Source organism: Yinghuangia aomiensis (assembly GCF_039542225.1).
In the GTDB taxonomy this organism is placed as follows: Bacteria; Actinomycetota; Actinomycetes; order Streptomycetales; family Streptomycetaceae; genus Yinghuangia; species Yinghuangia aomiensis.
The window spans coordinates 1-57671 of the sequence record NZ_BAABHS010000041.1; the positions used below are offsets into that span (position 1 = coordinate 1).

Here is a 57671-nt window from a genome sequence, read left to right on the forward strand (position 1 = left end):
CGCGGCATAGCCTTCCGAACCGACAAAACCCCCGACAGCTACCTCGCCGGACTCCACCTACGCGGCGCCATGATCTGGCTCCGCAGCCTCCCCACACGACCGTGATCCGAACCCAGAACAGGCCCTAGTGCTGCAACGACTGGAGCTGGTAGTACTCCTCCAGGCCGAACCGGCCGAACTCGCGTCCGGTACCGGACAGTTTCATGCCGCCGAACGGGGCCGCCGGGTTGAAGGCGCCGCCGTTGATGTCGACCTGGCCGGTGCGGAGCCGGCGTGCCAGGGCGACGGCCGACTCCTCGTCCGGGCCCCAGACGGCGCCCGAGAGGCCGTACCGTGTGCCGTCGGCGATCCGGATCGCGTCGTCCGGGCCGTCGTGGGGCAGGACGACGAGGACCGGGCCGAAGACCTCCTCCTGGGCGATCTCCGCGTCGGCGTCGACATCCGCGACGACCGTCGGCCGCACGAAGAAGCCCCGGTCCAGGCCCTCCGGGGCCCGGCTGCCGCCGGCCGCGATCCGGGCGCCGTCGGCGGCCGCCCGGTCGATGAACCCGCGGACCCGGGCACGCTGGGCGGCCGAGACGAGCGGCCCCTGCTTGGTCCCCGGGTCGCGCGGGTCGCCTGGGGTGAAGCGGGCCGCGAGCGCCGCGGCCTGCTCGACGGCCTCGCTGTACTGCGCGCGCGGCACGATCAGGCGGGTGAGAGCCAGGCAGGTCTGTCCGGAGTTGAGCAGGCAACTGCTCACCGTGGCCTTGACCGCGCGTTCGAGATCGGCCCCCGGAAGGACGACGGCGGCGGATTTGCCGCCGAGTTCGAGGGCTACCCGCTTGATCCCGGGCGCGGCCGCGGCCGCCACCGCCTGGCCGCCCTGAATCGAGCCGGTGAAGGACACCATGTCGACGTCGGGATGTCCCGCGAGCGCGGCGCCGACCTCCGGCCCGAGGCCGCTCAGCAGGTTGAACACCCCGGGCGGGAGGCCGGCTTCGGCGACGGCCTCGGCGAGCAGGTACGGCACGAGAGGTGCCACCTCGCTGGGCTTGAGCACGACGGTGCTTCCGCTGAGCAGCGCCGGGACGACCTTGCCGAGCGTCTGGAGCAGCGGATAGTTCCACGGCGTGATCGCGGCGACGACGCCCACAGGGGAGCGGCGCACGGTCGAGTTGCCGATGCGGACGGGGTCTTCGACGCCTCGCGCGGCGTCGAGGAAGCCCGTCACGGCGGCCAAGGGGAGATGGGTCTGCAGCTTGTCCGCGATCCGCAGCGGCGTCCCGACATCGTCGACCACGGCTTCGGTGAGGCGGTCGGCGCGGGCTTCGAGGGCTTTGAGCAGGGCGCCGACGGCGCCGATGCGCTCGGGCTGGGGGACCTGCGCCCAGTCCTCCTGTGCGGCATGCGCGGCCTCGACGGCCAGATCGGCGTCCGCCGGGGAACAGCGGGGCACTCGCGCGAGCAGTTCTTCGGTTGTCGGGTCGACCACGTCGATCAGCTCGTCCGTGGCGGGCTTGCGCCAGCGTCCTGCGACGTAGATCGCTTGCGGCGGGGAGTGGGACATCACGTCCTCCTGGTGCGGCGGAGTGCGGCGTTTCGTACGCCGGCAGCCTCCGCTCTTGACGTCGATCGCAATCATGTATTTCATGTGCATGAATTACAAGATCCCGGCCTCGCCGGACCGCCGCCCGTCCACCGCACTCCCGAAAGCGGTCCGCGGCTCCGCGTCCGGCACGACCCTGGAAGGCCCGCAGCCGTGTACGACGGACGCATCGCGCAATTCACCGCCCCGAACGAGCCGTTTGTGATCCGTGAGGTGTCTCTCGCCGGGCGCGGGCTGTTGCCCGGCGAAGTCCTGGTGAAAGTCACCCGGGCCAACATCTGCGGCAGCGACCTGCATGCCTGGCACGGCCGGTTCAACACCCGGGGCCTCGGCGGCAAGCTGCCGACCGTGCTCGGACACGAGATGGTCGGGGTGGTCGCCGGGCTCGGCGAGGGCGCGACGCACGACACCGCGGGCGGCGCCCTGGTCGAGGGCGCCCGGGTGGTGTTCCCGTACTTCTTCCCGTGCCTCACGTGCCGGTACTGCGTGACCGGACGGCGCGCCGGGTGCGCGCGGATGAGCATGGCGATGCTCGCCAGCAGCGCCGAACCTCCGTACTACGTGGGCGGATTCGCCGACTATTTCCTACTGCCGGCAGGCGCGCTGCTCTACCCCGTGCCGGACAGCCTTTCCGACGAGGTGGTCAGCGGGGCGAACTGCGCGCTGTCCCAGGTGATGCAGGCCTACGACCGGGCGCAGCTGACCTTCGGCGAGACCGTGGTCGTGCAGGGCGCTGGCGGGCTGGGCCTGTACGCGACCGCGCTGGCCAAGGCCCGCGGCGCCGCGACCGTCGTGGTCGTCGACGCGGTCCCGGAGCGTCTGGAGCTGGCCCGTGAACTCGGCGCCGATGCCGTGGTGGACATCGGCGCCGAGCCCGACGAACGCAAGCGGGTCAGGCGCGTCCAGGACCTCACCGACGGCGGCGCGGACGTCGTGATGGAACTCGTCGGCTCGCCGGCCGTGGTCGGCGAGGGCATCAAGATGCTGGGCCGCTACGGCCGGTACCTGAGCGTCGGGAACATCGGCCACGGGCAGACCTACCAGGCCGACCCGTCCCGGCTCACCCTCACCAACAAGAGCATCATCGGCGTGTCGCTGTACGAGCCCGACGCGCTCGGCAAGAGCCTGCGCTTCCTCGACTCCGTGCGCGACACGCTCCCCAAGCGCTGGCTGGAGAGCACGGCGTTCCCGCTGGCGGACATCAACGAAGCGTTCCGCGCGGCGGACACGCGCGAGGTGGTCCGGGCGAGCATCGTGCCCTGAGCCCCGGACCGCACCACCGCCCCGACACCCCCACAACCGGGGCATCCCGCCACGCGGCGGCCGCAGTCGCCGTCCACGCCCGCAGAAGGAGAAAGCATGAGCCCCGCCGGACCGGACACCCCCGATCTGGACTACTCCGTCGCCGACCACGTCGCCGTGATCACGCTGAACCGGCCCCACCACAAGAACGCCTTCACGCTGGAGATGGTGGACGCGTGGGCGGAGGCACTGTGGCAAGCGGAGCGCGACCCCGACGTACGCGTGGTCGTGGTCACCGGCGCCGGCAACGCGTTCTGCTCCGGCGTCGACCTGGACGTGTTCGCCGAGCGCGAGCGAACGCCCTGGTCCGAGAAGACCCTGCTCACCAGCCGTATCCACCAGGTCGCCTTCGCCGCCGAGGCGCTGACCAAGCCGTACATCGCGGCCGTCAACGGCGTCGCCGTCGGCGCCGGAATGGACATGGCCCTGATGGCGGACATCCGGATCGCCGCCGCCTCGGCGCGGTTCAGCGAGGGCTACATCCGCGTCGGGCTCGTGCCCGGCGACGGCGGCTGCTGGTATCTGCCGCGCATCGTCGGCACCGCGGCCGCGCTGCGCCTGCTGTGGACCGGCGACTTCGTCGGCGCCGACGAAGCACTCGCGCTCGGCCTGGTGAGCGCCGTCCATCCGGATGACGAACTGGGCAGCGCCGTGCAGGCGTTCGCCGCCCGGTTGGCCACGCAGCCGCCGATCGCCGTGCAGCTGATCAAGCGTGCCGTCCGCGAGGGCGAACGGCACGACCTGCGCACCGCGCTCGACCTGATCTCGTCACACCAGGCCGTCGTCACGTCCACGCGGGACTCGCAGGAAGCCATGGCGGCCTTCCGGGAGAAGCGGCCCGGCACCTACACCGGCCGCTGAGGAGGCACGATGACCCCGCAGGCGACCACCCGGACGACCCGGATCCCGCAGGACGAGCCCACGCTCGACGACCTGCGGCAACGGGTCCGCGACCTCACCGGCCGATGGCAGGACGAAGGCCGATACGAGCCCCGCAGCGACAACTGGATGCGCGGCTTCGACCCGGACTTCAGCCGCGAACTCGCCGGCCTCGGCCTCATCGGCATGACCTGGCCGCGCGAGGTCGGCGGCGGCGGACACGGCCAGCTCGCGCGCCTCGTCGTCAACGAGGAACTCCTGCGCGCCGGCGCCCCCGTCGCCGCGCACTGGATCGGCGACCGGCAGATCGGGCCGGCCGTCCTGCGGCACGGCACCCCCGAATTCCAGCGCGAGATCCTGCCCGGGATCGCCGAAGCACGGTTCGTCTTCTGCCTCGGCATGAGCGAGCCCGACGCGGGATCGGACCTGGCCGCGGTGCGCACCACCGCGACGCCCGCGGACGGCGGCTGGCGCGTCAACGGCCGGAAGATTTGGACGACCGGCGCCCACAAGGCCACCCACGCCTATCTGCTGGCCCGCACCGAACGCGGGGAGCGCAAGCACGAGGGACTCACCGAGTTCATCGTCGACATGGACACACCGGGTGTGTCGGTGGCGCCCATCGTCGACCTCGCCGGCGAGCACCACTTCAACGAGGTGGTGTTCACCGACGTCTTCGTTCCCGCCCACCGGGTGCTCGGCACGGTCGGCAACGCCTGGCGGCAGGTCACCGAACAACTGTCCTTCGAACGCGGAGGGCCCGAGCGCTTCCTGTCCACCTACCCGCTCCTCGCGCTCGCCCTCCGGCACGCCGGACCCGAACACAAAGCCCCGCTGGGCCGCCTGATCGCCCGCCTGGCGACGCTGCGCCGCCTCGCCCGGAACGTCGCGGCGAGTGTGGACGCCGGAGCCGCTCCCGTGGTCGACGCCGCGACGCTGAAGTACCTCGGCAACGCCTTCGAGAACGACGTGATCGCCTTCGCCCCTGCGTCATGCGGACCGGACCGGCCCGAACTGACCGCGGCGTGGGGCCAGGCGCTCCTCGCCTCCCCGGGCTTCACGATCCGCGGCGGCGCCGCCGACGTCCTGCTCTCGATCATCGCCAAACAGGAGACCCGCCCATGACCGACAACGCACGCGAGCTGCGGGAACTGGTCGCCGACGTGGTCGACGGCATGTCCTTCGACGACCGCGGCTCGGACCACTTGTGGGCGACCCTGTGCGACCTCGGCCTGCCCCGCGTCGGCATCGACGAGGCCCGCGGCGGATCGGGCGGCACCTTCGCGGACCTGGCGGTCGTCGTCCGCGCGCTGGCGGAGCAGGCGGTGGGCCTGCCGGTCGGCGAGAACGCGCTGGCTTCCTGGGTCTTGGCGCACGACCGCGCGGTCGACGGGACCGGCACGACCCTCGCCTTCGCCATCGACGGCGAGTACCGCGAGGACATGGCGGTCCTGCGCATCCCGGCGGTGCCGTGGCTGCGCCAGGCCGGAGGCGTCGTCGTCTACAGGGGTGGCGACGACGCCTCCTACGTCGAGACGGGCGAGGGCGTCCGGGTGGACGAGGCGGAGAACCTCGCCGGCGAACCCCGCGACACCCTGTCCGTCCTCGGCGCGGCCGGAACACCGCTGCGCGCCGCGCCGCCGATGCCGGACGTCCGCGGCCGGCACACGGTACTGCGCGCCGCCGCGGTGGCCGGAGCGGCGGAAGGCGCCTACCGGCTCACCCGCGACTATGTGATGCAGCGCGAGCAGTTCGGCAAACCGCTCGCCCGCATCCCGGCCGTGGCCGCCGGACTGGCCGGCATGAAGGTCGCGATCGTCCAACTCGACGCCGTCCTCGCCCGCGCCGTCGACCTGTACGGGACCGGCACCGGCACCGCGCTGCGCCCCCGAATCGCCGCGGCAGCCGCAGCCGCGGTCATCGCCGCCGACGCCGCCGCCGTCTGCGCGCGCACCGCGCACCAGCTCCACGGGGCCATGGGCGTGACGCGCGAGTATCCGCTGCACCACTACACCAAGCGCCTGTGGGCGTGGCCGGGCGAAGTCGGCTCGGAGACGCACAGCGCCGAATACCTCGGCGCCCGGGCACTCGCGGGCGGCGAAGCCGCGGTCTGGGACGAACTGACCGCGTAGGCGGCCGCAGTCCGGCACACGCACCGCTCACCTCCCCGGATCTCGTCCGAGGATCGGAGAACAGGACTCACCTGCCATGCCCCACCCCGCGCACCACCGCTTCGGAATGACCCTGCCCGTCCCGGCTCCGCTCGGCGAGCACCCTGCCATCGCCCGCAAGCTGACCGAAGCGGGCTACACCGACATCTGGAGCATCGAGGTCGACGGCCTGGACGGCTTCACTCCGCTCGCCCTCGCCGCGACCGGCGCGCCGGATGCCCACCTCGGGACCGCCATAGTCTCCCCGTTCACGCGCGGACCGGCACTGCTCGCGATGACCGCCGCATCGTTGGCCGAACTCGCCCCCGGACGCTTCCACTTGGGACTGGGTGCGGCCTCGCGCCCGATCGTCCACAACTGGAACGGTGCCGCCTACGACAAGCCGTATCAGCGCGTACGGGACACCGTCCGCTTCCTGCGCGCGGCGCTCGCTGGGGAGCGGGTCGCCGAACGCTACGAGACCTTCGAGATCCAAGGCTTCCGGCTCACCCGCCCGCCGCAATCGCCGCCGCCGATCTACCTGGCCGCGCTCCGCGAAGGCATGCTCTGCCTGGCCGGCCGCGAAGCGGACGGAGCCATCCTCAACTGGCTCTCCGCGGACGACGTGGCGAAGGTCGCCCCCTACGTCCACGAGGGCGGCCCCGGCAAGGAAATCGTGTGCCGGATGTTCGTCTGCCCCACGGCCGACGCCGACGCGGCCCGCACGGCGTTCCGCCGGATGGTCACTTTCTACCTCAACGTGCCCGGCTACGCCGCCTACCAGCGCTGGCTCGGCCGCGCCGACCAGCTCCAGCCGATGTGGGACGCCTGGGCCCGAGGCGACCGGCGCGGCGCCATGGCCGCGGTCCCCGACGCGTTGATCGACGACTTGCTGGTGCACGGCACGCCGGAGCAGTGCCGGGCGCAGATCCGGCGGTACGTCGACAACGGCGTCACCGTGCCGGTCGTCATGCTCGTCGACGCGGGCGACGGCGCCGACCCGGTTGCACAGGCGCTGTCCCTCGCGCCCGGCCGCCGGATATCGTGAGGGCGCCAAGATCCATGTGCGACGGCCGGTGCCCGGCCGACCCGACCGAGAGTGACGTCAGGTGGACCGCAACGCCGAGGGCCCCCGGACGGGAAGCCTCCCCGACGGGGAGGGCCGCAGCCGCGCGGTGGCCGAGGCGGTCGCGAGTGTCCTCCGGCGGCGCATCCTCGACGGCGTGCTCGAAGACGGCGACACGCTGCCCAAGCAGGACGTTTTGCTCGCGGAGTTCCGGGTGGGCCGGACCACGCTGCGGCAGGCGATGCGGATCCTGGAGACCGAAGGCCTGGTGACGGTGCGCCGGGGCAAGATCGGCGGAGCCGTCGTCCATGCGCCGCGCCCGCAGGACGCCGCGTACATGTTCGGCATGGTGATGCACAAGCGGCGGGTCCCGTTGGAGGACCTGTCGCTGGCCTTGCGTTCGCTGGAGCCGGTGTGCGTGGGTTTGTGCGCGCGGCGTCCGGACCGCGATCGCGCGGTCCTGCCGGAGTTGGAAGCGGTCCACGACGAGATGGTCCGGCACCTCGACGACGGCGCGGTGTACGTCCGTGCCACCAGGCGGTTCCACGAGGCCATCGTGCGCACCTGCGGCAACCAGACCATGCAGATCCTGCTGTCCGCGATCGAAGAGCTGTGGGGTCGGCAGGAGGCGCTGTGGATGAGCAAAGGGCTGCGTGAGACCGGCCGCACCACCCGGCTGGCCGGCGCTCTCGAACACGCGCAATTGATCGAACTCATCGCCGCAGGCGACGAGGTCGGCGCCTACCGTCTGGCGGTCCGCCACCTCGAAGGCGCGCACGCCTTCCCGTTGAGCACGCACGGAAGCCATCCGGTCGAGGCCGGGGAGCGTACCTCGGCCGACAAGGGGACGGCCTCGGCATTCTGACCGAGGCAAGGGGCCCGGGGTCTGGCTGTCTTGCACCCGTTTGAGGTGGAGTATCCGACGCCTGTGTGACCGGCATAACATAGCCATCTTTCAGTCGCCCGGTTGTCTCGTCTCGCGAATCATGGTCATGATAACCATGTTTTCTGAGGGGGATCCGTGCTGGCCGAGCGCCTGAGCCCCGGCCCGCAACCCATGGCCGTGAAGGGACTTCGATGACCGACGACAAGCGCGTCCTGTACATCTCCGCCGTCTACGACGAGGCCGAGATCGAGGCCGTCAACCGGGTGCTGCGCAGCGGGAAACTCGGCATCGGCGCCAACGTCGCCGAGATGGAGCGCCGGGTCGCGGAGCTGACCGGCAAGCGGCACGGGATCATGTGCAACTCGGGCTCGTCCGCGCTGTACCTCGCGGTCGAGCTGTTGGATCTGCAGCCGGGTGACGAGGTGATCACCTCGCCGCTGACGTTCTCCACGGACGTCGCGCCGATCGTGCGTGCGGGCGGTGTCCCGGTGTTCATCGACGTGGAGCCGGACACGTTCAACGTGGACGTGTCGCTGTTGGAAGCGGCCGTTTCGGACAAGACCAAGGCGATCCTGCTGCCGAACCTGGTCGGCAACGCCCCCGACTGGGACGTCATCCGCGAGGTCGCCGACCGGCACGGCCTCAAGGTCGTCGAGGACGGCTGCGACTCGCTCGGCCCCAAGCTGCGCGGCACGCCGACCGCGACGCGCGCGGACATCTCGGTCACCAGCTTCGCGCTGTCGCACATCATCACCGCGGGCGGCACCGGCGGCATGGTGCTCCTGGACGACGACGAACTGCGCGAACGCTGCCTGCTGCTGCGCCGGTGGGGCCGCCGTTCCGAGACGCAGGTGTTCGGCGGCGGCGGCGAGCGCAGCTTCTGGGAGGACCTGGACGGGATCGCGTACGACAGCGGGTTCATCTTCGACGAGCTGGGCTGGAACTTCGAGCCGAACGAGATCAGCGCCGCGTTCGGTGTCGAACAGCTCAAGAAGGTGCCGATCAACTTCGCCCGCCGGCAGCGCAACTTCAAGCTCTACAGCGACTTCCTCGCGCAGTACCCGCAGTACTTCATCCTGCCGCGCCAGCTGGAGGACCTGGAGACGGCCTGGCACACCTACACGTTCCAGATCCACCCCGACGCGCCGTTCACGCGCGCCGACCTCCAGCAGTACCTGGAGCCGCGCGGTGTCGACACCCGCACCGTGTGGACCGGCAACATCACCCGCCACCCCATGCTGAAGAACCGCGGCTACCGCATCGCCGGCGACGGTCTGCCGAACGCCGACCAGGTGATGCGCCAGGGCATCCTCGTCTCCGGCAACCACGGGCTCGGCGACGCGGACATCGCCCGCGTCACCGGGCACATCGCCGACTTCCTCAAGACGCTGTGAGACCGGGCCGGGCGCCCGAGCCGACCGCCACCCGGCGACGGCGCCCGGCCCCCCCGGCAGCCGGACGGCCGGGCGTGCCGGCCGAACACCCAGGATGAGAGGCCCACATGCTGCGCTTGCAAGACCGCGTCGCGGTGATCACCGGCTCCGGAGCCGGCATCGGCAAGGGCATCGCCCGCCGCTTCGCGGCCGAGGGATGCCGGATCGTCGTGAACGACATCCGCGACGCCCCCGCCCGCGCCGTCGCCCGCGAACTCGCCGACGAGTTCGGGGTCGAGACGCTCCCGCTGGTCGGCGACGTCACCGAACGGGAGTTCGCCGTGGGCCTGGTCGGCGCCGCGGTGGAGCGCTGGGGGCGGATCGACGTCCTGGTGAACAACGCCTGGGGCGGCGGCCGTACCAACCGCCTGGAGAACAAGACCGACGAGATGTTCGCGCACGGTCTGAACATGGGGCTGTGGGCGGGCTGGTGGACGATGCGCGCCGCATTCGAGCCCATGCGGACCGCGGGCGGCGGTTCCATCATCAACATCTGCTCCCTGAACGGCGTGAACGCGCACCTCTACACAGCCGAATACAACGTGGGCAAGGAGTCCCTGCGCGCGCTCACGCGCTCCGCGGCCCGGGAATGGGCCGGGTACCAGATCCGCGCCAACGCCATCTGCCCGGGCGCGAAGACCGAAGCATTCGCGGCGTTCGCCGCCGCCAACCCGGAACAGGCCGCCGCCGCGGAAGCGAACAACCCCATGGGGCGGATGGGCGACCCGGAGACCGACATCGGCGGCGCGGCGCTCTTCCTGGCCTCCGACGACTCCCGCTACGTCACCGGCAACACCCTGTTCGTCGGCGGCGGCAGCCACATCAACGGTGTCGTGTGGCGGCCGACCCCCGAAGAAGACCGCGAGGCGTCGTGAACGACGCTCCCCGTGCCGGGGCCTCGGACGCCGTATTGGCCGGCCGCGTGGCGCTGGTGGCCGGAGCCAGGGCCGGGATCGGCCGCGCCACCGCACTCGCCCTCGCCGGGGCGGGCGCCGACATCGTCCTCGCCGCCCGCCGACCGGGCCCGCTGTGCGAACTCGCCGACGAGGTCCACGACACCACCGGACGCCGCACGGTCGCCATCCCGGCCGACATCGGCGACGCCGACAGCGTCCGGGCCATGGTGGACCGAGGGGCCGCCGAACTCGGGCGCCTGGACGTCGTCGTGAACGTGGCCACCTACAACCCGGGCGGCGTCTTGCAGGACCTGGCACGCGACGAGTTCCGCCGGGCTTTCGACATCAACGTCCTGGGAGTACTCGAGGTCAGCCGCGCGGCAATTCCCCACCTGCGTCGATCCGGCGGCGGATCGATCGTGCAGATCAGCAGTGAGGCGCCACGGCTGAAACCGGCCGGACTCGGCGCCTACGCCGCGACCAAAGCCGCCATGGAGACCACGTCCGCCGTCCTCGCCCGGGAGGTCGGGCCCGACGGGATCCGCGTCAACGTGGTGGCTGCCGGAAGCACCGACAACACCAAGCTGTCCGCGTGGATCGACGAACTGGCACGGGAACGGGGCACGACCGCCGCGGAGGTGCGCCAGGGGATGGCCGAGGAGACCGCACTCCGGCGCATCACCCTGCCCGAGGACATCGCCGCGACCGTCCTCTTCCTCGCCTCTCCGGCGGCACGCGGCATCACGGGAACAGTGACCCGGGTGAGTTCGGGCCTGCTCCTCGAACCGTGACCACGACGCGAACCTCAAGCCGCACAGGGGGAGTACAGATGTCACCTGCCCGTCCCCGAACCCTGCTGGTCCCCGAACTGGCTGCAATCGTGGCCGCAACGCCGCCAAGCGTGCCGCTCACGAGAGCATCGCTCGCCGCGACGCGGGAACGCGTCCGCGCACACATGTCCGCCATGGCGCCGCCGCGCGCGGTCCACTCGGTCGTGGAGCGCGGCGTCCCCGGTCCCTCCGGTCCGATCCCCATGCGCGTCTACCGCCCTCGCCCCACGCCGGGCCTGCCCGTCCTGGTGTACGCACACGGAGGCGGCTGGGTCATGGGTGACCTGGATACCCACGACGCGCTCTGCCGGGAAATCTCTCTGCGCGCCGACGTGGTGGTGGCCGCGGTCGATTACCGGCTGGCACCCGAGCATCCCTTCCCGGCGCCGTTGGAGGACTTCCACGCGGCCGCCCGGTGGGTCGTCGGCAACGCCGCGCAGCTCGGCGCCGACCCCGGCCGGGTCGCCGTCGGGGGCGACAGCGCGGGCGGGAACCTCGCCGCCGCGGCGTGCCTGCTCGCCAGGGACCGCGGCGAACCGCAGTTCGCGTTGCAGTGGCTGTCGTATCCGGCGTTGGACGGGGCATCGGAACGACGCTCGTGGGAGACCTATGCCGACGGACCGATGCTCACCGTGGACAATGCGCGGACCATGTGGCGGATGTACGCAGGGCAGGCCGATCTGCGTGAGCCGTACCTGTCGCCGCTGCACGCCGACAGCCTGGCCGGGCTGCCGCCCGCTCTGGTCGCCACTCCGCAACACGACCACGGCCACGACGACGCCGCGGCGTTCGCGCAACGCCTGCAAGACAGCGGAGTGCCGGTCGAGTTCGCCTCGTTCGAGGGGCTGTGCCACGGCTTCCTGCCGCTCTTCGCGCAGGTCCCCGCCGCCATGGACGCCTTGGACCTGTGCTGTGACTTCCTGCGGTCCGCGCTGAACGCCTCCGGCCCGACCGGGCAATGAGCACGGGCGCACCGACAAGGCCCTCGATTTTGCGTCCTCCCTATGTTAATTGTGATGGCGGCGTGGCGAACGGATCGTGATCCCCCGGGAGGGCCCATGACGGTCGTGGACGTGGATACACATTGGGAGATCAGCCGATTCGCCCCCGGGCAGCACCCGCTGGAGCCTTGGCTGGACTCGGCGGGTCGTGACCGGGTCGAGCAACTCGCGCACGGCATCGCGGGGGACCTGCTCGACGCGCTGCCCCCGCGGCGACGACCGTCCGGAAGAACGCTGATGCCCGGCCTGGTGGAACTCGCCGAGCGCCGCGGCGGGCCCGTCGTCCTGCACCCCGAGCACGACTCCACGGCCGGCGAGCGGGTCGCCTGGATGGACCGCGTGGGCATCGACCACTGCCTGGTCAACCCCGGCGGCTACGCACAGACGCTCCAGTTCCTCGGCCCCGACCGCGCAGCGGGAGCGGCGCGGTGCAACGACTTCCTCGCCGAGCAACTGGCCGACCATGCCGATCGCCTGCACGGGGTCGCGCTGCTCGACCTGTCCGACCCGCGGGCTGCCGTAAAGGAGTTGGAACGCGCCCGGAACCGCGGCCACCGCGCCTTCCACCTGTACACCGTCAACGGCCGCCCGCCGGCACCGACGCCGCCCGGCCACCCCGATTGGGACGACCTGTGGACGGCGGCCACACGCCTCGGCATGCTGGCGTTCATCCACGTCGGCAACACCGCGGCCGACTTCGGCGGCTGGGCGGACATCGGCTGGGACAAGCCCGGCGGAGCCGGCGTGACGGCCCTGACACGCCTGGCCAACACGCAACGCGTCCACGTCGCCCAGAACCTGCTGGTCTCCCTGCTCTACGGCGGCGTCTTCCACCGGCACCCGGACCTGACGGTATGCCTGGAGGAGATGAAGGTCGCCTGGATCCCTTCCTTCATCGAGATGTGCACACGCCAGTCCCTCCCGTCCCCCGGACTCGGCGACTGGCCGTTCCCCATCAGCGGCGGCGACATGCTGCGCCGCAACGTCCGGTTCACGCCGCTGCCCGGCTTCGGCGACAGCGAAGCCCTCGACATCGTCAGCCGGTACCCCGAACTGGGCATGTTCTCCTCCGACTACCCGCACATGGAGGGCAACGCCGACCCCGTCAACGTCTACGGACCGCGGCTCGACACCATCGACGCCGACGTGCGCCGCCGTTTCCTCGGCGGCAACGCCCGCGAAGCCTTCGCCCGCACCGGCGACCCGCTCTGAGCCGGCAACCGGCGTCAGTCCAGGGCGGCGGCGATGGCGGCGGCCCGTTGTTGGAAATACCCGACCCATTCCGGGTGGGGGAAGATGTGCGTCTTGCGCGCGGCCATTCCGCGGACGACGAGGTCGGCGATCTCGGCCGTGGAGATACCGGCCTCGATGTTGCGGTAGGTCGCCTCGCGGCGTTCGTCGAGGTCCGGGTCGGTCTGGCTCCGCGGGATGTGGCCCGCGGGCGCGTTGCGCTCGTCGTGCCGGATGTCCGTCGCGGTGTAGGCGGGACACAGGACCGAGACGCCGATGTGCGGGTACTCGACGGCGAATTCGGCGGCAACGGACTCCGACAGAGCCACGACGCCGGCCTTCGAGGCGTAGTACGGACCCATGTAGGGGCCGGTGACGAAACCGGCCATGGACGCCGTGTTGACGATATGGGCCTCGTCCTGTTCCGCGAGTACGGGCAAGAACAGACTGCATCCGTGGATCACACCGTGCAGGTTGACGCCCAGCGTCCACTCCCACGTCGCCAACGTGGTGCGTGAGAAACGCTGGAGCCCGCCGACACCCGCGTTGTTGCACAGCACGTGCACGGCGCCGAACCGGGCCACGGCGGCATCCCGCAGCGCCTCGACGGACGAAGCGTCGGACACGTCCGTGCGCACCGCCAAGACCTCACCGTGCGCGGCAAGAGACTCGGCGGCACGCTTGAGCGACGCCTCGTCGTTGTCGGCGATCACCACGCGCATTCCTTCCTTCAGGAAGCGCGTGGCCAGGCCGAGGCCGATGCCGTTGGCGCCGCCGGTGACGACTGCCACCCGGCCGTTGAGCGTCTGCATGGGGGAGCTCTCGCTTTCCTGTGGTCCTGCGTGTCCTACGGGCCGTCGCCGGTGCGGCTCAGCGCGCCCGTGTCGCCGACTGCCCGCTCGGTGCGGCCAGTCCCAGTGCCGAGGCGGCGTTGCCGTACACGACGGCGTGCCGGGCATCCTCGGCGAGCGGGGTGAAGTCGGGGAGGTAGTCGACGGGAGTGGCGCGTCCTTCGCCGTGCGGCCAGTCCGAGCCGAAGACGACCTGCTCGGGGCCCAGGAGGTCGACGAGATCGGAGACCTCCGCGTCGAAACCGGGGCTGAGATAGGGGGCGATGACGATGTGCCGGCGGAAGATCTCGCTGGGGCGTTCGGCGACGAATCCGCCGATCCACTTCGCCCCGCGCGCCGGGTCGTCGACGAAGCCGTGCGCCACGTCGATGTCGCGCAGGAACGGCTCGACCCACAGCGAGCCGTTCTCGATGCTGAAGATGCGCAGGTTCGGGAAGCGGCCGAACAGGTTGTGGAAGATCATCGCCGCGATGGTGTCGGTCACCGGGCGCGTGGCGAAGCTCAGATACCACTGGAGGCCGGAGAAGGTCCGGTGGCTCGCGTCGGGGTCCTCGCCCCAGGCGGCGCTCATCATGCGCTCGTAGCCGCTGACCGAGATGTGCAGGCCGACCGGGATGCGGGCCTCGTTCACGCGGGCCCAGAACGGATCGAACCTCGGGTGTGCTGGGGACAGCCCGCCGACCGGGCCCTTGCGGACCAGGATCATGCGCGCCCCGGCCGCCAGGACGCGTTCCAGCTCCGCGACCGCGGCGTCGACGTCCAGCAGCGAGATGAACGGCGGCGCGAACAGGCGCCCTTCGTACGCGAACCCCCAGTCGTCCTCGACCCAGCGGTTGAACGCGCGCATCGCCGCGGCGGCCGTCTCGGGTTCGTGGGTGAGCTCGGCGTCCCAGGCCAAGCCTGCCGTGGGCAGCATGACCGCCGCATCGATGCCCCACTGGTCGAGCAGACGCAGGCGTGTGGTGCGGTCGCGGAACTCTGGTGTGTCGGTGGGAACCAGCGCGAGCGGGGCGGCCGGACCGCCGCCGCTGCGCCGGTCGAACATGGCGCCGGGGGCGAGCGTGACGTCGCGCACCCAGCGCTCGAAGCCGATCGTGCGGCCGCCGGCGCGCCACTCGCGGGCGCCGTTGCCGGTGGCCACGGGGCGGGGCACACGGTCGGCGAAGCGCCGCTCGACGTGGCGCGTGCAGCAGTCGTCGGCCTCGTAGTAGTGCTGGTCGATGTCGATCACCGGGCTCGTCCAACGGCGGCCGTCGGGCTCGGAAGCGCCCATGGATGGCCTCCCCTCCTGAGAACGTTACGGCAAGTTAAGGTCTGAGGATGCAAGACGCAAGGGCCTCGAACCGGCGGATCGCGGCCCCCGCGCCACGGCTTCCGCGCCCGGGTCCGCGGACCCGGGGCCGGCGGCGCGGCGTTACGATGCGTGCGTTCGCCGCCGGTCGACCGCGGCGCCAGGAAAGGACAGGTGTATGCCGGCCGACACGCCCCCGTCCCGGTTCCCCGGCGGCGGCGGCAGCCTGCGCGACCCGCGCGCCCACCGCGCGGCACTCGACGCGGCCGTCGAACTGCTGGCGGAAGTCGGCTACGCCGGACTGACCATGGCCGCGATCGCCGCGCGTTCCGGAGTCAGCAAGCCGACGCTGTACCGCTGGTGGCGCAACGTCGCCGAGCTCGTCCACGAGGCGATCTCCGAACCGGATTCCGGCATCCCGCCGGACACCGGCGATCTCGAAACCGATCTCCGGAGCTTCGTCACCAGGCTGGCCGCGTACTACGCGCGACCCGAGGTCGCGGCCGCCACGCCCGGCCTGATCTGCGACCTGATGGGTCCTCAGGCCCCGCGCCCGGCCGCGGCCTACCCGGCCAACAACGTCTACTTGGACCGCGTCAACGGCATCTTCGCGCGCGCGGCGGCCGACGGCCGCCTGCGCCCCGACGCCGACACCGGGGCCGCCGCCAACATGGTGATCGGCGCGGTGGTCAGCGAAGCCCTGGGGCGGCTGTGGTCCGGCCGCCCTCCGATCGACGACCCGGGCAAGACGGCCGAGGGCATCGTCTCCGTAATCCTGCGCGGGTTGGCCGCCCCGGATGCGCAAGGCGCGGCCGACGAGGGGTGATCTCATCCCGAGTCTTGGTGGCGGTGGGGGCCGCGCGGTCTCCTGCGTCGAGCGTGCGGGGCGGTCGGCCTGCATGCCCGACCGCCCCGCGCGTGTCCGCAACGCGGCCGGCGTCAGACGCGCGAAGCGATGAACTCCGCTGCAGGGACGCTGTGTTCGGGCTGGGAGTAGGCGCCGTGGGCGTTGGCGTCCCAGCCGCCCCCGCAGATCGGGTCGCCGGCCGCGCAGTCGTCGAGCGTGCGCGGCTGGTAGGTCCCGGTCACTTGGCGGTAGGTCGGGAAGCCGCGGATGGGGTTCCCGTACAGCACGACGGCCTTGACCCTCGGCTCGATGTTCGCCGGGACGACCGCGACCGTGGGCCCGCCGACGAGAGCGCCGTCGCTGCCGACGCCGATCGCGTTGTCGACGACGTTGGCGCCCTGGGAGTAGCCGGCGAGCACGAACACCTGGTTCGGGCAGGAGACCGCTTGGCTCTTGACATGCTCGACGAGGTCCCAGTTCCCCACCGAAGCGGACCACGGTTCCAGGCTCGCCGGGTAGTTCACGCGGTAGTAGGAGAGGGCTTTACCGGTGATCCGGGCGCCGAGAGCCGCGACCAAGGCGTCGTAGACGGGCTCCGGGCCGGTATTGGACGGCGTGCCGCTGCCACTGAGATTGGTGCCCGTGGCGTAGACGACGTCGATGTCGGCGCAGCTCGCGGCGACGGCCTGCGGAGAGGTGGCGGCGGTGAGTGCGGTCGCCGTGAGCGCCGCGGCGACGGCGGCGGCGAGCTTGGCGGTGGCGCGGTTTCGTGGCATCGAAGGCCCTTCCTTGGGGGTCGGGTGCGGCCTGTTCGGTCGGTGCATAGGCACAGTGCTAGCCCGCGGATCGGCCGACGGAGGCGTCGACACCACCGCCGATCGGGTTACGACGCCGCTTGCTGGAGCCCGTGGGTGATCGCGTCGAGGACCGGTTTGGCGGTCGAGGTACCGCCCGCGGCCGGTGCGAAGTGGCTCATCGGCTGCCAGAACGTGACGCTCGAGTCCGGTGCCCAGGGGCGGATGCCGGCCAGGGAACCGTCGGTTGCGCCCCACGCGACGAGGTCGCGGTAGAAGTCGTACTGGCCCTGCGTCGTCAACGGGTATCCGGAGACCGGGGTGTTCCACTCCAGGGGAGCGGTCATCGTGCCGGAGGGGTAGCCCGTTTCGGCGATGAAGACCTGCTTGCCGAAGGTGCTGTGCAGCGACTGGCTGGAGTTCTTGAACGCGGCCAGCTGGTCGCCGTACTGAACCGACGTCGGGTAGTAGGACGTCCCCAGCTGGTGGACGTGGAAGCCGGCGTCGTCCATGGCCTTCCAGAACGCCTCGGCGAAACCCGGGTACTGCATCGCGATGACGCTCGTGTGCGAGCTGAACTTCGCCTGCGGGTCGACCCACCGGATCCCTTCGCTCACCGCGGCGAGCAAGCGGCCGGTGTGCGGCCAAAGGTGCGTCCGGAGCCAGGAGATGCGGTCGCTGTCGGACATCTGCAGGAGGAGGGTGTAGACCTGCATCTGGCCGATGGCCGGGTCGACGGCGTCGGGGGCGCTGTAGCTCCAGTAGTCGGTGGAGGCGGTGAAGCCGCGAGGTGCGACGCCCGCGACGCCGAACTCCACCTCGTTGCCGATATCCCAGACGTTGACCTTGACACCGGTGGCGAGGATCTGACTCGCGGCCATCGCGCCGTACATGCGTAGGGCGTACACCATTTGGTTCACCGTCAGGCTTTCCCAGGGGCCGGGGAGCCAGATCAGCGGGTAATCCGAGAAGTCGGGGCCGGGCTGGTGGGAGACGTCGCCGTAGACGCCCCACAGACCGAGCTCGACGTTGAGCGGGAGACCCAACTTCTTGGCGAGACACGCGCGTTCGATGACGCGCTGGAAGCCTTGCTCCCCGTTGTTGGCCGTGGCCACGCGCCGGGTGGCCATGCGCGCGTACATCTCGGTGCTGCCGTGCGCCATGTACAGGCGTTGGAGCTGCTCGGGGGTGGTCGCCGTGCGGGTGCCGTCGCCGAGAGCGACCTGGGCGAGCACGTTCTCGGTCTCCGGGCTGAGGGACAGCGAGGTCCGGAACGGCGCGGTGGGCGTGGACGTCGCGGCCGTGGCGTCCGCGGCGGAGGCGGTCGCGGCGCCCGCGGTGCCGTGGAGGGCTCCCGCGGCCACCAGGCCGGCCGCGGCGGACATGCCGAGGAATCCGCGGCGGCTGAGCCGTTCGGTGCCGGTGCGGTCTGCCGCGGGCACGGGGAAGTCATTCATCGATGCGCGGTCGCTTTCGCTCGGGTGCGGGCTCGCACGAAGCAGGGGAAAGGACGAGCGGGAATGAAACGATTCACATCCCTGCCGAGCCGTCGCGTTCGCGGATTTCGGCGGGTTGCGTCGGGGAGCGTACCGGCCGCGCCGTGCGGATGCCAGGCCAACTGGGCGCCGCTGTCGAGGAATTCGCGTATGGCATACGGCAACGTTCGCGACCCGGGATTCGCACCCCCGGATGCCGTGCCGGGAGACTCCGTCCGGCGGTGGCGTCGACCCCTTGCACGTGCTAGTGGACGGGGTTAGCATGGCTGCGATTTTTGAACTAGCACGTGCTAACCGGCATGCATCGCGGTGAATGCGGACGCGGCGCAGCCCGGCCCGCCATCGCGACACAGCCGATCGCCAACCCGGGAGGTTTCCTGTGGCACCCGCCTGGCAGGCGTCCTTCGTCGCCGCGCCGCCGCGCGACGGATCCGCCGCCGTGTATTTCCGCCGCGAGTTCGGCGCCGACGCCGCGCCGCGGCGCGCCACCCTGCACGTCACCGCGATCGGCATCGTGGAGCCGTACCTGAACGGCGTCCGGGTCGGCGACGAGGTGCTGGCGCCGGGCTGGACCTCCTACCGCCACCGCCTCCACGTCAGCACCTACGACGTCACCGGCCTCGTCACCGCCGGACCCAACGCGGTCGGCGCCATCGTGGGCGACGGCTGGGCGGTCGGCAGGCTCGGGTACGAGAACCGGAGCAACCACTACGCGGACCGTCCCGCGCTGTTCCTCCAGCTGGAACTGGAGTACGCGGACCGCACGGACGTCATCGGCACGGATCCGGACTTCACCGCCGGCACCGGAGCCGTCCTCGCCAACAGCCTGTACGACGGCGAGGAGTACGACGCCCGCCTCGAACCGGTCGGCTGGAACCGCCCCGGCTTCGACGACGGCGCCTGGTCGCCCGTCGAGCCCTTCGCCTGGGACCCGGACACGCTGGTCGCGACCGGCGCCCCGCCGATCCGCCGCATCGAGGAACTCGCCCCGGTCGCGATCACGACCAGCCCCGGCGGCAAGACCATCGTCGACTTCGGGCAGAACATCTCCGGCTGGGTACGCATCACCGCCGACGGCCCCGCCGGCGAAACCGTGACGCTCCGCCACGCGGAAGTCCTCGTCGACGGCGAACTCGGCACCCAGACGCTGCGCACCGCGGCCGCGACCGACCGGTACACGCTCCGCGGCGGCGGCCCGGAGACGTGGGAGCCTCGCTTCACCTTCCACGGCTTCCGCTACGCCGAGATCGACGGCTACCCGGGCGAGCTCGCCCCCGACGCCGTCCGCGCGATCGTCGTGCACAGCGACATGACCCGCACCGGGTGGTTCGCCACCTCCGAACCGCTGCTGAACCAGCTGCACGCCAACGTCGTGTGGTCGATGCGCGACAACTTCGTGGGCGTCCCCACCGACTGCCCGCAACGCGACGAACGGCTGGGCTGGACCGGCGACATCAACGCGTTCGGCCCCACCGCGGCGTTCCTCTACGACGTCCGCGGCGTCCTCGGCTCCTGGCTGGAGGACGTCGCGGCGGAGCAGCGGGAGAAGGGCTTCGTGCCGTGGGTCGTCCCGGATGTACTGTCGGCGCCCTCGTCGCCGACCGCCCTGTGGAGCGACGTCGTCGTCAGCCTCCCGTGGACGCTCTACCGCGAGTACGGCGACCCGGAGATCCTGCGCCGCACCTACCCGGCCATGACCGCGTTCGTCGGGAGCGTCGAGGCGCTGCTGGACGAACACGGGCTGTGGAGCTCCGGATTCCAGTTCGGCGACTGGCTCGACCCGGACGCGCCGGGCGACAACCCGTCCGGCGGCAAGACCGACCGCCATCTGGTCGCGTCGGCCTTCCTGTGCCGGACCACGGCCCAGGTCGCGGAGATCGCGGAGCTGCTCGGCGAAGACGAAGACGCCGCCCGCTTCACCGCGCTGGCGCGGCGGGTGCGGCGCGCCTTCCGCTGGGAGTTCGTCACCGCAGCGGGGCGGCTGGTGGGGGAGTCGGCGACTGCCTACGCGCTCGCCCTCTGCTTCGGCCTCCTCGAGCCGGATCAGGAACGCCGGGCGGGGGACCGGCTGGCGGAGATCGTGGCCAAGGCCGGCTACCGGATCGCGACGGGCTTCGCCGGCACGCCCTTCGTGGCGGACGCACTCAGCCGCACCGGACACCTGGACGAGGCGTATCTCCTGGTGTTGGAGACCGGCTGCCCGTCGTTCCTGTACCCGGTGACGATGGGTGCGACGACGATCTGGGAGCGCTGGGACTCCGTCCGCCCCGACGGCTCCCTGCACCCGGACGGGATGACGTCGCTCAACCACTACGCGCTGGGCGCCGTCGCCGACTGGCTCCACCGGGTCGTCGGCGGTCTCTCCGCCGCCGAACCGGGCTATCGCGCCATGCGCATCGCCCCGCGCCCCGGCGGCGGACTCACCCACGCGACCGTCGAACACGACACGGTGCACGGACGGGTGTCGGTCGCCTGGCGGATCGAAGGCGTGCACGCGACGTTGCGCGTCACGCTGCCCGAGGACACCACCGCGTCAGTCGAACTCCCCCTGCATCCCGATGGGTTGGTCGTGGAGGTGGGCGCGGGTGAGCACGCCTGGGAGTACGACCTCTCCGAGCCGTACGGCACCCGTGCGGCGTTCGACATGGACACGCCGCTGCGGGCCCTCGCCGACGATGCCGCGGTGTGGCGGGCGGTGACCGAGGTCTTCGCCAAGCACCTGCCCGGCATTCCCATCGACGGCAAGGCCCCGGAAGCGGCGGGGATCTCGCTGGCCAAGCTCCTCGACCTGATCCCGGGCGACACCCCGGAGCTGGCCGCGGACCTCCGCACGGCGATCGGCGTCTGACCGCGCGACGCGCCGGGCTTCCCCGGTCCCGTCCCGGTCCGGATCTAGACCGGGACGGGACCGGTGGATTCGCGGGCCACCAGCGTGGCTTCGACGCCGGAGTCCGCCGCGGGCCTGGCGCGGCCGTCCGCCGCGTGCAGCGCCTCGGCGGCGAACCGGCGGCCGAGGCCGGCGTCGTCGAGGCGCACGGTGGAGATGGCGGGCACGAACATCGCGGCGATGGGGCTGTCGTCGTGCCCGACGACGGCGAGGTCGCCGGGTACCGCGAGTCCGGCGCGGAGCGCGGCTCCGACGGCCGCGGCGGCGGTGTCGTCGTTGTACGCCACGACGCCCGTGATCCCGGCGTCCCGCCAGCGCCGGACGGCCCGGTCCGCCGAACCGTCGCGGTGGTCGACGGGCCGCACGTCGAGGTCCCCCAAGCCCAGCCGGTCGGCGGCGTCCCGGGCGGTGCGCAACCGCGCGTCGACGAGGGCCGACACCCGCGGGTCCGCGGCGGCCGCGAAAGCGAGCCTGCGGTGGCCCAGCTCGTACAGGTGCCGTACTTGCAGGGCGGGACCGGCCGTGACCGCGGGAGAGTCGGTCAAAGCGATGGGGTCGGCCGGATCGGGCACGATCTTCGTGATGCCGCAGGCGCGCATCGAACCGACATCCGCATCGTCGAACGGCAGGTAGCCGACCACCACTTCGGGACTCAGCAGCTCCCACAGCGGACGGGTGCGGTCGGCCGCGTGGCGCGTGTACGTGACCAGGGAGTATCCGGCTTCGTCCAGTGCCGGCGCTGCCTCTTCCAAGTGCCGCCGCATGCTGAAGTCGATCGGCCAGTCGGGCAGGACGAGCAGGATCAGCTTGCTGTGCCCGCGCCGCAGGTCCTGCGCGGCCCGGTGCGGCCGGTAGCCGAGGCGTTCGGCCTCGTCCAGCACCCGGCGCCGGGTGGCTTCGGAGATGGTCTGGCCCGGCGTCCGGTTCATCACGAACCCCACGGTCGCCCTGGACACCCCGGCGGACCGTGCGACGTCCGCGGCCGTGACGCGCCGCTCCGACACCGGCCCCACCACCTTTCGACAATCCCGAGCAACCCCGCCAGCCGCGTCAGCTGCGCGACGACGTGGAAAGCGCTCACCCTTGCACGTGCTAGCAGTGCTGTCTAGACTACCTGGACTTGCACGTGCTAGTGACGATGGCCTGCACTTCCCGAAGCCCCGGATCCGCAGCACGGGCCCCGGCCGAACACACCGGGAACCCGATCGCGCCCCGTATCCGCCGCCCGTGCCCATCGCACCAGCCGCCGCCTCCTTCCGCAGACAGGACCGCATCCATGCCCACCTTGGACCCAGCCGACCTCACCCTCGACCAGAAGGCCGAGCTGCTGACGGGCCGCGACTTCGGCACGACCCACCCGGTCGAGGAAGCCGGCATAGCGCCGGTCGCCCTCGTCGACGGACCGCACGGGGTCCGGCCGCCCGATGCCGCCGCCGACCACCTCGCCATCAACGCGAGCCTTCCGGCGACGTGCTTCCCGCCCGCCGTGGCGGTCGGTTCGAGCTGGGACCCGGACGTGGCCGCCCGCCTCGGCGCTGCAGTCGCCCGCGAAGCGCGCGCCTACGGCATCGACGTGGTCCTCGGCCCGGGCGTGAACATCAAGCGCTCGCCCCTGTGCGGCCGCAACTTCGAGTACTACTCGGAAGACCCGCTCGTCGCCGGCGTGCTCGGCGCCGCCCACGTCCGCGCCATGCAGGACGCCGGGGTCGGCGCCTCGGTGAAGCACTTCGCCGCGAACAACCAGGAAACCGACCGGATGCGCGTCAGCGCGGACGTCGACGAACGCGCACTGCGCGAGATCTACTTCCCCGCCTTCGAACGCGTCGTGAAGGAGGCCCGGCCCGCGACGGTGATGTCGGCGTACAACCGCATCAATGGCGTATACGCGTCGCAGAACCCGTGGCTGCTGACCGAAGTCCTGCGTGACGAGTGGGGTTTCGACGGCCTGGTGGTCTCCGACTGGGGCGCGATCCAGGACCGCGTCGTCGCGCTCGAAGCGGGTCTGGACCTGGCCATGCCGCACGACGGCGGCCGAGGCCGCGAAGCCGTCCTCGCGGCGGTGCGCGGCGGCACCCTCGACGAGGCCGTCGTCGACCGCAGCGTGCGCCGCATCCTCGCGCTGGCCTCGGCAGCCGCCGAGCGCAACGCCGCGGCAGGCACGCCCACGGAACCGGCCCCCGGATTCGACGTGGACGCCCAGCACGCCTTGGCCCGGGAACTGGCCGCGGAATGCGCCGTGCTCCTGAAGAACGACGGCAACGTCCTCCCGCTGGCCGCGGAGGCGCGGGTCGCCGTCATCGGCGCATTCGCCGAAACTCCGCGTTTCCAGGGCGGCGGGAGCTCGCACATCAACGCGACGCGCACGGACAGCGCGCTGGAAGCCGTCCGGGCGCTGGCCGGGGACCCGGCCCTGGTCGGCTTCGCCCCCGGGTACCCGCTCGACCGCGCGGACGACGTCGAACGGCTCCGCGAGGAGGCGGTCGCGATCGCCCGTGAGGCCGATGTCGCCGTGGTCTTCGCGGGATTGGCCGAAGCCGACGAGTCCGAGGGCTACGACCGCGACACGCTCGACCTGCCGGCCGCCCAGGTGGAGCTCATCCGCGCGGTTTCCGCCGCGGCCCCCAAGACCGTGGTGGTGCTGTCGAACGGCGGGGTCGTCTCGCTCGAAGGCTGGCACGACGACGTCGAGGCCGTGCTCGAAGGATGGCTGCTCGGGCAAGGCGGCGGCAGCGCGCTCGCCGACCTCCTCTACGGGAAGGCCAACCCCTCCGGGCGCCTGGCGGAGACCATCCCGTACCGCCTTGAGGACACCCCCTCGTACCTCAACTTCCCCGGCGAGCAGGGGCATGTTCGGTACGGCGAAGGGGTGATGGTCGGCTACCGGCACCACATCAGCGCCGACCGCCCGGTGCGGTACCCCTTCGGGCACGGCCTGAGCTACACGACGTTCGCGACCGGACCCGTGACCGTCGCGCCGGTGGGCGGTGACGGCGCCGAGGTGACCGTCGAGGTCACCAACACCGGGACGAGGGCCGGCAAGCACGTGGTCCAGGTATATGTGGCCACCACGGCAGGCCCGGTCCGCCGCCCCGTCCGCGAACTGCGTGCCTTCGCCAAGGTCGCCCTCGACCCCGGCGAGACCCGGAGCGTCACCTTCGCACTCGACCGACGCGCCTTCGCCTACTGGGACATCGAACAGCACGACTGGGTCGTCGCCGCCGGCGAATACCGCGTCCAGGTCGGGGACAACGCGCTTGAGGTGGTGGCCGAAGAGCGCATCACGCTCACCGGGGACACCCTCGTGCAGCCGGTCACCCTCGACACCCCGGTCGGCGACTGGTTCGCCCACCCGGTCGTCGGCCCCGAACTGACGGCCCGGCTCAGTGCCGTCATGCCGCCGCAGAGCCCGGAACAGGCCGAGGAATCCGCCCGCATGATGCGCATGGTCGAGTCCATGCCGATGAGCCAGTTCCGGAACTTCCTCGGCGATCTCATCACCACCGAGGCCCTGGAGGAACTGGTCGCGCTGTCGAAGGAGCCGGCACCGGCGAGCTGACACGACAATTCGTCCCACCGCTGCCGCGCGCATCGTTCCGTTGCGCGCGGCAGCGGCGTTCTCCGACGAGGCGGCGTTCAGCAGCCGTCGAACCACGCGGCGATCGTCGCCACGCTGCGTTCGAACGCGGGCGTCTCCGGCTTGTTCAGGTGACCGTGCGCGGTACCCGCCTCGCAGCACACGCGAACCGGACGCCCCTGGGCACGGAGCTCGGCGGCGAAGGCCTCGCCCGAGGCCCGGAGCGAGTCGCGGTCGGAGTTGACGATGAGGGTCGGGGGGAATCCGGTGAGATCGGAACCGCCCGGGAACGCCTGCGGGAGCAGATGACGTCGGCCGCGGCCGACGTAGTTGCCGGCCATCCACTTCACCACCGACGCGCTGAACGTGCCGGCCCTGCGCAGCCCGCGCAAAGCGTGGCGCAGTTCCGGGCCGAACGCCGGCAGCTCGGGGTGGAGAAAGGGGTAGGCCAGGACCACCCCGCGCGGTGCCGTTCCCGCCGATGTGAGGCGCAGCGCGAGCGCAGCCGCCAGACATCCGCCGGCGCTCGCGCCTCCTACGTGGAGCCGCGCGCTGTCGACGCCCAGTTCCGGCGCGTTGTCCACCAGCCACTGCCACGCATGTGCGCAGTCGTCCAGCGGAAGGGGAAAGCGCACCGCGTTCGCCGTCTTCCGCGCTCGCCCTTTCCCGAAGGCGGGCACCAAACGATAGTCGACGCTGACGCACGTGATGCCTGACGCGGCGAGTCGGCTGCACACCGCATCGCCTTCCGGCATGTCCAACGAGCCGCCGACGAAGCCGCCGCCGTGCATCCACAGCAGGGCCGGGGGCTTCGCATCGGCGGCGCGACTTGCGCTGTTTGCGGGGTACACGCGGACACGGACGGCGGGGTCCGCGCTCGCGACCCACATGTCTTCCTTGCTCATGAGCTCCTGCCGAGGCACGAAACCGCGGGCCCGACCGGTCGTGGCGGTGCCACACCGGTCGGCGCCCGCGGTCGCGGGCGGAGAGTTTGCTGCCTACTACCGGTCAGGACGCGCTGAGCAGGAACTTCTTGGCGGTGGAATCCCATGCCCAGAGGCGCGCCGGGATGGCCCCGTGCGGGGCGGCCTGCGCGTATGTGGACTTGTCCGCGTAGCCCGGGTCCTGGAACGACCCGAGGGTGAAGCCCGCGTTCTGGAAGGTCTCGTAGGTGAGGTCCTTGCCGGCCTTGTCGGCGATGGCCTTGAACAGGGCCAGGTTGCGGCAGGCGACGTTCGGGGCGACCTGGGGTGTCGGGGTTCCGGCCGGGAGGCTCGCCGGGTCGACGGTGAGCTTGCCCTTGACGTCGGGGTTGGCGGCTTCGATGGTGTTCATGCACTCCTGGTTCGAGGCCTCGGACCACTGGCTGTTCAGGCCGAGCGCGGCTGCGTCGGCCATGGTGGAGAAGTCGTGGCCGGGGGTGTTGGCGTAGGCCTGGACCTGGAGGAGATCGGTGAACAGCAGCCGCGGCCGGTACTTGGTCTTCTCCAGGACCTGCGGGAACGAGGCGCCCATGCTGCCGACCACCACGACGGTGTCGGCTCCGGAGGACTGGAACTTCTGGATGAACACCCCGGTCTGCTGGCCCACCGCGGCCGGGTCCTGGGCGGGGGCGTCGAGGACCGCGGTTTCGACCGGGGTCACCCCGAGCTTCTGGAGCGCCGGTATGACGGTGTCCTTCATCACGGCCTGCTCGTTGACGTTCGAGATGACCGCGACCTTCTTGCCCGCCAGGCCGTTGTTGGCGTTGAACAGCGCCATGGCGTCTGCGACTTCGTCGCCTCCGCGCATGTCCGCGAACCACGGGGCCTGGGCCTGGGCGTAGCGCTTGGCCGTCAGCTGGCCGCCGATCGCCGCGGTCTTGTTGGTCTGGACGTAGCAGAGCGGCTCGTCGCCGTTGAAGTTGCCGAGGACGGCGAAGACCTTTTCGTCCTGGGTGAGTTTGACGCAGGTCTCCTGCGCCGCGGCGGGGGAGATGAGGTTGATCTTGCCGAACACCGGCACGATCTTGCGGCCGTTGATGCCGCCGGCGTCGTTGATCTTCTTGATCAGCGCGTTGTAGGCGGCTTCGTAGTTGCCGTGGTCGATGCTGACGAACGCCTTGACGCTCTCCAGGTCCGGGTACGTGATACCGATCTTGATGGTGTCCGCCGTGACCCCGGGCGCGGTCTTGGGCGCGGGCGGTGCCGCGGGTCCCGAGCCGGTGCTCTTGGCGTCGTCCTTCTTCTCCGCGGTGCAGCCGGCGAGGACGAGAGCGCCTACGGCGGCGAGCAGAACAGCGGTGTTCCGTCTGGTGCGGTGCGGGGCCATGGCCGAAGATCCGTTCGTTCGGAGTGGGTATCGGGTGCGGGTGGGACGTGGAGCGGGGCGGAACCGGGTCCGTGGCGGGCGGAGGCGCGCCCGGACCCGGAGTCGGTGGTCAGGCGGGTGAGCCGGCGGCGGCCGCACGGCGGCCGGAAGCGGGACCGGCGCCGCTGCGTTCGATCGCGCGCTCGTCGGTGCCGAGGTAACTGGCGACGACCTTCGGGTCGTTGCGCACCACATCGGGAGGTCCGGCCGCGATGACGCGCCCGGTTTCCAGGCAGTAGACGCGGTCGCTGATGCCCATGATCAGCGGCATGTCGTGCTCGATGACCAGCATCGAGGCGCCCATTTCCCGGCGGATCTCCTGGATCAGCGGCCCGAACGCCTCGGTCTCGCGTTGGGCGACGCCGGCCGTCGGCTCGTCCAGGCACAGCACGCGGGCGTCGAGCGCCAGGAGCCCGGCGAGTTCCACGATGCGCCGGGTGCCGGTGGACAGATCGCCGATGAAGGCGTCCGCGTAGCGGCCCAGCCCGAGGAAATCGATCAGGTCGTTCGCATCGGAGCGCTTGGCCCGCTCCCGGGCGAAGGTGTGCGGAAGGTGCAGCGCCGTCGCCACCAGACCGGTGCGGCCGCGTGCCTCCAGGGCGATCTGCACGGTCTCGCGGACCGTCAGCTCCGGGAACAGCGTCGCCGCCTGGAACGTGCGTCCGAGTCTGAGCCGGGCCCGCGCGGCCGGGGCGGCACGGGAGACGTCGCGGCCGAGCAGTTCGACGCTACCGTCGGCCGGCACGAACCCGCCGATGGCGTTCATCAGCGTGGACTTGCCCGCGCCGTTGGTGCCGATCAGGCCGACGATCTGGTTCGGGAAGACCTCGATCGAAACGCCGTCGACGGCCGTACGCCCCCCGAACCGGACCCGGACCTCCGACGTGGCCAGCACCGGCCGGTCGTCCGCCGGCGGCGCGGCGCGTCCGGGACGGGTGAGTGCCTTCGGCGGCGCCGCGCTCGCCTTGGCCGCGGGGGCGTCCCCGAGGCGCCGGTCCGCCCACGCGAGCAGCGCATCACGCGTGCTGTACCCGATCTGCACCAGGCCGCCGGGGAAGTACAGCAGCAGGACCAGCAGCCCGAGGCTCGACGTCAGCAAGGGCACCAGCGTGTTGTCGGGGAAGAACGCCGGCAGACCGATGACCCACAGCGAGCCGAGCACCGAACCCGACACCGAGCCGAGCCCGCCGATGACCACGATGGACACGAGCGTCAGCGAGTCGGAGCTGAGGAAGTACTTGTCCGCGTACGGCACCGTCTGCACGGCACCCGCCAGCAGCGCGCCGCCGAGCCCGGCGATTCCGCCGGCGAGCGCGAACGCCCGCAGCTTCACCCGCGCGGCGTTCACGGTGTAGGCGGCGGCCGAGGCCGGGTTGTCGCGCACTCCGATCGTCGTGCGGCCCACACCCGACGTGCGCAGCCTGGCGACCACCAGAAGCACGAGCACGAGAACGGCCAGCACCAGGTAGTAGTAGGCGCGTTGGGTGGACACGTCGATGCCGAAGACCGTGCTGCGGGGGAACGACGCGGTGGTGGTGCCCTCGTCGTGGAACACGTCGCGCCGGTACAGGTACTGCTCCGCGGCCACCGCGAACGCGAAGGTGCTCACCGCGAGCAGGAGACCCCGCACGCGCAGCGCACCCGCGCCCACCAATGCCGCGAGCAGCGCCGTGAACAGCGACGCGACCAGGACCGCGGCAGGGAACGTCAGGCCCCGGAAGCTGTAGACGGTGTCGCCGAATTCGAGGTGCAGCCCCCGGTTCAGCGATGCCGCGGTCAGGGCTCCGAGACCGGCGAACGCCATCTGGCCGAGGGAGAGTTGTCCGGCCCAGCCGGTTAGGATGGTGACCGACGCCGCGCAGATCGCGTAGCAGAGGATGACCGTGTAGAGCAGGTGCCGGGACGGCTGGGTCACCAGGAGCGGCACCACGACGGCCACCAGGCCGAGGAACAGGAGCGTCGCACGCTCCATGTGCCTGACCCACCACACCCCGCGCAGCCGCTCCGGGACCGGCTTGACCTTGGGCGCGAACGAGAACGCCGAGGCCTCGGTGTCCCGGCCGCGGCTGACCAGGTACACCGCGGCGAGCACGACCACCAGGAACACCGCATCGGTCAGACCGGGCTGGTCGAGCCAGTTGAATTGGATGAACGACTGCACCAGCCCCAGCAGGACACCCGAGGCGAGCGCGATCGGGAAGGACACCATGCGGGCGATGACCGCGGCCGCCAACGCCCGCAGCAGCGTCGTCGGCCCCAGTGTGGTGATCTGCGTCAGCGACTTGTTCTGCGCCGAGATCAGGATCAGGCACAGCGTGCCGATCAGTCCGGCCATCGCCCACACGGCGGTGGACACCGCCTTCGGGCTGATGCCGTTCAGCCGCGCCAGCTCGGGGTTGCCCGCCGACGCCTTGACCGTCTTGCCGAGCACGGTGCGGCCCAGGAAGAGGGCGAGCAGCGCGGCCGTGAGCGGCACCGCGACGAGGACGCTGAGCTGGGCGCCGGTGATCTGCAGATCGCCGCCGAGTTCCCAGGTGCCCGACCACGGCACCGGGTAGGACTCGGTCGGGTAGTCGTCCAGTTCCGGATACGCCGTCACGATGGTGAGCGCGAGCTGCGCGACACCGATCGTCGCGACCAGCACGATGACCCGAGGTGCCGCGAACAGCCTTCGCACGACGGCGAGGTCGACGACCGCGCCGAAGAGCGCGCCGACCGCGAGCGCGATGACCAGCGCGATCCAGTACGGGACGTGGTACTTGACCGTCAGCAGCGCGAACAGCACCGAGCCGACCAGGCCCATGTTCGCCACCGCGAAGTTGATGACCCGGGTCGAGCGGTGGACCAGCACGATGCCCATCGCGAGCAGGCCGATGACCAACCCGGTGACGGCACCGTCGAATAGCAGTTGCAGGGTGGGCATTTCCATGGCCGTCAGCCGCCTTCCTTGCCGAGGAAGACCGCACGAGCGAGGTCGTCGCGCTCGGCGAGTTCGCGGGTCGGCCCGGTGAAGCGGACCTGGCCCTTCTCCAGGAACACCGCGCGGTCCGCGATCGACAGGGCGATGTTCAGGGACTGCTCGACGACGACGATCGTCAGACCATCGGCCTTGAGCCGCTCGATGATGGCCAGGAGGTCCTGCACGACCACCGGCGCGAGACCGAGGGAAAGCTCGTCGATGAGCAGCACTTCGGGGTCGTGCATCAGCACCATCGCGAGGGCGAGCATCTGCTGCTGCCCACCGGACAGCGACCCGGCCGTCTGCGTCTGCCGGTCCGACAGATCCGGGAAGAGATCGAGGACATGCGCGAATCGGCGTTCCCGATGCGCGGCGTCGCGCCGGATACGGAAGGCAGCCATTTCCAGGTTCTCGCGGACGGTCATGTCCGGGAACACGCCCTTGCCGCCGGGCAGCAGGTGGATGCCGTAGCGGCCGCGCTGCTCGGGAGCGACGTAGGTGACGGTGCGTCCGTTGAGGCGGACCACGCCGCGCGACGGCGTGCCCAAGCCGCAGATGACCTTCAGGATGGTCGACTTGCCGGCGCCGTTCGTGCCCAGCAGAGCCAGCGTCTCGCCGCGGCGTACATCGAACGCCACGTCGAACAGCACCTGGACATGCCCGTACGAGAAGTCGATGTTGTTGACCTGGAGAACGGGGATGTTGTCCGGATCGTCGGCCTGCCGGTCGCGCTCTTCGAGTTCCTCCCGCAACTCCTGGACGACCATCGAGAGGTCGCCCTTGATGAACGTCGAACTGCGGACCACCAGATAGCCGCCGATCAACGTGGCCGGGACGCCGACGACGAGCATCGCCACACGCGGGTCGTAGGCGTTGCTGATGAGCGCCGAAATCAACGCACCACCGGTTGCCCCGATGAAGAAGATGTAGATCGCGGACAACGCGCTGCCGAGCCCGCGCAGTCGGTACGGCACCACGGAGGAAAGCACCGGACCGACCATCGCGAACGCCGCCGACATCAGAATCGACGCCGGGATGCCCACCGCTGTGAACGCAATTGCGTTGGGCATGGCCCACTGCACCGGAAGGAACACGGCGCACGGGAGAATGAGATACCCGAGCAAGGCCAGCGCACGGGCGGGGTCCCGGCGGTAGAGCCGGTCGTACCGGGGACCGATGAACGGCAGCGCGACGAGCATGCTTGCACCGCCGACGGTCCCCAACACCCCGCGCTGGAACGAGGACGCACCGAAGTGGTCCTCCAGCCACAGATTGGTGAGGATGGCACCGGTGAACAGGCTGAAGCCCATGGCGGCGAACGCCATGATCGTGGTGCGCAGCGAGCGGATGCGCATCAGCCGGGCGAAGGCCGCCTCCACCGAGATGGGCATCGGCCGGTCGTCCTCGACCACTTCCCCCAGCACGGACTTCATCTCGTGCTGTCCGCGCTTCGGCTCCGGCAGCCGGAAGGCGCAGAGGGCCACCGCCAAGGCCGGCAAGCCCAGCAGGAAGAAGGGCCACCGCCACCCGTTCGCCCCGCCGACGAGGGTCGCGACGCCGCCGACGATCAGCGGGCTCAAGGCGCCCGCAACGCGCGCCGCGCCGGCATTCACCGCACCGAGGCGGCCGCGGACCCCGATCGGGTAAGTGTCCGCGATCATCGAGCCGTGCACCGGCAAGGTGCTCGACTTGGCGATGCCCACCCCGAAGCGCGCCAGGAACAGCAGAAACGCGCTCGCCGCCATGCCGCAGGCGAACACCATCGCCGAGAAGGCGACGCCCGCCCAGCCGATGACCCGGTTGCGCCGGAACCGGTCGGCCAGCCACCCCATGGGGAGCGCGCCGAGCACCAGGAAGGCGCCGGACGCCGCGGAGATGAAGACGATCGCGCCGTCGCTCATGCCGAACGCATCGCGGATGTCGGGGGCGAGCACGGACAACGTGGCCGATTCCAGCTCGTCCATGGCCGCCAGAAGTGCCAGCGTCACGAACGTCGCCGATCCGCCCGCCGCGAGTCCTTCGCGAAGCGTCAGCTGGGCGTCTCCGACCCCGGGGAGTAGGTCGTCGGCGAAGACGACCTGTCTCTGCGCCGCGGCTTGATGTGCCTGCCGCTCGGCCTCGGCATCGACGAGGCCTGCGGCCAACCCGGCGGCCGACGCCCCCGCGGTCCGCGCCGACTCGCGCTCGACGGGGGGCAAAGGCGCGGTCATGGGCGCGTCCGCATGTCGCGACGGTGCCTGTCGAGGGATTGGGGCATGGATTTCTCCCACGAGATGAGGGACGGGTGCCAGGGCGCTCAGGAGTGGCGAGCCGTGGTGTGGAACTGGTACGCCCGCAGGGGGAACCGCCCGGCGAGGCGCCGCGCATGGACGGAGTGAATCGTTTCATGCTCAAGTGCAGGAACTCGACGCACTGTGAACGGGGTTGTGCCGGGAGCGTAGCGACAGGTTCAACCGTCGCGCCAGAGGTCCACTTGCCTTTTTGGGCTCGTTCTGATCACTGCTGGGGTTCGATCCTGCATCGAACGCCGGATTTGCGTAACCCGTACGTGGCAGACGCGGGCAATGTTTGCGTAACCGATACGCAACCTGGCGCTGTCAGCGCTGTCAGCGCTGTTCGGGGGATTGGGGAACGGCGACGGGAGATGGGCGGGCACCGGGACCAAGCCCGGGGGCCTGTGGAGGCGCGGACCGCGAGCTCGGGCTGCAGCGCGATCTGTGCGCGCCGGCGGCCGGTCCAGGCGCACGGAATCGGAGGGGCGAAGCGTGGGCGGGGGAGAACTGCCTCGCTGACCGCTGACCGCTGACCGCTGACCGCTGACCGCTGACCGCTGACCGCTGACCCCGGCCTCGGTGCCGAGCCGGCGGTCGCACATCATGCCCCGTGCCTGCACTGCGCCGAGGGTGCGGCCGCTGTGTCTGTCGCGGTGGGCGGCGCGCCGCGGACCCGCTGTTCGGCGAACGGCGACACGTACGCGGCCGTTGCCGGTAGGCACCTTTTCGGCCAGGAAACTTGGCGCTCCTCGGTTTTTCGGCTACGCTCGGCGCGCCGATCCGCGGGGGACTCGGGGTCGGATCTGAATCGATTCATGCCATGGTGCTGGCCTCGTGAGGACACGACCCGCTCGCTGGTGCTCTGGTGTGTCGATGTTTCGCACGGCCCACGGCCCTATTCGTTGCTCTTTGATTCCCCGGCAGGCATTCGTGCAGCGTTCCGTTCCGGCCAACGTGCCGCGTTCCAGACGGCTTTCGCCTCTTTCGGTGATCGTTGCCGTGTTGTTGCTCCTCCTCGCCGGCTGCGATTCCGGCTCGAGGGCTCCGGCCGATCCGTTTGCCACGCCTCGGTCGGGCGGAGTGCTCCGCTTGGCGCTGTCCGCGGACCCGGTCTCACTCGATCCCTTCACCGCGTCGAACTACGCCGTCGCGTACGGGAATCTCCTCTCGGCCATCTACGATCCGCTGGTTTGGGTCGACCCCTCGACCGGGAGCGTGCAGGCGCACCTTGCGGAGTCCTTCACCCCGGACGCCACAGCGCGTGTCTGGACGCTGGGCCTGAGGCCCGGTGTTGTCTTCTCCGACGGCACCCCCTTGGACGCGGCGGCGGTGAAGGCGAACTGGCAGATGCATGCCGACCCGGCGAGCCACTCGGCTTATGCCCCGGCCGCGGCAGGTCTGAAGCTCACGATCCTCGATCCCCTTCACCTTGCCGTGGAACTTCCGGCACCCAACGCGCATTTCAACCGCACCGTGGCCAACGGATTGAGCTACGTTGCGTCACCGCGCGCGCTCGGCGATCCGAAAGCCCTTGCGGTTAGGCCGGTTGGGGCCGGCCCGTTCGTGCTGGCGGAACACGGTCCGGGCCGCATCGTCTTGCGCAGGAACGCCAGCTACTGGCAACCGGGCCGTCCTTACCTCGACGAGATCGATGCGCAGGTGGTGCCGACAGACAAGACGGTCCCGGGCGCCATTGCGGACCACACTGTCGATCTCGGCACGGTAACATCGCCGTTGACCGCCAAGGAGGCAGCGGACCGGCATCTGGGGTTGGTCGATCTGCACCTGAGCGGTGGCCTCATGTTGCTCTTCAACACCAGACGGCCCCCCTTCGACACCCCCGCAGCGCGGCACGCAATCGCGGACAGCCTCAGCGCCGCCGAGATGGACCGGCGTTTTGCCGGTGGCTTGGGGTCGGCCGCGCGCGGGATCTTCAGCGACACGTCGCCGTTGGCCAACAATCAGCTCGGCGCCAAGGACGACGACCCCCAGGCGGCCGCCGCGGCCTTCGACATGCTGACCGCGGGTGGGAAGAAGCCGTTCGACTTCACTTTCCTCACCGTCGGGGGGACCTCGAGTGGGCCGCCGCCCGAAGCCGTCTATATCCAGCAGCAGGTGCAGCGGTTCCCGAACGTGCACATGAAGATCGAGGTCGTCGACACGGCGACGCTGATCCAGCGCAATGTCTCCGGTGATTTCGACGTCGTCCTCTCCGGCCTGTGGATGAGTGATCCGGAGCCGGTCCTGTTCGATTTCCTGCGTCCCAGCAGCCCCACGAACATCTCGGGGTACGCGAACCAGGAAGTCACCGACGCGATGAACGACGCGCGCTTGCTCGTGCAGATGGATGCCCGCCGGGAGCAATACACCCGGGTCCAAGTGCAGCTCAACAAGGACCTGCCGTTCTGGGTCTACCAGCAAGCCGCCAACGCGGTGGTGTTCGAGCCGCGTCTCACCGGCATCCAGCCCTTCGCGGACGGCGTGCTCCTCTTCGACCGCATCGGGCTGCGCAAGTAGGACTCCCTCTCGGGTCGCAGGGCGGGCAAGCACGGGCGGCGCCTCGGCTGGTGTTACATAGCTAAGATAGCTAAGTTAGCCGCGTAAGCGAACGAGGGAGCAACCATGACCGACGCGCCGCCCGCGCTCTACGACCCCATTGCCCCGGATTTCCAGGATCGGCACGGGGCTGTCTACCAGGCACTGCGCGACGAGCACCCGGTGTACCGGGAACCCCGCACAGGCTTCTACGTGCTCTCCCGTCATGAGGACGTCTGGAATGCGTCCGCGGATTGGGCGACGTTCAGCTCGGTCACCGAGGAGGCCGGCTACCACAAGCCGATGATGGTGGACCTCGATCCGCCCGCGCACAGCCTGATCCGGCGCGTCGTCTCGCAGGCGTTCACGCCCCGCCGGGTCGCCGGGCTGGACGAGACGATCGTCGCCAAGGTGCACCGGCTCATCGCCGGGTTCGCCGACCGAGGCGAGTGCGACCTGATGGGGGAGTTCGCCGCGTTGCTGCCCAGCGACGTCGTCGGGGAGCTGCTCGGCGTCCCCGAGGACGCGCGACCGGGGCTGCGCGAGCACACCGAGGAGCTGATGCGGATGACCGTGCCGCACGACGGCAAGGTGATCGCAGAGCGCGTCTACGCGGTCTTCGACGGACTCCTGGCTGAACGCCGACGCCGGCCCGCCGACGACATGATGAGCATGCTCGTCAGCGCGGAAGTCGAGGGCCGGCGTCTCACCCAGGATGAACTGCTGGGGTTCTGCTTCCTGCTGCTGGTCGGGGGCAACGACACCACGACCAACCTGATCGGCAACGGGATGCGTCTGTTGGACCTGCAACGCAACGTCCGCGGGGAACTGATCGCCGACCCGAGCCTCATCGACGCGGCCATCGAGGAGATCCTCCGGCTGGAGCCTCCTACCCTCACCTCCGGACGGCAGACCACCCGGGACGTCGAACTCCACGGCACGACCATCCCGGCCGGCTCCCGCGTCCAGCTCCTGTGGGGATCGGCGAACCGCGACGAGCGCGAGTACCCCGACCCCGAGCGGCTCGACATCCGCCGGCGGCCCCGGCACATGGCGTTCGGCCACGGCCCGCACTTCTGCCTCGGCGCGCCGCTCGCCCGCCTCGAAGCCCGCATTGCCTTCCGCGAACTCCTCCAGGCCATCCCGGACTACCGAGTCGTCGGCGACCCACCGCGGGTGCGCAGTTCCTGGGCCCGCGGGTTCACCGAGCTGCGCTTGGCTTTCACACCGCGGCGCGCTACGACGTCCGCCTGAACGCCGGTTCCGGGCCCCGGGGTCGGCGGGGCCCGGCTCCGGCCGGATCGGCAAGGTTCACCGCACCTCGTCGAGCGATGCGGGGCCGCCGAGCAGAGCCGCGCCGTCCACGACGCGGCCCTCCGCGACGCGGTTGACGAACGACGCCGCGCGCTCCGCGGCTTCGGTGGCCTCGGGCACGAAACCGGCGGCGAGCTGCCACGCGTGGGTCATCTGCGGCCAGACCTGCATCTCGACGTGGACGCCCGCGCGGGCCGCGCGTGCCGCCAGTTCGAGCGAGTCGTCGAGGAGCCGCTCCGCGCTGGAGGCTTGGATGAACAGCGGCGGAAGCCCCCGGAGATCGGCCAGGACGGGGGACACCAGCGGGTCGTCGGCTCGCTGTCCCTTGAGGTAGAGCGTGCTCATGGAGTCGTCCGCATCCCCGAGCACCGGGTCCGTTTCCGCCCGCTCCAGCCAACTCCCCGAGATGTAGCGTTCCTTGCGCTGGTCGAAGACGCCGGCGTAGAGCACTCCGGCGACAGCCCGCTCGTCGCCTGCACCCGCGCGCCTGAGCAGCACCCCCATGGCGAGGTTGGCCCCGGCCGACTCACCAGCCACGACGACGCGAGGCGCGAGCGTCGCCGCGTAAGCGAAGGCCGCTTCGCAGTCGTCGAGTGCGGCCGGGTAGGGGTTCTCCGGGGCCAGGCGATACTCCGGAAGGACAACCCGCGCACCGGTACCGAGAGCAAGATGCGCGCCGAGCGCGCGGCAGATGCCCGCCGTCCCCGAGGTGAAACCGCCGCCGTGGATGTACAGGATCACCAGGTCGTCGCGCGGGTTGTCGGGTGTCATGAGGTAGGAGCCGTCCCGCAGCGCCGTGGCCGGCTCGTCGCGCACACCGGGCAGGGGGCGGTATGTCGCCGCCTGTTCCGCGGTGGCACGGCGCTCGGATTCGCGGTCGAGGGGGGGATTCGCCTTCCCCGCCCGGATGATGCCTTCCATGAGCGTGAACGCGTTGCTGGGCATCGTTCCTCCTCGGCGACCGGGCGAGGCCGGCATGCGATGTTGGGTACGTTCGTCGGGTGACAGGTGACAAGCAGGCGGTCGGCGGCCGTAAGACGCAGAAGCCGTATCCCAAGGGCGTGGCTCGTCGTGCGCAGATCCTCGAGACCGCGCTCGAGGTCTTCGCCTCCGAGGGGGACCGGAAGGCCTCGCTGCGGGCGATCGCCGAGCGGGTCGGGCTCACCGACACCGGAGTGCTGCACTACTTCGGCTCTCGGGAAGAGCTGTTCCTCGCCGTCATCGACGAGCGGGACCAGGAGTCGACCGCGGCCGCGGAGGGGGCCGCGGACTCGCTGGAGGCGATCGTCCGCACGGTGCGGCACAACATGGGCGTCCCCGGCCTGGTGCGGCTGTATGTGGCGATGACCGCGGCCGCCCCCGAGCCCGGACATCCGGCGGGACCGTACTTCGCCCGCCGCTACGAGCAGCTGCGGGCCGCGATCCGCACCGGCGTGGCGGTGATGCAGGAGAACGGCCAGGCCCGGGACGACATCGACGCCGCGGTTCTGGCGCAATTGCTCGTGGCGGCGGTGGACGGTGTCCAGCTGCAGTGGTTGATCGATCCGTCCGTCGACATGGCCGAAGTGGTTGGCGCGCTGGTCACGATGATCACCGGTTCTCCGGAGCGCTGACGGGCCGGGACCAGGGCATCGGCCTCGGTCCCGGCCGGTTGTTCAGCGAGGGGTTGCGACCGGGCTGTCGGCGGCGGCCGCGGCGGCGTTGCGCACCTTGGGGATGAAGAGGGCCAGGAGGAGGGCGGCTGCCAGCATCGCGGCGGCGGCCGTGTAGGCGGCCTTGTAGCCGCCGTCGGTGTAGAGCGAGGTGCCCTGGACGACGTTGGCGCGGTCGTTGAGGACCGAGAAGATGACTTGGGTGGAGATCGCGCTCAGCACTCCGCCGATCAGGCTGTTGACACCGTTGACGGTGGCCTGGTCCTCGGCACGCACGGCTTCGACGATGAGGACCGGTCCAGATGCGATGACCAGGCCCATCCCGACCGCGAACAGCGGTCCGAACACGATGAACTGCCACTTCTCGTAGTGGTAGCTGTGGGTCACCAGCAGCCCCACGATCGCCACAGCCAGTCCCGTCACCAGCGTGATCTTCGCGCTCCACCGGTTGGCGATCCAGCCGACGCCGAAGCCGCAGAGCAGCAGCAGGATGCTGGAGTGGACGCCGAGCGCCGCATTCTCCGTCGCGGTGTAGCCGAGGCCGTCGGACATGCCGGGAATCTTCGGGTAGAGCGCCAGGAGCTGGTTGATCGTGCCGGCGGAGAAGAGCACGCCGGCCCCGGCGCCACTTGCGAGCAGGATCATGAGCAGTCGGCGGTCCGCCAGCAGGCGCACGGGGAGCAAGGGGTGCGCGACCCGGCGCTCCACGACCACGAAAGCGAGGAACGCGACCACGCCTCCGGCCAGGTACGCCAGGGTGCGCCCGTCCGCCCAGCCCCACTCGCTGCCCTTGCCGATGCCGTAGACCAGCGCGGTGGCGCTGCCGCCGAGCAGCAGGCCGCCGATCCAGTCGAACGAGGTGCGGGCGCCGCGCAGCGGGCTCTCCGGCACGAAGACGACGAGAAGGACCAGGGCGACGAAGCTGTTGACGGCGAGGAACCACAGGACGCCGCGGAACCCGTGGTTGTCCTGGAGCCAGCCGGACAGCCACGGCCCGGCGAGCGCGGTGAGGCCGGTGCTGGTCGCCACCACACCGGTGGCGGTGCCCACCCATTTCGCGGGGAACACATCACGCACGATCGAGTACGTCAAGGCGGTCACGACCGCATAGATCCCGACGAGGAAGCGCGCCGACAGCATGAGCCCCCAGCTTGGGGCCAGCGCGCAGAGGGTCTCGCCGACCACGCCGATCACCGACGCGACGACCATCACCCGCTTCTTGCCGAACATGTCGGCGGCCTTGATCAGGAAGGGCACGCTCATCGTGGACACCAGGGTCGTGATCAGCGTGAACCAGGCGATCTGCGTGGTGTGGAAATGCTGCGCGATCAAGCCCTGCGCGTTGCCCAGCAGCAGCCCGGACATCGACAGCACGACAGTCGGCCAGGCCAAGGCGACCATCAGGACGATGTAGTACGCCTTGGGGTGCTCCGTCTGACCGCGGGGCGCGGCGCCGGGCGGGTCGGTGTGGTCCAGCGGAGGGGCGGTCGTGCTCATAACAGGTCTCCAAGACATTACCGGCATTCCCGGGCGTTCGGGAAGCCTGCCGCGGACCTTGCGGCGGGGGATCGGGCTATGAATCGTTTCATAGGGAATGTCACTCGGCGCCTTGTCGAAGGCGGGTGTGGGGCGAGCCTAGAAGTTAAAACCGAGGGGCGCCAGGTTTCGTGCGCATGAACTTTTGTCACGATCCGATGGAGGCGTCCTCTGGCGGCTTCTGTGGCCTATTCGTGCCGAGGTGGGCTGCATGGCCTGGGGTGACACCGCGTGCTCTTTTGTGTACGGCGAACGCTGTTTTGCCGGCTGCCGAGCCGGATCGATCTGCGCCCCGCTCCGAAGGTCGCTTGCGGGCGAGGTGGCCTGGCGCGTCGGGCGATGGCAGCGTCCGCCCCGCCGTAGCCACAAAACATTGCGCGACTCTGTTTCCTTGGCTAGCGTCGCGTGCTCGAAACGTTTCAATGATGGTTTGGGCGCGTCCGATGCCGCCACGTTGAGTGGACTAACGGAGCGATCCTTCGTCCCGTCTCGTCCGATAGAGGACACTCGAATCCAGGAGCACCATGAACGCCCCCGACCGTCTACGCGTTGAACACCTCGAAGCGCCGTTGGGCCTCCACATGCGGCGGCCGCGGCTGTCATGGCGGCTCCCTGAGGGCGCGAAGCGGCAAGTTGCCTACGCCGTACGGACCGATGCCTGGGAGTCGGAACGCGTCGAGTCGGATTCATCGGTTCTCGTCGGATACGAGGGGCCCGAGATCGGATCCGGGCAGCGCGTCTCGTGGCAGGTCAAGGTCTGGACGGACCTGGGGGAGAGCGCCTGGTCGGAGCCGTCCTCGTGGGAGACGGGGCTCCTGGACGCCGGGGATTGGACAGCCCGGTGGATCGAGCCCGACGAACCGGACCCGCGGCCCGAGGCCGGACACCGGCCCGCGTACCACCTGCGCCGGGACTTCACTCTGCCGGCGGGCGTCCGCCGGGCCCGCCTGTACGCCACCGCGCACGGCATCTACGAGGCGTTCCTCAACGGCCGCCGTGTCGGTGACCTGGAGTTGACGCCCGGGTACACGGCCTACCGCGACATCCTGCACGTGCAGACCTACGACGTGACCGACCTTCTCCGCGAAGGCTCGAACGCGATCGGTGCCCTGGTGTCGGACGGCTGGTTCCGGGGCCGCACGGGAGCCATGCGCCTCGCCGACAGCTTCGGCGAACGCACGGCGTTCCTGGCTCAGTTGCATGTGGAAGGCGAGGACGCGTCGGTCTTCGTGCTGGGTACCGACGGGACGTGGCGCACGGCGCCCGGCGAGATCACCGCGGCCGACCTCATGGACGGAGAAAGCCACGACCTCCGCCGGGCCCGGCCTGGCTGGTCGTCGCCCGGCTTCGACGACGGATCGTGGGCGAAGGCGAGCGAGGGGCACGGGGGCCTGTACGCCGACTTCACCCGCCTCACGGCGTCGCCGGCACCGCCGGTCCGACGGATCGAGGAGATCCGGCCGGAATCCGTCGCCGCACTGCCCTCCGGGGCGCAGATCATCGACTTGGGACAGAACATCAACGGCTGGGTCCGGGCGCGCGTGCGACAGGGCGAGACGCTCGCCCTCAGCCACGCAGAAGCACTCACCGCGGACGGGGACGCGGATATGGAGGCCTTCCGCGGCGTCGAGTTCCAGACCGGCGCGCCGTTGCCCGCCGGGCAGCTCGACCGCGTCATCGGCTCGGACACCGCGGACGGCGTCTTCGAACCCCGCCACACCACCCACGGCTTCCAATACGTCCGCGTCGAAGGCGCAAGCTGCCCGCTGGGAATCGCGGACGTCACCGGCGTGGTCGTGCACAGCGACCTGCGGCGGACCGGTACCTTCCGCTGCGCCGAGGGGCGGATCAACCGGCTCCACGAGATCGCGGAGTGGAGCTTCCGCGGCAACGCGTGCGACATCCCCACCGACTGCCCGCAGCGGGAGCGCGCGGGCTGGACCGGCGACTGGATGCTGTACGTCCCGACGGCGGCGTTCCTGTACGACGTCGCGGGCTTCTCGGTGAAGTGGCTGCGCGACTTGGCCGTCGACCAGTGGGACAACGGCTGCCTGACGAACTTCGCCCCGGACCCGGGCGGCAAGGCCGTCCAGCACCTGCCCGCGGAACTGCTCGACCAGTTCGCCGGGTCGTCCGGGTGGGGCGACGCGTCGGTGATCGTGCCGTGGGAGCTGTACCGCGTCTACGGCGACCCGGACATCCTTCACGAGTTCCGGCCCATGATGGTGCGCTGGGTCGAGTTCGCCGCCGAACGCGCGCGGACCCGCCGCCACCCGGACCGCGTCGCCGCGCGCCCGGAGCCCGCCGCCCACGAGGAGTTCCTGTGGGATGCGGGCTTCCACTGGGGCGAGTGGTGCGAACCCGGCGCCGACCCTAATGCGTTCCGCACCGCCGACCAGGGCGCGGTCGCGACCGCCTACCTGCACCGCTCCGCCGCGTTGCTCGCCCGGATCTCCGAGCTGACCGGCCACGCCGACGACGCAGAACGCTTCGCCCGGCTTGCCGAGAACGCGCTGCGGGCCTGGCGTGCCGAATACCTGGCTCCCGACGGGAGGATGAACCCCGACACGCAGGCCACGTACGTCCGCGCCCTGGCGTTCGGCCTCGTCCCCGACGAACTCCGCGATGCCGCGGCTGCCCGGCTGGTCGCCCTGATCCGCAACGCCGGAACCCACGTCAGCACGGGCTTCCTGGCGACTCCCTATCTGCTGCCGGTACTTGCGGACACCGGGTATCTCGACGTCGCCTACGAGCTGCTGTTCCAGGACACCGAACCGTCGTGGCTCACGATGATCGACCGCGGCGCCACCACGATTTGGGAGGAATGGCACGGCATCGACGCCGAGGGCAAGGCCCACGCCTCGCTCAACCACTACAGCAAGGGCGCGGTCATCTCGTTCCTCCACACGCACGTGGCCGGCATCCGGTCGCCGGCGGAGCCCGGGCCGGATTCTGCGGGGTACAGGCGTTTCGTGATCGAACCCCGCCCCGGAGGCGGCCTCGACTGCGCCGAAGCGCAGTTCGAATCACCATATGGGCCGATCGCCTCGGCGTGGCGTATCGAGGCTGGCGGCGCCTTCGTCCTCGACGTCACGATCCCGCCGGGCACAGAAGCCGAGATTCGCCTCCCGGATGGACGCAGGCTGACCCCGGGGCCGGGGAGCCACACCTTCCGATGAAGTCGGTCGCCGTCGGCGCCTCGTCGGATTTCGGAGCCTTCGGGTCAGCCCGTGAGACCGGACCACGCCGTGGCGCCGGCAACCTTCGTGTCGTTGGTGATGGCTTGTTCGGCCCAGATCGTCTTGCCGGTCTGCTGGTAGCGGCTGCCCCAGCGATGGGTGAGCTGGGCGACAAGGAACAGCCCGCGGCCGCCCTCGTCGGTGCTGCGGGCCCGGCGCAGCCGCGGTTGCGTGTTGCTCAGGTCCGAGACCTCGCAGACCAGCACATCGCCACGGATCAGCCGCACGACGATGGGTCCTCGGCCGCCGTAGCGGAAGGCGTTGGTGACCAGTTCGCTGACGACGAGTTCGGTGGTGAAGGCGAGGTCGTCCAGGCCCCACGTGGTCAGCTGCCGCAGGGCGAATTCGCGGGCTTGCTTGACGCAGGTCGGATCGGACGGGAGGTCCCATGTGACGACGTCTTCCGCCGGGAGGGGGTGTACGCGTGCGAGGAGCAGCGTGGTGTCGTCGTCATGAGAAGCGCCGCCCATGGCATCGAGGAGGTTGCGTCCCGGCCCTTCGAGTTCGCGGTGGGTGACATCGGTCTTGTCGATGTTCTCGAGGAGTTTTCGCATGCCGCGGTCGAGGTCGTGATCGGGGCCGGTGACCAGGCCATCGCTGTACAGCACCAGGACGCTGCCGGGGGTCAAGGCGACGTCGGCTGTTTCGAAGGGCATGCCGCCGACGCCCAGGGGTGGGCCGGGGTCCACGTCGATGAATCGGGAGCGGCCGTCCGCGTCGACGACGGCCGGTGGTGGGTGGCCGGCCGAGGCGATGCGGCAGTGACCGGAGGCGGGGTCGTACTCGGCGTACAAGCAGGTGGCTCCGGTGATGCTCGCTGTGGCGTCGGGGTCGCCGGGAAGGCGTTGCACGAGGTCATCGACGTGGGTGAGGAGTTCGTCTGGCGGCAGGTCGAGGTCGGCGAGGGCTTGAACGGCGGTGCGCAGTCGGCCCATGGTGCCGCTGGCGGCAAGGCCGTGGCCGACCACGTCGCCGATGACCAAGGCCACACGGAGGGAAGACAGCGGGATGACGTCGTACCAATCGCCGCCGATTCCGGCTGCGGTGGCGGTCGGCAGGTACGCGCCGAACGTCTCGGCGGCGGGTGTCCTGGTGCCCGCGCCGGCCAAGAGGCTGTGCTGCAGAGCCAGCGCGGTGCGGCGTTCGCGGGTGTAGCGGCGGGCATTGTCGACGCTGAGCGCGGCACGGGAACCGACCTCCTCCAAGAGCCGGGCGTCGTCCTCGTTGAACGACTCGGCGCGTTCGGTACGCCACAGCTGTACCGCGCCGAGGAGATGTCCGCGTGCGAACAACGGCACCGCAAGAAGGCTGTGCCCGCCCTTGGGCAGCAGTCGCCGAAGCAGCTCCGGACCGTCGTCGGGTACGGCGTCCACTTTGGGCGACAACAGTGTCGCGCCCCGCTCCAACGTCAGGGCTTCCGGGCTCTCGGGCGGAACCTCCGCACGCTCTCCGACCGGGATGAGATCGGCAGGCCACGATGTCCCGATATGCGCCACCGCCGCCCGGACCGAGGGGGTGTAACCAGTTGCCGGATCCCGTACGGGTTCCTCACCGGCAAGGACGGCTTCGGCGAGGTCTACGGCAGCGAGGTCGGCCCATCATGGGAGGACAAGGTCGGCGAGCTGTTGTGCGGTCTTCGTGACATTCAACGACGCACCGATGGCGGTCGACGCTTCGTGGAGGAGGGCGCTCCGGGTTGCGGCGTGGGCCTCCTCGGTAACGTCGTTGAGGGTCACCAGCAGGCCCAGCGCGGTTCCGCCGCGGGGCGGGACCCGGAACAAGGCGACTCGAAGCAGCAACAGGCCGCCGTTCGGCTCGCGGGCGGCGAACGGCTGTCGGCCGATGATCGGGGTGTCGGCTGCCAGCGCTTGGCGTAGCAGCGGTATCGCGGCCTCCAGCCCGAAGGTGGTGAAGACTGTCTCGGCGCTGTCCCCCGAGCGGACCGAGGTATGTTGAAACAGTTCCGCCGTGGTGTTGGCGGCGATCACACGCAGGTCGGCGTCGAATACCACCAACCCTATCGATTCTTGGGAGAAGACGGCCGCGGCCAAAGCCTCGGCCCACTCCGGGGGCAAGCCAAGCCCGGCGACGACTCGGTTCTGTCCATTCACGCTGAGACCGCCTTCAAGACCCCCGCGGGAAACCTTTCGGCGGTTCCCAGTATCGGTTCTTTCCGGACCGGCCTGCAGGTCGAGCCTGGTCGCAAGCGGATCGACTGGCCCGGACTCCGTCAGCCGGGTTCGCGGACGGGGTGCCCGCGCGCCGAGGTGCAGCGCGCGGGCACTAGCGAGTGCAGGTTCGGGCCCATCAGCTCGGCGAAGGCACGACCCCGCATCCGGTCTTCATCGGCTACTTCAGGCCGAGGCGGTCCATGAAGATGACGCCTGCGTTGTAGCTCTCGACGCCGGTGACCTTGCCGCTGTAGATCGTGCCGCACAAGGACTCGGCGTACGACCAGAGCGGGACGTCGGCGACGAGTGCCTTCTGGAGGTCCGCGTAGGCCTGCTTGCGGACGGCCGGGTCGGTGCTCGCCCGGCCGGCCGCGAGGGCGGCGTCGGCCCGGGGGCTGTTCCATCCGCTGATGTTGAAGGGGCTCTGCGAGTACCAGTAGCCGAACAGCAGCGGTTCCGGGTCGGCCGCCCAGATCTGGGTGAGCGTGGCCTGGAACTCGCGCTGGACCGCGTACTTGACGATGTACGCGCCGATCTCCGCGGCTTCGACGCGCATCGAGACGTTCTGGAACTCCTTGAGCCGGCTTGCCATGTACTCCGCGACCGCGAGGGACGACGGGTTCTGCGGGACGAGGTAGGTGAAGTCCACCTTCTTGCCCTCGGCGGCGAGTTCGTTGAACAACCGCTGGGCCTCCGCCTTGTTCTGGGCTGGCTGGCTGACCGCTGGATCGACGAACGGGCTGTCGGCGTTGAAGAAGCTCTTTGCGGGCACATACCCGTTGTTGAGCGTCTTCGGGATGTCCGCGGGATCCAGGGCGAGCGTCAGGGCGCGCCGTGCCCGCACGTCGTCGAACGGCGCCTTGCGCAGGTTGAACTGGATGATCTGGCCGCCGTCGGTCGCCGACTCGGCGAGGTTCAGCTCTTTCTTCGCCTGTTCGAGGACCTTGCCGTCGGAGCTGATGAACAGGTCGGCTTGGCCCGACTTGACGGTGTTGTACTCCTGCTTGATGTCCGGAATGCTCTTGATCGTGATCTGGTCGAGCTTGGGCAGACCCTTGTCCTTCTGCCAGTAGGTGGGGTTCCGCTCGAATACCTGCTCGGATCCGCGGGTCCAGCTCTTCAGCACGAACGGTCCGGCGCCGATCGGCTCCGAGCCGTACTTCTCCGGACCCTTGGCGATCGCGGACGGGGCCATGATGTAGGTCAGTTCGGTCGCGATGCCGCGATCCAGGTTCGGATTCGGCGCGCCCACCGGAGTCAGTTTCAGCGTGAGGTTGTCGACCACGTCAGTCTTGACGGCCGCGGCGACCGCGATGTGCGACGAGCGGGTCGCCGGGTTCGCCTGCGTGTCGTAGTTGAGCTTGACCGCCGCGGCGTCGAACGGCGAGCCGTCGCTGAAGACCACTCCGGGGCGGAGCTTCATGGTCCACGTGGCGCCGTTGTCGTTCGTGGTCAGCGACTCCCCGAGGTGCGGCCTGACCTTGCGCGACGTGGCATCGATGAAGAACAGAGGGTCGTACAGGGCCGCCATACGCGGTTCGTCCGCCAAAGCCGAGTTGACCACCCGGAACGGATCGAGCGAGGCGGAGTCCTGGACCGCCAGCATGGTCACCTTGCCGCCGGACTTCGCCGGCGCCTGACTGGCGGTGGCCGACGCGCTTTTGCCGTTGTCGCCGCTCCCGCAGGCGCTGATCGCCAGGCCCAAGGCCGCGAGACCGGCGACGGCGGCGCTGCGGCGCCTCGGCAGACTGCGGGGTGTACGCCGTACAAAATTGCGTGCAGACAAGATCGGTGCCTCCCGATAACGAGATGTGGCGACTGGGCGATCGTGGTGGTTCCGCGTGGATTGCGCCTGACGGAGCACCCCTCTGGCAGGGGGAATTGGTGCGGTGAGAGGCCGGCGAGGCGTGCCGAGGCGGGTGGGGACAGTCTTTGCGCGCGGAGATGTGCGGTCACGGTAGGCGCAGCGCCCCGAGAAGTCAGCCACCGACGCGAATCTGTTACATCACCGTCGGTCGATGCGTCTCAGCATGCGCCATGAAACGTTCAAATCCACCCTGGAGAAGAGGGCAATAGCGATGATCTGGGGTGAATCAACTTCGGGGGCCAGGCTTGGGCGGTGAGGCGAACCAGGCGGCTCTCAACGGGCAGGGTGCCCGGTAAATTTGCGTACGCCATACATCTTCAAGGTTCGGTGGGGCGGCCGCCGCATCAGGGCCTTGCCTTCCGGTTTTCTTATAGATATTAAGGAGAATCAAATGGAGGTCCGCCTTTTGGTGAACCTGTCTCAGTGTCAGGCGAGGGGTGGGCCGTGAGGAGACGCTGTGCGCAAGGATGCGACGTCGGATCTGTTGGGGCTCCGTGGCCGGACGGCGGTAGTGCTGGGCGGCGCGCAGGGGCTCGGGCGTTCTGTCGCCCGCCGGTTGGCGGAGGCGGGATGCAAGGTGGCAGTCGCCGACATTGCCGATGACGCGGGCGGAACGCTCGTCCAGGAGATCCGCGGCGCCGGGGGCGAGGCGCTCTACCGGCATACAGACGCACGGCGGCGTGCGGACGTCCGTGAACTGATCGCCGCTGCGCGCGAGGAACTTGGGCCACTCACCGCGGCGGTGAACGTCGTCGGCAACCCGGGCGGTGTCCAAGGCGTCAAACCGTTCCTGGACATGACCGAAGACGACATGCGCGCCCGACTTGACCTCAATTTCATGACCGCCTTCATCGCGTGCCAGGAAGAGGCGCTCGCCATGATCGAGGACGGTACTGACGGCCGCATCGTCAACTTCGGGTCTTCCAGCGGGCTGGTAGGTGCCCCGAACATCTGCGGGTACGGCGCCGCGAAGGCTGCCGTGGCCCACTTCACCATCTCGGCGTCGATGGAACTCGCCCGCTACGGGATCCGCGTCAACTGCGTGGTGCCGGGCACTCACGTCAACCCGAACGCCGGCCCACCCGCGAACGAGGGCATGGCGGACTTCCGCAGGCGGGCGGCTGCGGCACCGATCCTGGGGCGCTTGGGAGAAGCGGACGAGACCGCCGGCGCCGCGCTGTTCCTCGCTTCCGACCTGTCCGGCTACATGACCGGCCACACCGTCGTGTCCGACGGCGGCGTCGTCCACACCACGGCCCGTCCACCCGTCGGCATGAACCTCGAATCCGAGGCCGTGCGGACCATCCTCGAGACGCGCGCGCAGGAGGCTTGATATGGCGACGAACGAGTCCTTCGTGGCAGGCGGCGGTCTCGAAGGCGGGCCGGAGCTCATCGACGCCCACACGCATGTGATGCGCTCCGAAGACCACGGCCGTGAGGCCTTTGGCTATTTCCTCAGCCGGAACCCGCGCTCCGGACACGCTGCCGAGCCGGTGGCGTACGGGACCGTCGACGAACTGCGCGGCATCATGAGAAGGAACGGCGTGAGCCGCTCGAACATTCTCATGTTCACGTGGTCCGGTCAGTATTGGCGGGACGGCCAGTTCGCCCTGCCTGACGGCCAAGCGCATGCGGCCGCTGCCGCGGAACTCCGGTGCCGCATCGTGCAGCGGATCAGCGACAACAACGCATGGGCCCAGGAAGTCGCGCGAGAAAACCCCGAGTTCTCGTACTTCTGCGGGGTTGACGCGGTCCTGATGAGCGAAGAGCAGCTCCTGGCCGAAGTGGAAGCGCGGGTTGCGCACGGGGCGCTGGGAGTGAAAATCGTTCCTCGGGACATGCGCATACGCGGCGATGACCCGCGTCTGAGGCCGCTCTTCGACTGGTGTGCACGCCAGGAAGTACCCGTCCTGACGGAGGCCAGCGGTCACGCGGGCGCGCCGAGTCGGCCTGCGTACTTCGAGAAGGCATTGAGCGACTTCCCCAGCCTGAAGATCATCTTTGCGCACTGCGGCCACAATCCCGTCTTCGGCGAAGGGGCGGATGCCGAAGTCGTCGATCTCGCACAGCGGTTTCCCGGGGTGGCGGCCGATTTGTCGCTGCGGTTGCTGGAGGTCGCGGACGGACACGTAGCACCGCAACGCTTGGTGGAGTTCGTGCGCGACCTCGGCACGGATCGCGTCCTGTACGGGAGCAACTACGTGCTGGCGGAACTCCTGCAACCCGACGTCGACGGGAGTCGGCCACAGCCGACGCGCACGGAAGCGTCGCTGGCTGCGTTCCGTGCGCTGCCCTTCACTCCAGACGAGGCAGAGGCAATCGGCTCCGGCAACTTCCGCCGAATCACCGGGCGTTCCTGCTGACATTGCCGTGGCGTCGTCAGGGGCGAGAGCGCACACGTGACGTCTCGCAGGGAACGAGATTGGTGCACGGCCGGTTTGAGCCGTGCACCAGCCTTTTGTCGTCGGACCTTTGCGTCAACTGCGTGTGAGTAGGCGCTTTGCGTCGATTTCGGTCGGCTGCCATCCCTCGACCAGCGTGCGACCATCAAGCGAACGCACCTCGACGCTGAGCTCCTTGACCAGCGACAGGCTGTAGGCGATGCGGCCGGTCAGCGTGCCCGGGTCGCCGGTAAGCAACGCCAAGGCGGCTGATACGAAGGTCTCCATCGGCTCGATCTTGTCCGGCGGGAGATCGGCGGCCGACACGGCGTGCGGCGTGACGACCGCCGCTTCGGGGGCAAGACTGTTGACCGCTATGCCGCAGCCGTGAAGGTCCATGGCGGCGCCGCTGGTGACGCGGTCGATCATCGCCTTCGTCCCGCCGTACAGGCAGGCCCCGCCCGACGAGATGCCCGAGTACGGCGGCCCGACCCGCGGCGTGGCCTGCGCGGAGGAAACATTGAGGATCCAGCCGGCACCGTCGCCGAGCATGCCGGGGATCACCAGACGGGCGAGGTCCCAAGCAGCCCAGACGTTGACTTCGATCGCCGCACGGAACGCATCTTCCTCCATCCCGTCGAAGCGCAGGTCGAACGCCCGCGGGGCGGCGGCGTTGTTGACGAGCAAGGTCACCGGCCTGCCGAAGTGCTTCTCCGCTTCGTGCACCGCGCGCCGTCGTTCGTGGGCGGTGCCGATGTCGGCGACCACGGCCACAGCCTGCCCGCCTGCGGCGGCTGCCATGTCGACAGTCTCCGCGAGGGATCCCGCATAGCTGCCGTCACCGGGTTTGGCCGTCCGGCCTACGGCCGCGACCAGTGCGCCCTCGGCGGCGAGCCGCACGGCCAGCCCCTGACCGATGCCCCGGCTGGCGCCGGTGACGAGCGCCACGCGTCCTACGCACGTCCGTACTGTCATGTCGGGTTCCCATCGGACATTGCGCGAAGGCGGAAGAACGGGGCACGTACCTCGCCGGGCACGCCCGGGTAGGAGAGGGGGGCGAAACAGACCTCGACCGGTGCATCCATCGTGAGTTCCTCAGGCTTCGCATCGACGATCCGGGTGGGCAGACGGACCCCTGGCGCGGCGTCCAGGGTGACGAGCGCGGCGACAAAGGGCACCTGCCCGGAGAAGGCGGGAAGGAACGCGTGACGAACGACTGTCCACGAGAACAGGGTTCCGGTTCCCGGTACTTCCATCCACGGAAGGTCGTCCGTGCCGCATCCGGGACAGGTCGCCTTGGGATACCAGCGGAAGCGTGCGCAGGTCCGGCAGTAGGGCAGGGCAAGGGTGTCGCGTGCCGCTGCGAGCCAGAACGGCGAGGTCAGTGGTTCCGTGAGGTCGGGTAGGGGGAAATCCGGTCGGAAGGCGGTCTCGGTCACCGGGACCTCCGCAGGATCAAGGTGCTGGCTTGGGGACCGGTGTAGCCGCCATACGCCGCGATCTGCGCACCGGGCACTTGCGCGTTTGCCTCGCCGCGCAACTGCCGGCACAACTCGACGACGTGTGCGATGCCAAGGACGTAAGAGTGCGACAACAGGCCTCCGTGAGTGTTGTAGGGGACGCCTCCGCTGTCGAACGCGAGGGCACCGCTTTCGGCGAAGGGCCCCCCATCGCCCTTCGCGCAGAACCCAAGGTCTTCCAACTGCATCAACGAGACGATCGTGAAGGGGTCGTAGCACGCGAGCACATCGACGTCGGTGGCCTTGATGCCCGCCATCGCGTAGGCAGCGGGGGCTGCGAAGACCTGTGGCGTCGAGGTGATCTCGGATTGCTGCGCCCAATGCCCGCCGGTTTCGCTGGTGCCGAGGCCCGCTCCGGCGACCTCGATCACCGGCTGTGGCAGGTCGCGGGCGCGCTCGGGTGTGGTCATGATGTACGCCGCGCCGCCATCGGAGATCAGCGAGCAGTCTTCCTTGCGGAAGGGATCGACTACCAGCGGCGAGGCACGGTACGCGTCGAGGGTCAGGGGACGGTCGTGCATGATTGCGCCGCGCGTGAGGTTGGCGTGGCGCCTGGTATGCACGGCGATCGCGCCGAGTTGGTCGACTGTAGTTCCGAACTCGTACATGTGGCGGCGCGCGATCGTGGCGAAGTACGTCGGCTGGGGGAACCAGCCGAAGGGCACTTCGTACTGGCGCTTGGCCAATTGCTGGGCGTGGCTCTGCCCCGGACCGCCGACCATGGCGGAGCGCTGGGTCGCCCATGCGACGGCAAAGGCGTTGATGATGTAGCGGGCTCTGCCTGATGCCAGTGCCCGATATGCCGCCACGGGTGCGGTGCCGGCCCAGACCATGCCTCCGCCTTCGGTCGAGGTCCACATGGCATGTTCGGTGCCAAAGTGGCAACGGAAGGCGATGTCGTCGAACTGCTCGGAGAACGCGGGGTGCCACATGATCCCGTCGATGTCCGCCGGGGTTAGTCCCGCGTCCGTAATCGCACGTGACACGGCTTCGGCGGCAATCGCTGTCGTGGTCCGACCGGATGCCTTGCTGTGTTCGGCCTCGCCGACACCGATGATCGCGACTGCGCCCGCGATGTCCTCGAATGGCTCGGTCCGGCCCCAGTCAGGGGTGCTGATCACAAGAGATGTCCTTCCTGATACCGATGCCCGGCGTCGGGCACCGACGTGCTTGGACAGGGATCGCCGCGATTACGAGAGGTCGTTGCCTACGATGCCCAAGGCCCGCAGCTCTTCGAGTTCCTGCGGCGAGAGGCCCAGGAGACCGCCGAGCACGGCGTTGTTGTCTTGGCCCAGCGTGGGTGGCGGACCGGAGAGCCAGGGGGCGGTCCGACGGGCGGCGAATCGGAACGGTGCGCCGGGCAGGTCGAGATGCCCCGCCAGCGGGTGCTCGATGTGCTCAAGGAAGCCGCGTGCGGCGAGATGCGGATGCGATGCCGCAGTGGCGGGCGAATGGACGGCCGCTGCCGGAATCCCAGCGGCCAGCAGGCACTCGACGGCCGCGGCCAATGCTTGCCGAGCGAACCAGCCGCCAAGCCGGGCGTCCAAATCGTCGTGCCCGCGGTGGCGGTCTTCCGCGGAAGGCAGCTCCGGACCGCCGATCAGAGCGTGGAGCGCCCGCCACTGGTCGTCGTTCTCGACCGACAGAGCGATCCAGTTCTCATCGCCCTGGCACGCGTAAACACCCTGGGGTGCCGCGTGTGGGCTTCGGTTGGCCCTCCGTTCCGCGGCGATGCCGTATGCGGAGTACTCCACGATTGCCTGGGCGCCGACGTTGAGGACCGTTTCGATCATCGGTACCTCCACCAGACATCCATCGTCGGTGCGATCACGTTGCTCCAGGGCGCAGAGCGTGGCGATCACCGCGTGTATGCCCGCTATGGGATCGCTTGCCCGAGGCAGCATGGGCGGGAGGTCGGGATCGCCCGTGACCGAGGCCAGCCCTCCGACCTGTTCCATGGTCTGGGCGAACCCGGGGCGGTCGCGCCACGGTCCGTCGAGACCGAACGCCGGCATGCGCACGATCACGGCGTGGGGGTTCCATGTCCGCAGTCGGTCGGCACCGATGCCGAGGTGGTCCAGGACGCGCGGTGTGAAGTTCTCGATGACGATGTCGGAGCGCTTCACCAATTCGCTCAGCAGCCGACGGCCTTGATCATGTGTCAAGTCGAGGGTGATGCCCTGCTTGCCGGCGTTGGCACCATAGAAGACCGGCCCGTATTCCCACCACCGCGCGACGTCGCGCCGCGCTGTGGTGAAGCGCATCGGGTCCGGACGGCGAGTCGACTCGACCTTGACGACTTCCGCACCGAGCAGCGCGAGCAGATGCGTCGCGGAGGGCCCCGCCCAGAATGCGGTGAGGTCGACGACTCGCAAGCCTTGTAGCGGGAGCCCACGATCCGGGCCTGAACGGGCGGATCTCACCGAAGCGTCGTTGCGTTCCGGCCACGCCGGTGTCGAGCCGGCTTCCTCCGGAGCGGGGGTGCGTCTGACTGGCGGTGAGGGCGTATCACCCAGCTTGTACGGCACCCGGGGCTGCAGGAATCCGTGCGGGTTCGGGACGAACACCCCTCGCTCACGAAAGTGGGGCAGGTTCACCAACCGGTCCGCGGTGGTCAAAGGAACCGCCGGAATGCGCAGCGCATCCGCCAGTTCCAAGATTTCTTCGGTGGTGTGGGCGGTAGTCCAGGTGTGTACCGCGGTCGAGAACTCCTTCCGGCGCCGTCGACGCCCGGAGGCGGATGCCAGTTCGGCGTCGTCGAGAAGATCAGGCCGTTCGATCATCACGAGGAAGTCCTGGAACTGCTGCGCCGTCACCGTGCAGAAGCCTACGAAACCGTTCTTGGTCGGCTCGACCGACGGGGTCTCGACCAAACGGGCCGGGGACTCCTCGGGCTCGATGGTCAGTTGCGCTGCTACGTAGCCGAACGGATTCTGTGTCAGCAGCATCGCTTCCAACATCGAGACGTCCACGTGGTCGCCGGCGCCACCACGTCGCACCCGCCTGGCCACCGACATGGCCGCTACCGCTGCGTAGCCGCCCGCCGCCCAAGCGCCGAGCTGGGCACCGCACTGCATGGGGATGCCTTCCGGTACCCCGCGCCCCCCGGTCGACCCGCTCAACGCCTGAAGGATGAATTCGTTCGCCGGGCGTTTCGCCCAAGGACCCGTGTGTCCGAACGGCGATATCGAAACCACGACCAACTTCGGGTGGCTCTCCCGCAACTGCGCGGTACAAACCTCACTGGGGCCGAGGTCCTCGATCACGATGTCGGCGCCCCGCGTCCAAGCCGCGGGGATGGGCACATTGCCCGTTGCGGGTCTCAGACGCTGCTTCCCCGCGTGCAGGTAGCGGAATAGTGCGGAATCTTCCTCGTCGGTGTGGACACCTATCCCGGTGCTGCGGAACACGGGGTCGCCGTGGTCCGGGAGAGTGGCCCTGGCGACTGTTGCCCCGGCGTCGACCAGGAGCTTGCCTGCGTAGGCTCCCGCAAGGCCACGGGTCACCTCGATGACGCGGTAGTCGGCCAATGGGCCACCGCCCTGGGACGCTCGTGTATTCATCGCCGGGCCTACCGGGGGAGAGGCAGGTTGTAGAGCCGGACGGCGTTGTCCTGCATGACCGCCTGGACCACATTCGGCGCGAGCTGGCGCGTCGCACGTGCGGCGATGCCGAGGCTGTCCGGGTACAGGCAGGTCGGGTGCGGGAAGTCCGTCTCGAAGAGTACGTTGCCGGGGCCGACCCGTTCGATGGTCCGCGCGATGTCCTGGTTCTCGAACCAGAAGCAGGCGTGGATCTGCCGGCGGAAGTACTCGATCGGGGTCGACGACAGGTGGTCCGTGCTGCCGGGTGCGGTCTCGCCCAGCTGGTGTTCGAGCGCCTCGAGGAAGAACGGGATCCACCCGATGCCGCTTTCCACCGAAACGATGTTCAGCCCCGGGTGACGCTCCAACACACCCGAGTAGATGAAGTTGGCGATCACCCGCGCATTGGTCAGGTACATCATCGCCGAGCCCACGGCGAGCTTCTCGTCGGGACCGAGGCCAGGCCACGGGGACGAACCGAACCAGCTCAGGCTATTGTGCGCTGCTCCGATGTGGAAGTTCACCGGCATGCCGAGGTCCGCGCACACCTCCCACAGCGGATCCCAGTCCCGGGAGGAGAAGTCGGGGACGCCGGCTTGCTGCGGATCACTGGTCGTGTTGACGCCCCGCAAGCCCAGCGCGTGCATGCGACGGACTTCCGCCACGGAGGCGTCGATGTCCCACCAAGGAATCAGGCCCATGGGGAACAGGCGTTGGCCTGACTCTTCCTGGAGTTCGGCCATGGCGTCGTTGTAGAGCGTGGCACACAGCAGCTTCAGCTTCGGATCGACGATGTCCCCGAAACGCTGGCCGCCGAAGCCCGCGGTGTTGGGATAGACGATATGCGCCCACACGCCGATCTCGTCCATCACGGCGAGTCGGGCCGACACGTCGTACGCGGCGGGGGTCACATCGTCGAACGTCCAAGTGATGAAGTCGGTGCCACGACTGCGCACTCCGTCGCGGGCCACCACGCCCGACGCGCTGGCCCGCCCCAAGACGGCACCGTCCACGACCCAATGCGGCACGCCGTCGACGTCCGCCACGCGGGGGACGGCCTCGCGGTAGGTCTTTGGTGCGCGTTTGGTCCACAGATCGTGGGGCTCGGTGATGTGCGTGTCTGCATCGATGACGCGAATCCCATGGGGGAGGCCGAGCCCGGCTTCCTGACGCGGATTGGCATCTGGTTGAGTTGTATTCACGATAACTTAATAGCTATAAGTTGTGGGGTGCGCAAGGGCACGACACGACTCGGAGGTGGGCATGGGCATCGAGGCACTACTGGACATGACATCGGGGGTGGTGCCGGATCGTGTCGCCACCGGCTCGACGACGAGAGGCCGGTGCTTCGCCGACATGGCGCGTCGGGCAGCAGGCGGGGCCGCGCTGCTCACTGCAACCGGTGCCCGACACGTGGTGTACCTGGGGGTCCAGAGCGAAGTCTTCCCTGTGGCGGTTTATGCGGCTGCCGCGGCCAGCCTGCCCATGACCCCGCTGAACTACCGTCTGCCGGATGTGGATCTCGCCGAACTGATCGGCCGGCTCGACCGCCCTGTGGTGCTCGCCGATTCGGAGCAGCGGCATCGGGTGCCTGTGGGCGTCCCAGTCCTGACCACTGCGGAGTGGTTCGCTCACGCAGCGGAGGCCGAGCCTGCGGGGCCACCCGGCAATCCCTCCGACGTGGCGGTGATGCTCTTCACGAGCGGAACCACTGCCCGGCCCAAGGGCGTCCTTCTGCGCCATGATCATCTGATGGCGTATGTGCTGGGTAGCGCCGAGTTCCTCGCCGCAGGGGACGACGATTGCGCGTTGGTGGCGGTCCCGCCTTATCACATCGCGGGGATCGCCTCGGTACTCAGCAACGTGTATGCCGGGCGCCGCGTTGCCTATCTCGCCGACTTCACGCCCCGGGGCTGGTTGGAAACCGTGCACCGCGAAGGCGTCACTCACGCGCTCGTCGTCCCGACGATGTTGGCGCGCGTGGTGCGCCATTTGGACGGTGCTCCGGCCGATGTGCCCGGGCTGCGGTCGCTCGCCTACGGCGGCGCCAAGCTGTCCGCGTCCGTGTTGCAAGCCGCACTTGCGGCCTTTCCGACTACGGACTTCGTCAATGCCTATGGGCTGACCGAGACTTCATCGACCATCGCGGTGCTGGGGCCAGAGGATCACCGCGCCGCCTTTGCGTCCGACGACCCGGGGGTGCGGCGGCGTCTGACGAGCGTCGGCCGCCCCCTGCCGGGGGTCGAGGTGTCGATCCGCGGCGAACACGGGCGAGAGGTGGGCCCGGAGGAGTCCGGTGAACTTTGGGTGCGCGGCCCGCAGGTCTCGGGTGAGTACGCAGGTATCGGCAGCGTGCTGGACAAGGATGGATGGTTCCCCACCCGTGACGTCGCGTGGGTCGATGCGGCCGGCTACTTGTTCATCGACGGGCGTGGAGACGACACCATTGTGCGCGGTGGCGAGAATATTGCCCCTGCCGAAATCGAGGCCGTCCTCGACCGTCACCCGGGCATAGCAGAGGTTGCGGTCGTCGGTATCCCGGACGAGGAGTGGGGGCAGCGCACTGTCGCGGTGGTCGTCTCCTCGGATGGCGATATCCCGGATGCCGAAGGCCTTCGGGCCTGGAGTCGGGAACGCCTGCGTTCGTCGCGCACGCCAGACGAGTTCGTCTTCCGTCCAACCCTGCCCTACACCCCGACCGGCAAGCTGCTTCGGCGACAGCTCGTGGCCGAGCTTGCCGCTCGGCCGACGGCATCGTGACGGACACCCCGACAGGTTCAAGGAGATTTCTGTGACCGAACCGGCACGTCTCACCACTGGCGCCCGACTGCGCAGCCAGGTGTGCTCCACCGAAGTCATCGTTGTGCGCCCGCCGAAGGGCGCTGTCGAACTCACCTGCGGCGGCGCGCCGATGCTCGCGCTTGACGCGGCACAGCCCGGCGGGACCGCCACGCCGGAAGCCGGGCTCGACACCGGGACGCAACTCGGCAAGAGGTACGCCATCGCGGGCGAAGACGATTTCGAGGTTCTCGTCACCAAACCCGGCGTGGGCAGTCTGGCGGACGGGCGCACGCCGCTGGAGATCAAGGCGGCAAAGGCGCTTCCGTCCAGCGACTGAGCCGCGGGCGCGGTCGGCTGCGGCCGCCGTCCTGCTGGATGCCCGGTCGGCCTGAATGCCGGCGTGCTACCGGTTCGAAGGGCGAGGTGCCAACGATGCGACAGCGCGGATGGTGTGGTCGACAACTGTCTGGACGAGGTTGTCGTGGGCACCCAGTATCCGGTCGAGGGCG

43 protein-coding genes (1 of these 43 running past the window's edge) are annotated in these 57671 nt (G+C 69.9%); 22 read left to right on the forward strand and 21 right to left on the reverse strand.

The genetic code is table 11. From position 1 onward, the window contains the following. Positions 1-124 precede the first annotated feature (124 nt). Positions 125-1633: an aldehyde dehydrogenase family protein gene (locus ABEA93_RS35800; protein WP_345680113.1), complete on the reverse strand. Its 1509-nt coding sequence runs from the start codon at positions 1631-1633 to the stop codon at positions 125-127. Between the two features lie 108 nt (positions 1634-1741). On the opposite strand from ABEA93_RS35800, the gene ABEA93_RS35805 reads away from it, so the two are divergent. From ABEA93_RS35805 to ABEA93_RS35855, 11 genes are all read left to right on the forward strand, one after another. Continuing rightward, positions 1742-2851: a zinc-binding dehydrogenase gene (locus ABEA93_RS35805; protein WP_345680114.1), complete on the forward strand. Its 1110-nt coding sequence runs from the start codon at positions 1742-1744 to the stop codon at positions 2849-2851. A gap of 96 nt (positions 2852-2947) precedes the next feature. After that, positions 2948-3751 (forward strand): enoyl-CoA hydratase/isomerase family protein, encoded by an 804-nt coding sequence (locus tag ABEA93_RS35810; RefSeq protein WP_345680115.1) that lies wholly within the window; start codon positions 2948-2950, stop codon positions 3749-3751. 9 nt (positions 3752-3760) lie between these two features. Continuing rightward, positions 3761-4894, forward strand: coding sequence for an acyl-CoA dehydrogenase family protein (locus ABEA93_RS35815; RefSeq protein ID WP_345680116.1), 1134 nt, complete (start codon positions 3761-3763; stop codon positions 4892-4894). Beyond that, positions 4891-5901 (forward strand): acyl-CoA dehydrogenase family protein, encoded by a 1011-nt coding sequence (locus ABEA93_RS35820; protein WP_345680117.1) that lies wholly within the window; start codon positions 4891-4893, stop codon positions 5899-5901. The genes ABEA93_RS35815 and ABEA93_RS35820 overlap by 4 nt, the downstream gene beginning before the upstream one ends. Positions 5902-5977: 76 nt before the next feature. Then, the gene (locus ABEA93_RS35825; protein ID WP_345680118.1) at positions 5978-6967 is read left to right on the forward strand and encodes an LLM class F420-dependent oxidoreductase; all 990 of its coding nucleotides are present in this window, start codon (positions 5978-5980) and stop codon (positions 6965-6967) included. A gap of 61 nt (positions 6968-7028) precedes the next feature. Further along, entirely contained in the window at positions 7029-7850 is an 822-nt protein-coding gene (locus tag ABEA93_RS35830; RefSeq protein WP_345680119.1) for a FadR/GntR family transcriptional regulator, read from the forward strand. A 212-nt stretch (positions 7851-8062) separates the two neighbouring features. Then, entirely contained in the window at positions 8063-9265 is a 1203-nt protein-coding gene (locus tag ABEA93_RS35835) for a DegT/DnrJ/EryC1/StrS family aminotransferase (RefSeq protein ID WP_345680120.1), read from the forward strand. 107 nt (positions 9266-9372) lie between these two features. Then, positions 9373-10179, forward strand: a complete 807-nt coding sequence (locus tag ABEA93_RS35840) for an SDR family NAD(P)-dependent oxidoreductase (protein WP_345680121.1) — start codon at positions 9373-9375, stop codon at positions 10177-10179. Beyond that, positions 10176-10991: an SDR family NAD(P)-dependent oxidoreductase gene (locus ABEA93_RS35845; RefSeq protein WP_345680122.1), complete on the forward strand. Its 816-nt coding sequence runs from the start codon at positions 10176-10178 to the stop codon at positions 10989-10991. The genes ABEA93_RS35840 and ABEA93_RS35845 overlap by 4 nt, the downstream gene beginning before the upstream one ends. Positions 10992-11101: 110 nt before the next feature. Continuing rightward, positions 11102-11992 carry an alpha/beta hydrolase gene (locus ABEA93_RS35850; protein WP_345680123.1) on the forward strand — a complete coding sequence of 297 codons (891 nt, stop codon included), beginning with the start codon at positions 11102-11104 and terminating at the stop codon, positions 11990-11992. 96 nt (positions 11993-12088) lie between these two features. Then, positions 12089-13243 carry an amidohydrolase family protein gene (locus tag ABEA93_RS35855; protein ID WP_345680124.1) on the forward strand — a complete coding sequence of 385 codons (1155 nt, stop codon included), beginning with the start codon at positions 12089-12091 and terminating at the stop codon, positions 13241-13243. 14 nt (positions 13244-13257) lie between these two features. On the opposite strand, the gene ABEA93_RS35860 is transcribed toward ABEA93_RS35855, so the two are convergent. Together ABEA93_RS35860 and ABEA93_RS35865 are read right to left on the reverse strand one after the other, a co-directional pair. Further along, a complete protein-coding gene (locus ABEA93_RS35860) occupies positions 13258-14073 on the reverse strand; it encodes an SDR family NAD(P)-dependent oxidoreductase (protein ID WP_345680125.1) in 816 nt (271 codons plus the stop codon). 58 nt (positions 14074-14131) lie between these two features. Next, the gene (locus ABEA93_RS35865; RefSeq protein WP_345680126.1) at positions 14132-15385 is read right to left on the reverse strand and encodes an amidohydrolase family protein; all 1254 of its coding nucleotides are present in this window, start codon (positions 15383-15385) and stop codon (positions 14132-14134) included. 196 nt (positions 15386-15581) lie between these two features. Between ABEA93_RS35865 and ABEA93_RS35870 the strand changes: the two genes are divergently transcribed. Next, complete coding sequence (locus ABEA93_RS35870) at positions 15582-16229, forward strand: TetR/AcrR family transcriptional regulator (protein WP_345680127.1); 648 nt, start codon at positions 15582-15584, stop codon at positions 16227-16229. A gap of 113 nt (positions 16230-16342) precedes the next feature. On the opposite strand, the gene ABEA93_RS35875 is transcribed toward ABEA93_RS35870, so the two are convergent. Next, positions 16343-17026: a cutinase family protein gene (locus ABEA93_RS35875; protein ID WP_345680128.1), complete on the reverse strand. Its 684-nt coding sequence runs from the start codon at positions 17024-17026 to the stop codon at positions 16343-16345. Between the two features lie 107 nt (positions 17027-17133). Next, positions 17134-18501 carry a glycosyl hydrolase 53 family protein gene (locus ABEA93_RS35880; RefSeq protein WP_345680129.1) on the reverse strand — a complete coding sequence of 456 codons (1368 nt, stop codon included), beginning with the start codon at positions 18499-18501 and terminating at the stop codon, positions 17134-17136. A gap of 418 nt (positions 18502-18919) precedes the next feature. On the opposite strand from ABEA93_RS35880, the gene ABEA93_RS35885 reads away from it, so the two are divergent. Further along, the gene (locus tag ABEA93_RS35885) at positions 18920-21388 is read left to right on the forward strand and encodes an alpha-L-rhamnosidase (RefSeq protein WP_345680130.1); all 2469 of its coding nucleotides are present in this window, start codon (positions 18920-18922) and stop codon (positions 21386-21388) included. 44 nt (positions 21389-21432) lie between these two features. Here the strand turns inward: ABEA93_RS35885 and ABEA93_RS35890 are convergent, their stop codons facing one another. Beyond that, positions 21433-22701 carry a LacI family DNA-binding transcriptional regulator gene (locus ABEA93_RS35890; protein ID WP_345680131.1) on the reverse strand — a complete coding sequence of 423 codons (1269 nt, stop codon included), beginning with the start codon at positions 22699-22701 and terminating at the stop codon, positions 21433-21435. A gap of 2 nt (positions 22702-22703) precedes the next feature. Here ABEA93_RS35890 and ABEA93_RS35895 point away from each other — a divergent pair, with 2 nt between their 5' ends. Further along, positions 22704-24983, forward strand: coding sequence for a glycoside hydrolase family 3 C-terminal domain-containing protein (locus ABEA93_RS35895; protein ID WP_345680132.1), 2280 nt, complete (start codon positions 22704-22706; stop codon positions 24981-24983). A 77-nt stretch (positions 24984-25060) separates the two neighbouring features. On the opposite strand, the gene ABEA93_RS35900 is transcribed toward ABEA93_RS35895, so the two are convergent. The 4 genes from ABEA93_RS35900 to ABEA93_RS35915 all read right to left on the reverse strand — a co-directional run bounded on the left by ABEA93_RS35900 (position 25061) and on the right by ABEA93_RS35915 (position 32519). Continuing rightward, on the reverse strand, positions 25061-25906 hold the full coding sequence (locus tag ABEA93_RS35900) for an alpha/beta hydrolase (protein ID WP_345680133.1): 846 nt from the start codon (positions 25904-25906) through the stop codon (positions 25061-25063). A gap of 103 nt (positions 25907-26009) precedes the next feature. Then, entirely contained in the window at positions 26010-27311 is a 1302-nt protein-coding gene (locus ABEA93_RS35905; RefSeq protein ID WP_345680134.1) for an ABC transporter substrate-binding protein, read from the reverse strand. A 109-nt stretch (positions 27312-27420) separates the two neighbouring features. Next, entirely contained in the window at positions 27421-30279 is a 2859-nt protein-coding gene (locus ABEA93_RS35910; protein WP_345680135.1) for an ABC transporter permease subunit, read from the reverse strand. A gap of 5 nt (positions 30280-30284) precedes the next feature. After that, entirely contained in the window at positions 30285-32519 is a 2235-nt protein-coding gene (locus tag ABEA93_RS35915; RefSeq protein WP_345680136.1) for an MFS transporter, read from the reverse strand. A gap of 1050 nt (positions 32520-33569) precedes the next feature. On the opposite strand from ABEA93_RS35915, the gene ABEA93_RS35920 reads away from it, so the two are divergent. Together ABEA93_RS35920 and ABEA93_RS35925 are read left to right on the forward strand one after the other, a co-directional pair. Continuing rightward, positions 33570-35099 carry an ABC transporter substrate-binding protein gene (locus ABEA93_RS35920; protein WP_345680137.1) on the forward strand — a complete coding sequence of 510 codons (1530 nt, stop codon included), beginning with the start codon at positions 33570-33572 and terminating at the stop codon, positions 35097-35099. A gap of 105 nt (positions 35100-35204) precedes the next feature. Further along, the gene (locus ABEA93_RS35925) at positions 35205-36371 is read left to right on the forward strand and encodes a cytochrome P450 (protein WP_345680138.1); all 1167 of its coding nucleotides are present in this window, start codon (positions 35205-35207) and stop codon (positions 36369-36371) included. A gap of 57 nt (positions 36372-36428) precedes the next feature. On the opposite strand, the gene ABEA93_RS35930 is transcribed toward ABEA93_RS35925, so the two are convergent. Then, entirely contained in the window at positions 36429-37376 is a 948-nt protein-coding gene (locus tag ABEA93_RS35930; RefSeq protein ID WP_345680139.1) for an alpha/beta hydrolase, read from the reverse strand. A 56-nt stretch (positions 37377-37432) separates the two neighbouring features. On the opposite strand from ABEA93_RS35930, the gene ABEA93_RS35935 reads away from it, so the two are divergent. After that, positions 37433-38044 carry a TetR/AcrR family transcriptional regulator gene (locus ABEA93_RS35935; RefSeq protein ID WP_345680140.1) on the forward strand — a complete coding sequence of 204 codons (612 nt, stop codon included), beginning with the start codon at positions 37433-37435 and terminating at the stop codon, positions 38042-38044. A 42-nt stretch (positions 38045-38086) separates the two neighbouring features. On the opposite strand, the gene ABEA93_RS35940 is transcribed toward ABEA93_RS35935, so the two are convergent. Next, positions 38087-39580, reverse strand: a complete 1494-nt coding sequence (locus ABEA93_RS35940; RefSeq protein ID WP_345680142.1) for an MFS transporter — start codon at positions 39578-39580, stop codon at positions 38087-38089. Positions 39581-40143: 563 nt separating this feature from the next. Here ABEA93_RS35940 and ABEA93_RS35945 point away from each other — a divergent pair. Next, positions 40144-42798: a family 78 glycoside hydrolase catalytic domain gene (locus ABEA93_RS35945; protein WP_345680143.1), complete on the forward strand. Its 2655-nt coding sequence runs from the start codon at positions 40144-40146 to the stop codon at positions 42796-42798. 44 nt (positions 42799-42842) lie between these two features. Here ABEA93_RS35945 and ABEA93_RS35950 read toward each other — a convergent pair whose 3' ends face one another. The 3 genes from ABEA93_RS35950 to ABEA93_RS35960 form a co-directional block, all read right to left on the reverse strand. Beyond that, on the reverse strand, positions 42843-44354 hold the full coding sequence (locus ABEA93_RS35950) for an ATP-binding SpoIIE family protein phosphatase (RefSeq protein WP_345680144.1): 1512 nt from the start codon (positions 44352-44354) through the stop codon (positions 42843-42845). Between the two features lie 102 nt (positions 44355-44456). After that, positions 44457-44969, reverse strand: coding sequence for a PAS domain-containing protein (locus tag ABEA93_RS35955; protein ID WP_345680145.1), 513 nt, complete (start codon positions 44967-44969; stop codon positions 44457-44459). A 238-nt stretch (positions 44970-45207) separates the two neighbouring features. Next, positions 45208-46815, reverse strand: a complete 1608-nt coding sequence (locus ABEA93_RS35960; protein WP_345680146.1) for an ABC transporter substrate-binding protein — start codon at positions 46813-46815, stop codon at positions 45208-45210. Positions 46816-47407: 592 nt separating this feature from the next. Between ABEA93_RS35960 and ABEA93_RS35965 the strand changes: the two genes are divergently transcribed. After that, positions 47408-48229, forward strand: coding sequence for an SDR family NAD(P)-dependent oxidoreductase (locus ABEA93_RS35965; protein ID WP_345680147.1), 822 nt, complete (start codon positions 47408-47410; stop codon positions 48227-48229). 1 nt (position 48230) lies between these two features. Then, the gene (locus tag ABEA93_RS35970) at positions 48231-49259 is read left to right on the forward strand and encodes an amidohydrolase family protein (RefSeq protein ID WP_345680148.1); all 1029 of its coding nucleotides are present in this window, start codon (positions 48231-48233) and stop codon (positions 49257-49259) included. A gap of 114 nt (positions 49260-49373) precedes the next feature. Here the strand turns inward: ABEA93_RS35970 and ABEA93_RS35975 are convergent, their stop codons facing one another. From ABEA93_RS35975 to ABEA93_RS35995, 5 genes are all read right to left on the reverse strand, one after another. Continuing rightward, positions 49374-50225, reverse strand: a complete 852-nt coding sequence (locus tag ABEA93_RS35975) for an SDR family NAD(P)-dependent oxidoreductase (protein WP_345680149.1) — start codon at positions 50223-50225, stop codon at positions 49374-49376. Positions 50226-50248: 23 nt separating this feature from the next. Then, the gene (locus ABEA93_RS35980; RefSeq protein WP_345680150.1) at positions 50249-50716 is read right to left on the reverse strand and encodes a Zn-ribbon domain-containing OB-fold protein; all 468 of its coding nucleotides are present in this window, start codon (positions 50714-50716) and stop codon (positions 50249-50251) included. Beyond that, the gene (locus ABEA93_RS35985) at positions 50713-51918 is read right to left on the reverse strand and encodes a thiolase family protein (protein ID WP_345680151.1); all 1206 of its coding nucleotides are present in this window, start codon (positions 51916-51918) and stop codon (positions 50713-50715) included. Before ABEA93_RS35985 ends, ABEA93_RS35980 begins: the two co-directional genes overlap by 4 nt. 69 nt (positions 51919-51987) lie before the next feature. Continuing rightward, entirely contained in the window at positions 51988-54327 is a 2340-nt protein-coding gene (locus ABEA93_RS35990) for a CaiB/BaiF CoA-transferase family protein (RefSeq protein ID WP_345680152.1), read from the reverse strand. Between the two features lie 41 nt (positions 54328-54368). Continuing rightward, positions 54369-55583, reverse strand: coding sequence for an amidohydrolase family protein (locus tag ABEA93_RS35995; RefSeq protein ID WP_345680153.1), 1215 nt, complete (start codon positions 55581-55583; stop codon positions 54369-54371). A gap of 61 nt (positions 55584-55644) precedes the next feature. Here ABEA93_RS35995 and ABEA93_RS36000 point away from each other — a divergent pair, with 61 nt between their 5' ends. Together ABEA93_RS36000 and ABEA93_RS36005 are read left to right on the forward strand one after the other, a co-directional pair. Further along, a complete protein-coding gene (locus ABEA93_RS36000) occupies positions 55645-57141 on the forward strand; it encodes a class I adenylate-forming enzyme family protein (RefSeq protein WP_345680154.1) in 1497 nt (498 codons plus the stop codon). A 31-nt stretch (positions 57142-57172) separates the two neighbouring features. After that, positions 57173-57499, forward strand: coding sequence for a hypothetical protein (locus ABEA93_RS36005; protein WP_345680155.1), 327 nt, complete (start codon positions 57173-57175; stop codon positions 57497-57499). A 66-nt stretch (positions 57500-57565) separates the two neighbouring features. Here the strand turns inward: ABEA93_RS36005 and ABEA93_RS36010 are convergent, their stop codons facing one another. Beyond that, positions 57566-57671, reverse strand: partial view of a TetR/AcrR family transcriptional regulator gene (locus ABEA93_RS36010; RefSeq protein WP_345680156.1) — the 3' end only. 566 nt of this gene lie beyond the right edge of the window; 106 of the gene's 672 nt are visible here — the last part of the coding sequence; its start codon lies beyond the right edge, outside the window — the gene reads right to left on this strand; it ends in the stop codon at positions 57566-57568.

What these genes read in the sequence shown, in the direction of transcription:
- ABEA93_RS35800 (WP_345680113.1), bottom strand. Translation starts at nt 1,633, where the DNA reads ATGAAATACATGATTGCGATCGACGTCAAGAGCGGAGGCTGCCGGCGT.
- ABEA93_RS35810 (WP_345680115.1), top strand. Translation starts at nt 2,948, where the DNA reads ATGAGCCCCGCCGGACCGGACACCCCCGATCTGGACTACTCCGTCGCC.
- ABEA93_RS35815 (WP_345680116.1), top strand. Translation starts at nt 3,761, where the DNA reads ATGACCCCGCAGGCGACCACCCGGACGACCCGGATCCCGCAGGACGAG.
- ABEA93_RS35820 (WP_345680117.1), top strand. Translation starts at nt 4,891, where the DNA reads ATGACCGACAACGCACGCGAGCTGCGGGAACTGGTCGCCGACGTGGTC.
- ABEA93_RS35825 (WP_345680118.1), top strand. Translation starts at nt 5,978, where the DNA reads ATGCCCCACCCCGCGCACCACCGCTTCGGAATGACCCTGCCCGTCCCG.
- ABEA93_RS35835 (WP_345680120.1), top strand. Translation starts at nt 8,063, where the DNA reads ATGACCGACGACAAGCGCGTCCTGTACATCTCCGCCGTCTACGACGAG.
- ABEA93_RS35840 (WP_345680121.1), top strand. Translation starts at nt 9,373, where the DNA reads ATGCTGCGCTTGCAAGACCGCGTCGCGGTGATCACCGGCTCCGGAGCC.
- ABEA93_RS35855 (WP_345680124.1), top strand. Translation starts at nt 12,089, where the DNA reads ATGACGGTCGTGGACGTGGATACACATTGGGAGATCAGCCGATTCGCC.
- ABEA93_RS35860 (WP_345680125.1), bottom strand. Translation starts at nt 14,073, where the DNA reads ATGCAGACGCTCAACGGCCGGGTGGCAGTCGTCACCGGCGGCGCCAAC.
- ABEA93_RS35865 (WP_345680126.1), bottom strand. Translation starts at nt 15,385, where the DNA reads ATGGGCGCTTCCGAGCCCGACGGCCGCCGTTGGACGAGCCCGGTGATC.
- ABEA93_RS35870 (WP_345680127.1), top strand. Translation starts at nt 15,582, where the DNA reads ATGCCGGCCGACACGCCCCCGTCCCGGTTCCCCGGCGGCGGCGGCAGC.
- ABEA93_RS35875 (WP_345680128.1), bottom strand. Translation starts at nt 17,026, where the DNA reads ATGCCACGAAACCGCGCCACCGCCAAGCTCGCCGCCGCCGTCGCCGCG.
- ABEA93_RS35880 (WP_345680129.1), bottom strand. Translation starts at nt 18,501, where the DNA reads ATGAATGACTTCCCCGTGCCCGCGGCAGACCGCACCGGCACCGAACGG.
- ABEA93_RS35890 (WP_345680131.1), bottom strand. Translation starts at nt 22,701, where the DNA reads ATGCGGTCCTGTCTGCGGAAGGAGGCGGCGGCTGGTGCGATGGGCACG.
- ABEA93_RS35895 (WP_345680132.1), top strand. Translation starts at nt 22,704, where the DNA reads ATGCCCACCTTGGACCCAGCCGACCTCACCCTCGACCAGAAGGCCGAG.
- ABEA93_RS35900 (WP_345680133.1), bottom strand. Translation starts at nt 25,906, where the DNA reads ATGAGCAAGGAAGACATGTGGGTCGCGAGCGCGGACCCCGCCGTCCGT.
- ABEA93_RS35905 (WP_345680134.1), bottom strand. Translation starts at nt 27,311, where the DNA reads ATGGCCCCGCACCGCACCAGACGGAACACCGCTGTTCTGCTCGCCGCC.
- ABEA93_RS35910 (WP_345680135.1), bottom strand. Translation starts at nt 30,279, where the DNA reads ATGGAAATGCCCACCCTGCAACTGCTATTCGACGGTGCCGTCACCGGG.
- ABEA93_RS35915 (WP_345680136.1), bottom strand. Translation starts at nt 32,519, where the DNA reads ATGACCGCGCCTTTGCCCCCCGTCGAGCGCGAGTCGGCGCGGACCGCG.
- ABEA93_RS35925 (WP_345680138.1), top strand. Translation starts at nt 35,205, where the DNA reads ATGACCGACGCGCCGCCCGCGCTCTACGACCCCATTGCCCCGGATTTC.
- ABEA93_RS35930 (WP_345680139.1), bottom strand. Translation starts at nt 37,376, where the DNA reads ATGCCCAGCAACGCGTTCACGCTCATGGAAGGCATCATCCGGGCGGGG.
- ABEA93_RS35940 (WP_345680142.1), bottom strand. Translation starts at nt 39,580, where the DNA reads ATGAGCACGACCGCCCCTCCGCTGGACCACACCGACCCGCCCGGCGCC.
- ABEA93_RS35945 (WP_345680143.1), top strand. Translation starts at nt 40,144, where the DNA reads ATGAACGCCCCCGACCGTCTACGCGTTGAACACCTCGAAGCGCCGTTG.
- ABEA93_RS35970 (WP_345680148.1), top strand. Translation starts at nt 48,231, where the DNA reads ATGGCGACGAACGAGTCCTTCGTGGCAGGCGGCGGTCTCGAAGGCGGG.
- ABEA93_RS36000 (WP_345680154.1), top strand. Translation starts at nt 55,645, where the DNA reads ATGGGCATCGAGGCACTACTGGACATGACATCGGGGGTGGTGCCGGAT.